Origin of the sequence: Roseivirga sp. E12, from assembly GCF_017592825.1 — a bacterium.
Classification (GTDB): Bacteria; Bacteroidota; Bacteroidia; order Cytophagales; family Cyclobacteriaceae; genus Roseivirga.
In genome coordinates, this window is record NZ_JAGFMD010000006.1 from 115344 (window position 1) to 173014 (window position 57671).

At 41.2% G+C, this 57671-nt stretch carries 49 protein-coding genes (2 of these 49 cut by a window edge); 23 read left to right on the top strand and 26 right to left on the bottom strand.

Annotation, left to right across the window (positions count from 1 at the left end; translation table 11 throughout):
- From J4E76_RS14260 to J4E76_RS14275, 4 genes are all read left to right on the top strand, one after another.
- On the top strand, window positions 1-289 hold the 3' portion of the coding sequence (locus J4E76_RS14260; protein WP_236017476.1) for an ABC transporter permease. The gene continues 2303 nt to the left of window position 1, outside the view; the window shows 289 of its 2592 coding nt (coding positions 2304-2592); the start codon falls outside the window, past its left edge; it ends in the stop codon at window positions 287-289.
- Between the two features lie 101 nt (window positions 290-390).
- Entirely contained in the window at window positions 391-747 is a 357-nt protein-coding gene (locus tag J4E76_RS14265) for a hypothetical protein (RefSeq protein WP_208505274.1), read from the top strand.
- A 73-nt stretch (window positions 748-820) separates the two neighbouring features.
- Window positions 821-2404 carry an amidohydrolase family protein gene (locus J4E76_RS14270; RefSeq protein ID WP_208505276.1) on the top strand — a complete coding sequence of 528 codons (1584 nt, stop codon included), beginning with the start codon at window positions 821-823 and terminating at the stop codon, window positions 2402-2404.
- Window position 2405: 1 nt separating this feature from the next.
- A complete protein-coding gene (locus J4E76_RS14275; RefSeq protein WP_208505278.1) occupies window positions 2406-3344 on the top strand; it encodes a tetratricopeptide repeat protein in 939 nt (312 codons plus the stop codon).
- A gap of 63 nt (window positions 3345-3407) precedes the next feature.
- On the opposite strand, the gene J4E76_RS14280 is transcribed toward J4E76_RS14275, so the two are convergent.
- From J4E76_RS14280 to J4E76_RS14300, 5 genes are all read right to left on the bottom strand, one after another.
- Window positions 3408-5459: a carboxy terminal-processing peptidase gene (locus J4E76_RS14280; protein ID WP_208505279.1), complete on the bottom strand. Its 2052-nt coding sequence runs from the start codon at window positions 5457-5459 to the stop codon at window positions 3408-3410.
- A gap of 171 nt (window positions 5460-5630) precedes the next feature.
- Entirely contained in the window at window positions 5631-8012 is a 2382-nt protein-coding gene (locus J4E76_RS14285; RefSeq protein WP_208505281.1) for an ABC transporter permease, read from the bottom strand.
- Between the two features lie 77 nt (window positions 8013-8089).
- Window positions 8090-9034 carry a S41 family peptidase gene (locus J4E76_RS14290; RefSeq protein ID WP_208505283.1) on the bottom strand — a complete coding sequence of 315 codons (945 nt, stop codon included), beginning with the start codon at window positions 9032-9034 and terminating at the stop codon, window positions 8090-8092.
- 76 nt (window positions 9035-9110) lie between these two features.
- Window positions 9111-9590, bottom strand: coding sequence for a MarR family winged helix-turn-helix transcriptional regulator (locus tag J4E76_RS14295; protein ID WP_208505285.1), 480 nt, complete (start codon window positions 9588-9590; stop codon window positions 9111-9113).
- A complete protein-coding gene (locus J4E76_RS14300) occupies window positions 9591-12710 on the bottom strand; it encodes a glycosyl hydrolase (RefSeq protein ID WP_208505286.1) in 3120 nt (1039 codons plus the stop codon).
- Window positions 12711-12813: 103 nt separating this feature from the next.
- Here J4E76_RS14300 and J4E76_RS14305 point away from each other — a divergent pair, with 103 nt between their 5' ends.
- From J4E76_RS14305 to J4E76_RS14315, 3 genes are all read left to right on the top strand, one after another.
- On the top strand, window positions 12814-13332 hold the full coding sequence (locus J4E76_RS14305) for a RidA family protein (RefSeq protein ID WP_208505287.1): 519 nt from the start codon (window positions 12814-12816) through the stop codon (window positions 13330-13332).
- 5 nt (window positions 13333-13337) lie between these two features.
- Window positions 13338-15143, top strand: coding sequence for a M61 family metallopeptidase (locus J4E76_RS14310; RefSeq protein WP_208505288.1), 1806 nt, complete (start codon window positions 13338-13340; stop codon window positions 15141-15143).
- A 210-nt stretch (window positions 15144-15353) separates the two neighbouring features.
- Window positions 15354-15695: a GIY-YIG nuclease family protein gene (locus J4E76_RS14315; RefSeq protein WP_208505289.1), complete on the top strand. Its 342-nt coding sequence runs from the start codon at window positions 15354-15356 to the stop codon at window positions 15693-15695.
- Between the two features lie 173 nt (window positions 15696-15868).
- Here J4E76_RS14315 and J4E76_RS14320 read toward each other — a convergent pair whose 3' ends face one another.
- Together J4E76_RS14320 and clpB are read right to left on the bottom strand one after the other, a co-directional pair.
- Entirely contained in the window at window positions 15869-16975 is a 1107-nt protein-coding gene (locus tag J4E76_RS14320; protein WP_208505290.1) for a Fic family protein, read from the bottom strand.
- Window positions 16976-17134: 159 nt separating this feature from the next.
- On the bottom strand, window positions 17135-19747 hold the full coding sequence (gene clpB / locus J4E76_RS14325; RefSeq protein WP_208505291.1) for an ATP-dependent chaperone ClpB: 2613 nt from the start codon (window positions 19745-19747) through the stop codon (window positions 17135-17137).
- A 184-nt stretch (window positions 19748-19931) separates the two neighbouring features.
- Between clpB and J4E76_RS14330 the strand changes: the two genes are divergently transcribed.
- Genes J4E76_RS14330 through rlmN form a run of 3 tightly spaced genes read left to right on the top strand, consistent with a single transcriptional unit; the run spans window position 19932 to window position 24080 of the window.
- Window positions 19932-22514 carry a Plug domain-containing protein gene (locus tag J4E76_RS14330; protein WP_208505292.1) on the top strand — a complete coding sequence of 861 codons (2583 nt, stop codon included), beginning with the start codon at window positions 19932-19934 and terminating at the stop codon, window positions 22512-22514.
- Window positions 22515-22561: 47 nt separating this feature from the next.
- Window positions 22562-22999, top strand: a complete 438-nt coding sequence (locus J4E76_RS14335; protein WP_208505294.1) for a thioesterase family protein — start codon at window positions 22562-22564, stop codon at window positions 22997-22999.
- Between the two features lie 31 nt (window positions 23000-23030).
- Window positions 23031-24080 carry a 23S rRNA (adenine(2503)-C(2))-methyltransferase RlmN gene (gene rlmN / locus J4E76_RS14340; protein WP_208505296.1) on the top strand — a complete coding sequence of 350 codons (1050 nt, stop codon included), beginning with the start codon at window positions 23031-23033 and terminating at the stop codon, window positions 24078-24080.
- Window positions 24081-24260: 180 nt separating this feature from the next.
- On the opposite strand, the gene J4E76_RS14345 is transcribed toward rlmN, so the two are convergent.
- From J4E76_RS14345 to J4E76_RS14360, 4 genes are read right to left on the bottom strand one after another with little or no spacing between them, the layout of a single operon-like run.
- The gene (locus J4E76_RS14345) at window positions 24261-25178 is read right to left on the bottom strand and encodes a rhomboid family intramembrane serine protease (RefSeq protein ID WP_208505297.1); all 918 of its coding nucleotides are present in this window, start codon (window positions 25176-25178) and stop codon (window positions 24261-24263) included.
- 3 nt (window positions 25179-25181) lie between these two features.
- Window positions 25182-25979: a rhomboid family intramembrane serine protease gene (locus tag J4E76_RS14350; protein WP_208505299.1), complete on the bottom strand. Its 798-nt coding sequence runs from the start codon at window positions 25977-25979 to the stop codon at window positions 25182-25184.
- A 5-nt stretch (window positions 25980-25984) separates the two neighbouring features.
- Window positions 25985-27823: a DNA mismatch repair endonuclease MutL gene (mutL, locus tag J4E76_RS14355; RefSeq protein WP_208505300.1), complete on the bottom strand. Its 1839-nt coding sequence runs from the start codon at window positions 27821-27823 to the stop codon at window positions 25985-25987.
- Between the two features lie 15 nt (window positions 27824-27838).
- Window positions 27839-28174, bottom strand: a complete 336-nt coding sequence (locus tag J4E76_RS14360) for a hypothetical protein (RefSeq protein ID WP_208505302.1) — start codon at window positions 28172-28174, stop codon at window positions 27839-27841.
- 104 nt (window positions 28175-28278) lie between these two features.
- On the opposite strand from J4E76_RS14360, the gene J4E76_RS14365 reads away from it, so the two are divergent.
- Genes J4E76_RS14365 through J4E76_RS14375 form a run of 3 tightly spaced genes read left to right on the top strand, consistent with a single transcriptional unit; the run spans window position 28279 to window position 33179 of the window.
- Window positions 28279-31194, top strand: a complete 2916-nt coding sequence (locus J4E76_RS14365; RefSeq protein ID WP_236017477.1) for a glycoside hydrolase family 3 N-terminal domain-containing protein — start codon at window positions 28279-28281, stop codon at window positions 31192-31194.
- A gap of 35 nt (window positions 31195-31229) precedes the next feature.
- Window positions 31230-32366: an N-acetyl-alpha-D-glucosaminyl L-malate synthase BshA gene (gene bshA, locus J4E76_RS14370; protein WP_208505306.1), complete on the top strand. Its 1137-nt coding sequence runs from the start codon at window positions 31230-31232 to the stop codon at window positions 32364-32366.
- A 21-nt stretch (window positions 32367-32387) separates the two neighbouring features.
- Complete coding sequence (locus J4E76_RS14375) at window positions 32388-33179, top strand: NAD(P)-binding domain-containing protein (protein ID WP_208505308.1); 792 nt, start codon at window positions 32388-32390, stop codon at window positions 33177-33179.
- Here the strand turns inward: J4E76_RS14375 and J4E76_RS14380 are convergent.
- The 6 genes from J4E76_RS14380 to J4E76_RS14405 all read right to left on the bottom strand — a co-directional run bounded on the left by J4E76_RS14380 (window position 33176) and on the right by J4E76_RS14405 (window position 36808).
- The gene (locus tag J4E76_RS14380; protein WP_208505310.1) at window positions 33176-33352 is read right to left on the bottom strand and encodes a hypothetical protein; all 177 of its coding nucleotides are present in this window, start codon (window positions 33350-33352) and stop codon (window positions 33176-33178) included. The two genes, J4E76_RS14375 and J4E76_RS14380, sit on opposite strands and share 4 nt — an antisense overlap.
- 195 nt (window positions 33353-33547) lie before the next feature.
- The gene (locus J4E76_RS14385; protein WP_208505312.1) at window positions 33548-33964 is read right to left on the bottom strand and encodes a DUF1761 domain-containing protein; all 417 of its coding nucleotides are present in this window, start codon (window positions 33962-33964) and stop codon (window positions 33548-33550) included.
- Between the two features lie 40 nt (window positions 33965-34004).
- The gene (locus J4E76_RS14390) at window positions 34005-34466 is read right to left on the bottom strand and encodes a hypothetical protein (protein ID WP_208505314.1); all 462 of its coding nucleotides are present in this window, start codon (window positions 34464-34466) and stop codon (window positions 34005-34007) included.
- 36 nt (window positions 34467-34502) lie between these two features.
- The gene (locus J4E76_RS14395; protein WP_208505316.1) at window positions 34503-35396 is read right to left on the bottom strand and encodes a MerR family transcriptional regulator; all 894 of its coding nucleotides are present in this window, start codon (window positions 35394-35396) and stop codon (window positions 34503-34505) included.
- 69 nt (window positions 35397-35465) lie between these two features.
- A complete protein-coding gene (locus J4E76_RS14400; protein ID WP_208505318.1) occupies window positions 35466-36248 on the bottom strand; it encodes an energy transducer TonB in 783 nt (260 codons plus the stop codon).
- Window positions 36245-36808 (bottom strand): RNA polymerase sigma factor, encoded by a 564-nt coding sequence (locus J4E76_RS14405; protein WP_208505321.1) that lies wholly within the window; start codon window positions 36806-36808, stop codon window positions 36245-36247. Before J4E76_RS14405 ends, J4E76_RS14400 begins: the two co-directional genes overlap by 4 nt.
- 195 nt (window positions 36809-37003) lie before the next feature.
- On the opposite strand from J4E76_RS14405, the gene J4E76_RS14410 reads away from it, so the two are divergent.
- From J4E76_RS14410 to J4E76_RS14430, 5 genes are all read left to right on the top strand, one after another.
- Window positions 37004-38101 (top strand): VWA domain-containing protein, encoded by a 1098-nt coding sequence (locus J4E76_RS14410; RefSeq protein ID WP_208505323.1) that lies wholly within the window; start codon window positions 37004-37006, stop codon window positions 38099-38101.
- Between the two features lies 1 nt (window position 38102).
- Window positions 38103-39623: a magnesium chelatase gene (locus J4E76_RS14415; protein ID WP_208505325.1), complete on the top strand. Its 1521-nt coding sequence runs from the start codon at window positions 38103-38105 to the stop codon at window positions 39621-39623.
- A gap of 30 nt (window positions 39624-39653) precedes the next feature.
- On the top strand, window positions 39654-40298 hold the full coding sequence (locus J4E76_RS14420; RefSeq protein WP_208505327.1) for a helix-turn-helix domain-containing protein: 645 nt from the start codon (window positions 39654-39656) through the stop codon (window positions 40296-40298).
- A 5-nt stretch (window positions 40299-40303) separates the two neighbouring features.
- Entirely contained in the window at window positions 40304-40855 is a 552-nt protein-coding gene (locus J4E76_RS14425) for a YSC84-related protein (RefSeq protein WP_208505329.1), read from the top strand.
- Between the two features lie 132 nt (window positions 40856-40987).
- Window positions 40988-44347, top strand: a complete 3360-nt coding sequence (locus J4E76_RS14430; RefSeq protein ID WP_208505331.1) for a CHAT domain-containing protein — start codon at window positions 40988-40990, stop codon at window positions 44345-44347.
- A gap of 10 nt (window positions 44348-44357) precedes the next feature.
- Here the strand turns inward: J4E76_RS14430 and J4E76_RS14435 are convergent, their stop codons facing one another.
- Together J4E76_RS14435 and J4E76_RS14440 are read right to left on the bottom strand one after the other, a co-directional pair.
- A complete protein-coding gene (locus tag J4E76_RS14435) occupies window positions 44358-45059 on the bottom strand; it encodes a tol-pal system YbgF family protein (protein ID WP_208505333.1) in 702 nt (233 codons plus the stop codon).
- Window positions 45049-45630, bottom strand: coding sequence for an RNA polymerase sigma factor (locus J4E76_RS14440; protein ID WP_208505335.1), 582 nt, complete (start codon window positions 45628-45630; stop codon window positions 45049-45051). Before J4E76_RS14440 ends, J4E76_RS14435 begins: the two co-directional genes overlap by 11 nt.
- 213 nt (window positions 45631-45843) lie before the next feature.
- On the opposite strand from J4E76_RS14440, the gene J4E76_RS14445 reads away from it, so the two are divergent.
- The 3 genes from J4E76_RS14445 to J4E76_RS14455 all read left to right on the top strand — a co-directional run bounded on the left by J4E76_RS14445 (window position 45844) and on the right by J4E76_RS14455 (window position 47256).
- Window positions 45844-46077, top strand: coding sequence for a hypothetical protein (locus J4E76_RS14445; RefSeq protein WP_208505337.1), 234 nt, complete (start codon window positions 45844-45846; stop codon window positions 46075-46077).
- Between the two features lie 162 nt (window positions 46078-46239).
- Entirely contained in the window at window positions 46240-46482 is a 243-nt protein-coding gene (locus tag J4E76_RS14450) for a hypothetical protein (RefSeq protein WP_208505339.1), read from the top strand.
- 540 nt (window positions 46483-47022) lie between these two features.
- Window positions 47023-47256 (top strand): hypothetical protein, encoded by a 234-nt coding sequence (locus tag J4E76_RS14455; protein WP_208505341.1) that lies wholly within the window; start codon window positions 47023-47025, stop codon window positions 47254-47256.
- A 106-nt stretch (window positions 47257-47362) separates the two neighbouring features.
- Here J4E76_RS14455 and J4E76_RS14460 read toward each other — a convergent pair whose 3' ends face one another.
- The 7 genes from J4E76_RS14460 to J4E76_RS14490 all read right to left on the bottom strand — a co-directional run bounded on the left by J4E76_RS14460 (window position 47363) and on the right by J4E76_RS14490 (window position 54903).
- Window positions 47363-48967 (bottom strand): vitamin K epoxide reductase family protein, encoded by a 1605-nt coding sequence (locus J4E76_RS14460; RefSeq protein ID WP_208505343.1) that lies wholly within the window; start codon window positions 48965-48967, stop codon window positions 47363-47365.
- A 29-nt stretch (window positions 48968-48996) separates the two neighbouring features.
- Entirely contained in the window at window positions 48997-51198 is a 2202-nt protein-coding gene (locus tag J4E76_RS14465; RefSeq protein WP_208505345.1) for a peptidase domain-containing ABC transporter, read from the bottom strand.
- Window positions 51199-51918, bottom strand: a complete 720-nt coding sequence (locus J4E76_RS14470; RefSeq protein WP_208505347.1) for a hypothetical protein — start codon at window positions 51916-51918, stop codon at window positions 51199-51201.
- Between the two features lie 223 nt (window positions 51919-52141).
- On the bottom strand, window positions 52142-52462 hold the full coding sequence (locus tag J4E76_RS14475) for a heavy metal-binding domain-containing protein (RefSeq protein WP_208505350.1): 321 nt from the start codon (window positions 52460-52462) through the stop codon (window positions 52142-52144).
- 37 nt (window positions 52463-52499) lie between these two features.
- Entirely contained in the window at window positions 52500-53009 is a 510-nt protein-coding gene (locus tag J4E76_RS14480) for a cupin domain-containing protein (RefSeq protein WP_208505352.1), read from the bottom strand.
- Window positions 53006-54013, bottom strand: coding sequence for a phosphotransferase enzyme family protein (locus tag J4E76_RS14485; RefSeq protein WP_208505353.1), 1008 nt, complete (start codon window positions 54011-54013; stop codon window positions 53006-53008). Before J4E76_RS14485 ends, J4E76_RS14480 begins: the two co-directional genes overlap by 4 nt.
- The gene (locus J4E76_RS14490; RefSeq protein ID WP_208505354.1) at window positions 54013-54903 is read right to left on the bottom strand and encodes a sugar phosphate nucleotidyltransferase; all 891 of its coding nucleotides are present in this window, start codon (window positions 54901-54903) and stop codon (window positions 54013-54015) included. The genes J4E76_RS14485 and J4E76_RS14490 overlap by 1 nt, the downstream gene beginning before the upstream one ends.
- A gap of 83 nt (window positions 54904-54986) precedes the next feature.
- Between J4E76_RS14490 and J4E76_RS14495 the strand changes: the two genes are divergently transcribed.
- Both J4E76_RS14495 and J4E76_RS14500 read left to right on the top strand, forming a co-directional pair.
- Entirely contained in the window at window positions 54987-56768 is a 1782-nt protein-coding gene (locus J4E76_RS14495; protein ID WP_208505356.1) for a sodium:solute symporter family protein, read from the top strand.
- Between the two features lie 145 nt (window positions 56769-56913).
- Window positions 56914-57671, top strand: the 5' portion of a protein-coding gene (locus J4E76_RS14500) for a PhoH family protein (RefSeq protein ID WP_208505359.1). 592 nt of this gene lie beyond the right edge of the window; the window shows 758 of its 1350 coding nt (coding positions 1-758); the start codon lies at window positions 56914-56916; its stop codon lies off the right edge, out of view.

Consider the following 57671-nt stretch of genomic DNA (forward strand, 5'->3'; position numbering starts at 1 on the left):
TGTACTCTTACGAACCATGGGGGGCAGCAGGCAGCAAATACTCAGTATTAATAGCTTGGAATACTTCTTTCTGGGAAGTCTTGCTTCTCTTTCAGGAATACTATTGGCCATGTTGGGCAGTTGGGGGCTAGCTTATTATTCTTTTGACTCTACTTTTGTGCCGAACATTTTGCCCATTGTGGCAGTCTACCTAATAATTACCGGACTTACCATTGTCATTGGCTTATTGAATAGTCGCGGAATAATAAGCAAACCTCCTTTGGAGGTGCTGAGAAATGAAATTCAATAATAGAATTCGAGCGATTAACCATCCGAATGTCCGTTCGGCATGGAGCGCACTGAATTTTGGCATAATTGTAGTAAACTAGAAGCAGAATTAACATTATACTTATGAAAGCAGTATTAGCAATATTTTTTGGAATGATCATGTTGGGTCAATCCAACCCAAACAACAAAGTAATTGGCATTTGGGATGGCAAACTAGAAGCTGGAGGAGCGACTTATAGACTGGTCGTTCACGTTAGAAATGACGAAGGAAAACTCAAAGGAGCCATGGAAAGTCCTGATCAAGGGCCTGGTGAAATCGCTACCGATACGATGAAATTCGAAGATGGTAAGCTTACGTTCACTATCACTAATATCGGGGGTTCTTATGAAGGAACTTTGAAAGATGGAAAATTGGAAGGAAAATGGAGTCAAGCAGGACAGTCTTTCCCTCTAAACCTGACCATGAGAGACAAGAGTTGATCTCACTCCTGTAAAGCGTATTGTTAAAGGTTGGCGAATTCTCTATCTTTTGAATTGTCAACCTTTAATTATTATGCGACTTAAAACCTATCTCATCGGGCTTGTATGCCTGATACTTTTTCCCGCTTCAACTGTATTCTCACAAATTGAAAGAGCTCCTGCCCGATCAGAAGGCGATGGACCTTTTAATCGATTAATCATCAGAGGTGCCACCCTCATCAATGGTAATGGTGCTCCTCCAACTGGTCCTGTAGACATTGTTGTTGAGCAAAACATCATCAAAGGAATTTTTAATGTCGGGTATCCTGGCATGCCGATTAGAGAACGTGATCGGCCGAAAGCCAACCCTGGAGACCGAGAGCTAGATGCCGAAGGCATGTATGTGCTACCAGGACTTATAGATATGCATGGTCATATTGGTGGTACTGGACAAGGCACACCTTCAGAATACGTATTCAAACTCTGGTTAGCACATGGCATTACCACCATCCGAGATCCTTCGGCAGGGAATGGACTCAAGTGGGTATTAGAGCACAAAGAAAAAAGCGCCAAAAATCAGATCACGGCACCAAGGATATTCGCATATACAGGTTTTGGACAGGGTGCAAAGGAGCCAATATCGACTCCGGAAATGGCCCGAGAATGGGTAAGAAACAATGCAAAGAATGGTTCCGATGGCATTAAGTTCTTCGGTGCTGCTCCCGACATAATGCAAGCTGCTCTTGAAGAGAATAAGAAACTTGGATTACGATCGGCAATGCATCATGCGCAAATGGATGTTGTAAGATGGAATGTGCTCAACTCTGCACGAGCAGGACTTACTTCAATGGAACACTGGTATGGTCTTCCGGAAGCACTCTTTACTGACAGGCGTGTTCAAAACTATAGTCTAGATTACAATTATCGTAACGAACAGGATCGTTTTGGCGAAGCAGGTCAACTATGGAAACAAGCTGCTGCTCCATTCTCAGATCACTGGAACAAAGTAATGGATGAACTAATTGCCCTCGGTTTTACGCTCGATCCTACTTTCAATATCTATGAGGCGAGCAGAGATTTAATGAGGGCCTACACTGCAGAATGGCATCAACAGTACACTTTGCCATCACTTTGGGATTTCTACCGACCAAGCAGGCGTTCACATGGCTCCTACTGGTTTTCTTGGGGTACTGAGCAAGAGGTGGCTTGGAAAGAGAACTACAAACTATGGATGACTTTTGTAAATGAATACAAAAACCGAGGTGGACGTGTCACAGCTGGTTCTGATTCAGGCTTTATCTATCAACTGTATGGATTCGGATTCATCCGAGAACTAGAATTACTCCGTGAATCTGGTTTTCATCCCTTGGAAGTCATTATGTCTGCTACGCTTAACGGTGCAGAAGCGCTAGGCGCTGATGATATGTTGGGTACGATCGAAGTTGGTAAGTACGCAGACTTCGCCATCGTAGAGGAAAACCCACTTCAAAACCTAAAAGTACTCTATGGAACAGGCACTATTCAATTGGATGACAATAATGAGGTGATCCGTGTAGGGGGCGTGAAATACACCATTAAAGATGGAATTATCTATGACGCCAAGAAACTCCTAGAGGATGTCAAGCAGATGGTTGACGAAAAGAAAAATGGTATGACCTTCAAACTAACTAACAAGTAACATGAAGAATCTACTAGTAATAGGCCTGATCGTTTGCTTATGTCTTTCTTGTGGTGATCAAAAAAGCAGTGAGACCTATGATGCTGACTCTGTTCAGGCGGTTTCTCTTCTCGGCAATGATTTGACAATTCCAGATCGAAGTGAAGCTCAAGAAAAGCGATTGAATGATAACTTAAATGAGGCCCAAAAGAACTTCGATGCGGAAGCCAGCGAGATGAATACGATATGGCTTGGCCGAAGGCATGCTTACCTCTATGATTATAAAAAGGCCATTGAAGTATTTACCGAGGGAATTGCCGCTTACCCAAACTCTTACAAACTATATCGCCATAGAGGACACCGGTATATAAGCATAAGACAGTTTGATAAGGCAATCTCAGATTATGAAAAGGCCTATGAGTTAATGCCTAAAGACCAAATGGATATCGAACCCGATGGTGCACCCAACAGGCTCAATATACCACTGTCCAACACGCAATTCAATATTCTTTACCACTACGGATTGGCGCATTACCTGAAGGGGAACTTTGAAAAGGCCGAAGCGATTTATAAGAAATGCATGAGTTACTCGGATAACCCTGACCTTGTAGTTGCCACCTCAGACTGGCTTTATATGGCATTACAAAGACAAGGAAAATCACAAATAGCGAGTGAGCTATTGGGATACATTGACCCTTCCATGAAGATCATTGAAAATGATAGCTACTTCAAACGCTTAATGATGTACAAGGGAGAAATTAAACCTGAAAGTTTACTTGAGGCTACTGGTGACGATGCGGCACTAAGCTTGGCTACTCAGGGTTATGGAGTTGGTAACTGGTACTTGTATCAAAATGATACTGCTAAAGCAAAGGAAATCTTCCAGAAAGTGATTGAAGGCACTTCTTGGTCTGCCTTCGGTTATATCGCTGCGGAAGTAGATCTTTCCAAGATGAACTAATAAGCCGAAAGAACAGCAATAAAAAAGGGCTCCGATGGAGCCCTTTTTTGTGAGTTTTAATTTTTATCCTCTTCTTTTCTTTCCAGCTTGAATCTGGTCCGCCAAGAGTTTGATGCTCTCTTTCAGATATGCATCTTTCATATCGTCTAACGATCTATCTTGAACTTTGTTTGCTTCAAGCTCAGAAAGTGAAGCTCCAATTTTTACGCGAGCATCTCTTTTCTTCTGACGATCATCCTGCTCCTTCTTACGCTGATCGTAATTCAAAGACACTTCTTTTCTTGCTCTGTTCTTCTTTAGTTCCTCAATATCGTATTGAAGGTCCAAGAGTGTTTGATCTTGTTTTAACCTTTGGCTATGCCGTGTTTTCAACATGGACAGCATGCTAGCATCTACATAATCCATAGGCTTGAATGGAGCAGCAGCAATTTTATCCCATGGCAGTGCACTTGGTTTAGAACTCTCTCCAAACTCCTGAGCGCTATACACCGAAGGGAATTCAATATCTGGCGTCACTCCTCTATGCTGCGTACTACTACCAGTTACCCGATAGAATTTGGCTATTGTAAATTTCAATAAGCCCAGCTCCTCATCATCAGGCTGTCTCAAAAACTCCTTAAGACCTCTAACATTCTGGACAGTACCTTTACCATACGTCTGCTCGCCTACTACAACTCCTCGCTTGTAGTCCTGGATCGCTCCAGCAAAGATCTCAGAGGCTGAAGCCGAAAACCTATTGATCATAACATTCAGTGGACCATCATACGTCACACCTCTATTCTCATCATCATACTTTTGAACTTGGCCACGGCTATCTTTCACTTGTACCACGGTGCCTCCTGGCAAAAACAGTCCTGTAAGACTTATAGCCTCTACAAGTGCTCCACCACCATTATTTCTCAGGTCTAACATTATACCGTCAACCTTCTGTTCTTCCAATTCTTTAACTAAGCGTCTTACGTCATTGGTAGTACTCGTATAATCCTCTCCACCTTTATCATAGCCATCAGGGTCTAAGTAAAAGTCTGGAACGGTAATAACTCCAATTGTATAATCAGTACCATTTTCAGTGTATTGAACTACTTCGCTCTTGGCTCTTGCCTCATCGAGCTTAATCTTATCTCTTACCAGTGAAACCACTTTCGTCTCGCCTCCAGGACTAGCGCCAGCTGGCAATAGCTTTAATCTGACTAGGGTACCTTTTGGGCCTCTAATCTGGCCAGCCACTTCGTCTGATCTCCAGCCGATGACATCAATCATTTCTCCTTCAGCTCCTTGTGCAACGCCAATTACTCTATCCTCTTTATCCACTTGACCACTTAGGAAAGCAGGTCCACCGGCTCTCAGGTCTGTGATCTTGGTAAAATCATTGTCTTGTTGAAGCGTAGCTCCAATGCCTTCCAAAGACTTTCTGCTTTGCATTTGAAAATCTTCGGCATTCAGTGGCGTGAAATAATTAGTATGTGGATCGAAAGCTTCGGTCACCGAATTCATGAACATTTCGAAGACATCATTGCTATTATATTTGGCCACATTGCTCTTAAATCGCTCGTATCTAGTTGTCAGAACCTCTTTGACTTTGTCATCTTCTGAACCACTAAGTTTCAGTCCTATTGCTTGATTCTTGATCGTCTTACGCCATATTTCATCCAGCTGATTATTACTTGAGGCATAAGGTTCTTTTTCACGATCGAAAGTCAATGTCTCATTTTTGCGATAATCGAACTTATCACCCACATGATTTAGGGCATATTCCAACCGGGCTTCCAAGCGCTTCTTATAAATATTGAAAATGTAGAAGGCAGGGACCAAATCTCCATTTTTGAGCTTATCGTCAAGCTCATAGCGGTACTTTTCGAAAGAACGAATGTCACTCTCTAAGAAGTAGTTCTTGTTGCCATCTAGTGACTCGATGAAATTGTTGAAAATGACTGAAGACAGTGAATCGTCTAAATCAGTTTCACGATAATGAAAATAATCTAAAATCTGAACGATTATTCTCGCCTCCTTTAAGTGTGCCGCTGTAGGCTGTAAAACTTCACTAGAGTCCCTCTCTGCAGCCACAAGTGGTCCTGTAAACAGAATTGCCAGTGAAAGCCATAATATCTTTTTCATCATCTTCATTTCAACGCGGTTTTCTCTTAAACGTTTTCCGAAAAAAGGATTTAAATGTAACGAAAATCACTCAAACTTAACGGAGACGTAACTTATCGACTACAAGTATAATACCATAACTGGTCATACTAGTTTCAACATATGGTCATAAGGATGTTAAAAAATGCAAAATCACTCGTAACGCAGTGAATTTGCAGGATTAATCGTAGCCGCTTTAACGGATTGAAAAGTCACCGTTAGAAGTGCAATCATAATAGCTGCCAAGGCCGAGACTAAGAACCAAACCCAATTGATATCAACACGGTACTCAAAATCGCTTAACCAAGAACTCATTAAATAGTAAGCAACCGGAACGGCCAAAATAACTGCCACACCAATCAGCTGAGAAAACTGCTTCGATAGCAAGAGAACGATACCTCCAATGCTCGCTCCTAGTACCTTCCGTACGCCAATTTCTTTCGTCTTTTGTTCTGCTGTGAATGCCGACAAACCAAACAGCCCGAGACAAGCAATGAAAATTGCCAACCAAGTAAAGCTGAAAACAAGCTTACCGAATCGTTCATCAGAAGCATATTGCTGACCGAACTCTTCATCAAAGAAACGATACTCTAGGGGGCTATTAGGGAATATCTCATCCCATGCCGACTGAATAAAATCCATAGTCTCACTAACATTGGCAGAAGCAAATTTGACAGCCAAATTTCCACCTCCATTAGGATTGAAGAACATGGCCAAAGGCTCAATCTTGTGCCTCATATTGGTAAAATGGAAGTCTTTTACTACCCCGATTACAGTTCTTTCTTGCTGGCCAAAAGTGATTTTTCTTCCTACCGGGTCCTCCCAAGCTAGTTCCTTTACCATCGCCTCATTGATAAGTAGACCTTGCTGCTGATCGGTTTGCATCTCTCGATCATAACCACGCCCATCTACGATTTCCATATCCATCAATTCCATGAATTTCTCATCGAAATTCAAGACGGAAATGATCCAGGTATCTTCCTGAGATACTCCCTCCGGACGCACACCTCTTCGACCAAAAGTCCTGCCTGGCATGCCACCGGTACGAGCTGTTGTTATGATATCAGGGCTTTGTTCCAACTTGTTGATAAGTACGGGCATCGACTGCTGCAAACTCGGATGCCCAACGTTAAGTGTAACCACCTGCTCAGGGTCAAAGCCTTTATCGATATTGCGTTGGTGCTGCAATTGATCATAAACAATAGCTGTACCGATGATCATGGTTATGGAAATGGTGAACTGAAAGATCACCAGCGATTTCCTCAACAAGACCCCTTTAGAGCTTGTCTTAAATGAGCCTCTCAAAATACTAATCGGGTTAAAGCCGGATAACAAGAGTGCTGGGTAACTACCCGAAAACAACCCTAGTAACAATACGAAAGCCAAAGCTCCAAGTGACCACTCCAGATGACCTAAGAAGTAAATTGCCAAGTTCTCCTCTATTGGAAGGTTAATTAAGGTGCTAGTTATAGCTACTAGGCCTATCGCTATAACGAAAGAGACCAGACATAAAACCACTGATTCAATCATGAATTGATTGATCAACTGACGTCTAATCGCTCCAAAAACCTTTCTGACACCAACCTCTTGCGCCCTATTGGCCGATCTGGCGGTAGACAAATTCATAAAATTGAATGAGGCGATCAGAATGACAAACAGTCCAACAGCCGCTAATGTGTATACATAGCCAATGTCGGTTTTATTAAGGTTATAATTCTCAAAGAGAATTCCACTTGAATTAAGGTGAACATCCTTCAGAGGTTGCAGGGTGACTTTGAAGTTGTCTCCCACATTATTGGCACGAATCAAATCCTCCATTTTTGACTCTACATTTTCTTCACTCCCCTTATCGGCTAGTTCTACATAGGTTACCATGCTTATACTCTGCCACGACCTAAGAAATTGGGCAAATCCAGATGTAGTATCAGCTTGTTGCATTGAAACAACCACATCGAAGTTTAAATGAGAGTTATCAGGTACATCAGCCATAATTCCGACCACTTCAATACCCGCCTGATTGCCAATGTCTATGCGCTTTCCAATGGGGTTCTCTGACCCAAATGTTTTCTTCGCCATAGACTCCGTGAAAATGACCGTATTGGGTTCAGTAAGGGCTTTTTCGGTATCCCCGTCAATCAATTTGAAATCAAACACTTCGAAAAGCGTTGGCTCAGCATAAGCAAAGTGCTCAGTATAAAAACCTTGTTGTTCATAGTTGATTAGCTGCCTTCCCTGTGGTATCATTCTCACACGCTTTTCCACTTCTGGAAAGTCATTCTCCATGGCAGGGCCTAGTGCCGGGAGCGTGATGCCAACCAAATTACTGCTTACACCAAGCGCCTCGTCTATCGTTAGCACCCGAAAGATATCATCCGATTTAGAGTGAAATCGATCGTAGCTCAATTCATTCTGAACAAAGAGAAAAATGATGATTCCACAAGCCATTCCAATAGAGAGGCCTAGGATATTGATTACTGAAGTGCCTTTGCTTTTAAGCAGGCTTCGGAAAGCTATCTTGAGATAATTCTTAAACATGACCGTGAGTTTTTATGATGATGAATCTAAGTGCCTAAAAGTTTTATATCACTTAGACTTATGTAAGCGGTTACGCGTTACTTTGAAGCTATGGCTTTTCTTGCTAATTCAATAGCCTTGTCCAAAGCGTTTTCTTCATCCGTTTGAATGTGTGGCTTTACTCCTTTTCCTTCCCAGTTAGTTTTAGTCACCGGGTTTATTGCTCTGCCTCTTGGCACATTGACAATAAAGTCTCCATCAATGATAGAAGGACCCCCAGGGTGCGCTCCACCGCCCGTAGTCTCGCCAATTATTGTTGCACGTCCCATATGCTTAAGGTTGTAGGTAAACTCTTCCGCAGCAGAAAAGGTATAGTCGCTCGTGAGCACGTAAACTGGAATATTGGGTTTGGTTTCGCTTGCCAATTTTGGATCGGTCCAGGTTTTAGAGTAATTGTCTGAAGGCCTCCAATAGAAGGTATTAAGGTGCACCGGTTCGTTTCCAAATAAATAACTGGATATAAACCTGATCATGCTTGGTGATCCTCCACCATTCTTTCTCAAATCGAAAATAATGGCATCTGACTTAATCAGTTTATCCATGGCCGGCTTTGCCACATCCTCAGCCTGACCAATATTCATAAAGCCTCTCAAGTCGAGATAACCAATGTTACCCTCTAAAATTTTCACTTCTTCAAAACCAAACTTTCCATTTGACTCAGGTCCTGGGCCGTAATCGCGATTTCTTATAGATTTGGCCCTTTTACTATCAAAAACCACTCTGATGTGCTTGTCATTAATTATTGATCTCAGGTCCTCTTGCAAAGCGTCTGCAAAAGATTCTTTAGTGGTGAATTGTTCATAGGCATTATCCTTGAGCTTACCCTTGATTAACTCGCTCATCGCCTCACCCTTTTCAGGGTAGACGTAATTCCGGTTCATAATATCGGCTAGCCGATTTACAATCTTCTTCTTATTGAAATCCTGAGCTGACACTGCGAATGTCGATATGATCAAGGCGGAGAGAATTACGAGCTTCTTCATAAATGTATTTTAGGTAAGTGCTTACGTTTATAATTAAAATGAGTTTTATAAATAACACTTATTAACATTAGCGGGCTTAACCCTTAGCGTTCACACGGTCGTACATCGATTGCTCATCTAAGGCAGACTCGACTCTATCTAGTGTTGTCAACAGATCTCCTGCAGCCTCATTGAGGAGTTCGTCATTGGCAGCTTTGATACGCTCCCAAGTAGTGCTCATCTTGTTGACCAATTGCTGACCTTTTGCCGAAAGTTTTAGAAGTCGCTTACGCTGGTCTGCAGTATCTTTCCGTTCTTCAGCCAGGCCTTTTTCTACCAAAACATTGGCTACTTGATTCACGGCAGGGTGCGTTTGTCTGAGCATAGTAGACAATTCTGTCACTGCCAGTTCTTCCCCATCCTTTAAGGCATAGATCATTGCAAACCATCGAGGTTCGAAGTCGAAAGCCGATTCTTTATAAATCTGCGCGACATCACGAGCCAAGCGTTCGCTAAGGTTTTTTAGACGAGTAGCCAGTGCGAGGCTACCAAGTTCTTCTATGATATTTCTTTCCAATTATTTCTTCTTTTTGGGTGCTATAAAAGGCACTCTTTCGGTGCGGATCAGCTCTGTAAGATCTTCCAAGCCTTTCTCAATCGCCTTTGCTTGTTCCATCACGGTATCATACTTCACCGTCATATCTGTCACACGTTGTTTTTGCCCGTTTGTAATTGGCGGTTCAATTCCGTCAATTGTACCATAAATATGCAGCAGCTGGACTTCTAGCTTATTCTCAAAGTTGATCACATCTTGAAAGGTCTTCTGCTTTGGCTGCACCATTTCTGCTTCTGAAGTATTAATCAATTCCAACACTTCATCTGCCTTTTCATGTACAGAAGCATAATCCTCTTTAGAAATCCTTGATTTCAAATCATTGATTTGCGATCTGATCGAACGAATATCATTGGCCTTCTCCTGAAGGCCTTCTATCATCTTTCTTACCCCTTCTAAATACGATTGTTGCGTAGTATAATCATTATCATTCGCCTCCCATCGCGGATCTGGGTTGATGGTCACATCCTTTTCTACTACAGCCTCTCCATAGGTGAAAGTCACTTTGTAATCGCCAGGCGCCACACGGTGACCACCAGCACCTAAGCCTACAAATACACCATCAACTCCCTTAAAATTGGTCATAGATAAGTTCCAATTGAATCTGTTCATTCCAGACTTCTTGGTGATTTTCTCTTGACGATCTTTTGAATCCGTTGAGAATGACCTCACCAAGCTGCCTTGGGCATTTTTGAACTCAACTTTGAGATTCAATGAATCAACATTCTCCTTGATGTAATACATGATAGAGAAGCCAGGGTATGGATTCTGACCTATTGATCTGTTGCCTGTTCTAAAAGCATTGTCCCGAATGGCATTCTCCGGTTCGTAAACATAAAAGTCTGCGTTGGCTGCTTGACTCAGTTCGTAAAGTGGATTCAAATCATCCATTACCCAGAAAGCACGGCCTTGGGTGGCGATGATAAGATCATTGCCATGTACCATCAAATCAGTGATCGGCACGATGGGTAGGTTTCTTTGGAATTCATTCCACTTTACACCACCATCAAAGGATACATAGAGTCCCAATTCAGTTCCTGCAAAAAGCAAGTCCTTTTGTTTTGGGTCTTCCCTAACCACTCTGACATGCGCCTCATCGGCAATGCCATTCACCATTCTGTTCCAAGATTGTCCATAGTCAGTCGACTTGAAGATATGCGGAGTAAAGTCATTGAACTTATACTTATTAAAAGCCACATATACTGTGCCCGGATCGTGAGGAGAAACTTCGATTTGGTTGATCATTCCGTCACCAGTATTTGGAATGGTAATCTCTGTCCAATTAGCACCACCATCCTTTGTAATATGAAGCATACCATCGTCAGCACCCGTGTAAATCACTTCTGGTGTATGTGGTGATTCTGCTACATAATAGATAGCATGATAAATCTCGCCACCGGCTCCTTCATTGGTGATGGGGCCTCCACCCCAATTGATTTTTGTACTGTCATTTCTAGTCAAATCCGGGCTGATCTCTTCCCAAGTAATCCCTCGGTTAGAAGTCTTTAATAGCTTATTTCCAGCGTGATAGATTACAGAAGGATCATGTTTCGAAGCGATAATCGGAGCGTTCCAATTGAAGCGATATTTTACATCTCTCGGGTTAGTACCCAAACCCTGAAAAGGATAGGCCATTACGTCTTTGGTCTGCTTTGTCTTCGCATTCCATTCGTCAATAATACCTTGATAGCAGCCAGAATATACGTATTTAGGGTCTTTTGGGTCGAAAGCTGAGTAGGCACTCTCACAACCTCCTACTGAGAAAAAGTCCTCATTGCTAATACCACCACCATTAACCCGAGATGGAATGGAAACCGAACTATTGTCTTGCTGACCGCCATAAATACGATAAGGGAATTGCATATCGGCATTCACTCGATAGAACTGTGCTGTTGGCTGATTGTCTTGACGTGACCAGTCCTTACCTCCGTTGATGGAGACGTTGGCTCCTCCATCATTCGCATTGATCATGTATTGTGGATGTTCAGGGTTGACCCACACCTGATGATTATCACCATGTGGCGTACCTAAATTCACAAATGTCTTTCCATTATCAGTAGACTGCACCAAAGGAGCATTCATGATAAAAACACCTTCTTCATCTGTCGGATGTGCCTGAATGTGCATATAGTACCAAGAGCGCGCTCTTAGCAAGCGATCGGGATTGATCAACCTCCAATTTTTCCCACCATTATCCGATCGGTAAAGACCGCCCTTATCGGCTTCGATAATTGCCCAAACTTTATTCGGGTTAGCACGCGAAACGGAAACCCCAATTTTTCCCATCACCCCTTTCGGAAGCCCCTTCGAGAGTTTTTTCCAAGTCAAACCGCCATCAACGGATTTCCAAATACCACTACCTGGGCCTCCACTTTGAACTTTCCAAGGGTACCTTCTATGGTCCCAGTAAGCAGCATAGATGATTCTTGGGTTGGTCATATCCATGCTCAAGTCACTAATTCCTGAGTTTTCGTCTACATAATGAACCTTCGTCCAGGTTTGACCACCATCTTCAGAGCGATAAATACCCCTGTCTTCGGTAGCTCCATATGGACTTCCCTGAGCACCAACAATCACGATATCGGGATTATCAGGATGCACTACGATCTTAGAAATCTGCCTTGTTTTTTCAAGGCCAATATGACTCCATGTCTTACCAGCATCAGTCGACTTATAGATGCCATCACCATGAGAAGTCATCACCCCTCGGACTGGTGCTTCACCCATACCAACATAGACTACATTGGGGTCAGACTCAGATACTGCAATTGCTCCTACCGAAGCGGTATTAAAAAAGCCATCGGAAATATTGAACCAACTTTCACCAGCATCATCGGTTTTCCAGACACCTCCTGTTGCTCCCATATAATAGGTCATCGGGTCTTGAACAACCCCTGCCACTGCAGTAGCTCTGCCCCCTCGAAATGGACCGACCAGACGGAATTCCATCGCATTATATAATGCGGTGTCGTAAGATACGCCTCGTGGCTCTTGAGTTTTGCGCTTGCGTCTTTGGGCAAAAGACTCAGGTAAGGAAATCAATAGGATCAGGCCTGCTAACAATAGCGAACGGAGCACTCTCATGAATTTTGGTTTAAGGTTGTGTCTCAAGATAGTCATTGCCACCAGTAAAAACCAACGTCATTTTGATAGGTGATTTTGTATATTCGAACAAACAGTCATTCCTATGAAGTCAAGGCCCTATTTATACTTATTAATGCTGTCACTGGTATTGGTTTTTTCTTGCCAAGAAAATGGCGATAAGCCAAATCATGAGGAAGAAACGATCACACGATTTGAACGCGATGGCTCCTCAATACTGAAAGGTGTAAAAGTACCTGATGGTAAGAGCATGTATTTTGCCAGTGGTATTGTGGCGACCGAGAAGGATGCGAATAAACCCGTGGGTGACCGGGGCCGCTTTGGTGATACTTATGATCAAAGTGTGAGCGCACTGAAACGAATTCAAAGTTATCTGGGCGAACAAGGCTTAAGTTTAAAGGATGTGATCGCCATGAAAGTTTATGTGGCTCCCGATCCTGAGAACGATAATAAACCAGATTTTCAAGCCTGGTTCAAAGCCTATGGGGAATACTTCGGCAATCAGGAAAACCCCAATAAAGTAGCCCGATCGACTATTGGTGTGTATACCCTAGTTGACCCCAATAAATTTATAGAAATAGAAGTTAGAGCCGTTTACCCATAATCATCATGAAACTCAAATCAACACTTTTAGCCCTTATCAGTCTAATAACTTTTAGCATACAAGGGCAGACACACAATGAGTATGAAGTCTCTTTTGACAATAGAGTTCATCACGAAGCTCATATCAAAGTCAAGTTCTCCAACCTTGAAAACAAAGTATTGGAGATAAGAATGAGCCGAAGCTCTCCTGGACGATATGCGGTACATGAATTTGCCAAGAATGTTTACGCAGTCAAAGCAACGGATGGTAAGGGGAATGCGCTCGCGGTTACGAGGTCAAACCCAAGCCAATGGGATGTTGCTGGACATGATGGTACAGTAAACTTTGAATATACATTGTATGCTAATCGCGCTGGCGGAACTTACTCTGGTGTGGATGAAACACATGCTCACTTTAATATCCCGGCCACTTTTGTTTGGGCAAGAAACCTTGGGCATAGACCAGTGACTGTAAAGTATAATCTGCCGGAGGGTTCCAACTGGAAGGTTGCTACGCAAATGAAGAACATGGGTAATGATACCTATTACGCCCCTGACACTTATTATTTTATGGACAGTCCAACAGAGATTGCTGACTTTCATTTGAGAGAGCGAATGATTGATGGACAGAACGTTAGACTGGCGCTTCATACTCCTGCCAGCGATGAGGAAGTCGATACGTATTTTGAGGAAGTCGTGAAGATCGTTGAGCAGCAGGCAGCAGTTTTTGGAGAGCTACCTAAGTTCGATTTTGGTGAATACACTTTCTTGTCTTGCTACGTGCCAAACGCCAGTGGTGATGGTATGGAGCATCGAAACTCTACCTACGTGGTAAGTGGCAAGTCTGCAAGTCGACCTTTGGGAAATACCTCTATGGGTACCATTTCACATGAGTTTTTCCATGCCTGGAATGTTGAGAGAATCAGACCTGCTTCTTTAGAACCTTTCGATTTTGAAGATGCCAATATGAGTGGAGAGCTCTGGTTTGCCGAAGGATTTACCAGTTACTATACTAACCTCATCCGTGCGCGTTCAGGAAACATTACAAAAGAACAATATGTAAACGGACTTGGCGGGGCTGTAAGCTATGTTATCAATGCACCAGGAAGGAAGTATTTCAACCCGATTGAGATGAGCTACCGTGCTCCGTTTGTAGATGCCGCAGCGTCTATAGACCCGACCAACAACAGCAACATCTTTATATCTTACTATACCTACGGATCAGTCATTGGCTTGGCCCTAGATATGTCATTGCGCACCATGGATAATGGAAAAAGCTTGGATGGTTATATGCAGCATGTCTGGAAGACCCATGGCAAACCCGAGATCCCATATGCCGTGAAAGACCTTGAAGCAAGACTCGCAGAATATGCTGGAGATGCATTTTCCAAAGAGTTCTTTGGTAAATACATCTTTGATAGTCAAATGCCAGACTACGAAGGGCTTTTTGAGCAAATGGGCGTAAGTTTCGAAAACCCCAACGCGGGTCAAGTTTCACTTGGTGCTAACCTTAGAATGGTAGATGGTACAGCCCGATTAACAAGCAACGCCATTGTCGGTTCTCCTCTTTACGAAGCGGGAATAGAGCGAGAAGATAAGATCTTGAGTATCGCAGGAAAGCGCATGGAAGATGTGGAAGGAAGAATCAATATTTCAGAAATTTTATTGCAATACAAACCTGGAGACCGCATAGAAATTGGCATTGACCGATGGGGTGAAAAAATGAACAAAGCTGTAGTGTTAGGCGAAAACCAAAACAAGCGCAGCTCATGGAATGCCGATGCCTCATCAGCTGCCAAAAAAAGAAGAGAGGATTGGTTGAGTAAGAAGTAAAGTATGGCATTTATTGGTACCCATCCACTAAGTAAAACTAAAAACAGAGAAATATAGCACATTCTCTTTCTATCCCGAGCGTGGCCGAGGGAACCTGAAGAATGTATAAGTCCTCTCCTCAAGGTCGAGATAAAAAAGGGAGGTACAAAATTAATGGAGAGCATAAGACACTCTCTTTTCATCCCGAGTGACACCGAGGGAACTTAGCTCATGAAACCAACATACTACATATACATCACTACTAACCCTGATAAAACTGTCTTATACATTGGGCGAACTGACAACCTTTGCCAAAGACTCACTGAGCATTGGTTATCACGTGGCTCAAATGAGAATTTTGCCGGAAAGTACTACTGCTATAACCTAGTTTACTTTGAGGAAACGCCTTATGTATTAAATGCCATTGCCAGAGAAAAGCAGCTAAAAAAATGGAGAAGGTCGAAGAAAGAATGGTTGATTAATCAATCGAATCCCAAATGGACTTTTCTGAATAATGAATTAATGGAATGGCCACCCAAAGACCCTTTTCATAGGAAGGAATTTTATGAATAAGCCCTCTTCAAGAGAGATATGTGATCAATAGCCGAGGGAACTTAACTAGATGCATAAGGCCTCTCCACAAGGTCGAGGTAAAAAGAGTACCCTATAAAAGACAGCGCGAAACTAGCACGCTCCCTTTCTATCCCGAGCGTAGCCGAGGGAACTCAAGTGTAATGAGAGAGGTATTAAGTCAGTTTCAACTGATAGCTCGTGCTTCTTCCGCCTTCTGCTGATTTCACCAAAACTTCCTTTTTCAAAAGATCATTGATATCTCTACCAGCGGTGTCTTGAGAACACTTGCACATCTTGGCCCACTTAGAGGATGTCAGTTTGCCAAAGAATCCGTCAAAGAGCTTATTAACCATCTTTGACTGCCTTTCATTAAATGGTGTACTGGCATGCTTCTCCCAGAATTTCGCCTTTTGTACTGTCGTCTGTAATAACTCTCCACTGGCTTCGACTGCCTTTTCCAGGCAGTCTATAAACCACATCAGCCAATTGGTGATATTAAGATTGCCTTTTTGCGTTTGCTCCAAGATATCATAATACTGCTGCCGTTGGTTTCGGATCTCTGCTGACAAGCTGTAAAACCTTTGGCTACTGTCATCGGCTCTAGCCAATAGCATATCACCAACTGCCCTGGCCATTCTTCCGTTGCCATCATCAAATGGATGAATAGTAACAAACCATAAGTGAGCGATAGCGGCTTTCAAAACAGGGTCGTAAGGGCTTGGTTTGTTAAGCCAGTCCAAAAAACTGGACATCTCAGCCTCAAGGAGATTTGAAGCTGGAGCTTCAAAGTGTACCCTCTCTTTACCCAACGGACCAGAAACAACTTGCATTGGATCATTTGGTAAATTATCCCTCCACTTACCAACTACTATCGGAACCCCTCCAGACGTACTCGTAGGGAACAAAAGTTTGTGCCAGTTAAAGAGTCTCTGTTTTGTAAGCTTCTTTTCATGATTTCTTGTGGCATCCAGAGTCATTTCAACCACTCCATCAACATGCCTGTCTGAAGGAACAAGGCCAGCTATTTCAAGCCCTAGTTTTCTAGCTACAGATGAACGTACTTGGTCATGATCGAGCATTTCACCCTCAATTTCACTCGATTTGGTTACATCTGATATGAGTGTATTCAGGCTGGCCTCTATTTTCAAGGTAAAGCCAAGTCCCTCCATCTTACCCAAAAGGTATCCTTGCTTGTTCCTTACCTGAACAAGCCTTTCTAGTACTTGAGCTTTATCCCAAGTGAAATTTGGCCAATCTTTTAGCTGATGAACATATTTCATATTCTCCGCAAATTATACGGTGAATGTAATAATTATTCTCCGCATCACAAATATAATCTCCGCATTATTTGCAGAGATTATATTTCATATTCTCCGCAAAAATAAAAAACACCACTGAACCCATAAGTTCAAGTGGTGTTTTACTATTTAGGAAGAAGTCTAAACCTCCTCTACTTTTTCAATATTCACAAACTCAATTTCTCCATCTATGTTCAGCTCAATGCTCACTACAGAATCTTTACTGATTTCTCCTGAGAGAATCTGTTTGGAAAGCTCATTCAGCACCTTACGTTGAATCACCCTTTTTAACGGTCTAGCACCAAATTGTGGATCGTAGCCAATCTCTCCGAGATAATCCAGCACTTCACTGGTTGCTTCGATCTCAATGCCATTTTCTTTCAGTTGTCTTTGTATCAAACCAAACTGAATAGCCACAATCTGTCGGATATTATCCTTACTGAGCGGCATAAACATGATCGTTTCATCAATTCTGTTTAAGAACTCAGGCCTCACCGATTTCTTCAGCATTTCAAAGACTTGATTTTTCGTTTGCTCAATCAACTCCAGCACATTGTCTTCATTGATTTTCTCAAAGTTCTCCTGAATCAGGTGGGCGCCAGTATTACTGGTCATGATAATGATGGTATTCTTAAAGTTTGCAATACGTCCTTTATTATCAGTCAACCTTCCTTCATCAAGCACTTGCAGAAGTACATTAAATGCATCTGGATGCGCCTTCTCAATCTCATCTAAGAGAATTACTGAATAAGGCTTTCTTCGAACCGCTTCAGTGAGTTGGCCCCCTTCATCGTAACCGACATAACCCGGAGGCGCTCCAATCAATCGGCTCACTGCATGCCTTTCTTGATACTCAGACATATCGATACGTACCATGTTATTCTCATCGTTGAAGAGGTATTCGGCCAAGGCTTTTGCCAATTCCGTTTTACCTACCCCGGTGGTACCTAAGAATATGAAAGAACCAATCGGCCTCTTCGGATCCTGGAGCCCCGCTCTACTTCTACGGACGGCATCAGAAAGTGCAGCAATTGCTTCACCTTGACCAGCGACTCTCCTTCCAAGTTCTTCTTCCAAATGAAGTAGCTTCTCTCTTTCAGACTGAAGCATTTTAGACACTGGAATCCCAGTCCATTTGGCGACTACTTCACCAATGTCTTCAGCATCAACCTCCTCTTTCAGCAAGGTGGTTCCACCCTGCATTTCCTTCATCTTCAGCTTAAGCTCTTCTAGCTTTTGCTCAGCCTCGGTGATCTTGCCATACCTGATTTCCGCTACCAGACCAAAGTCTCCTTCACGTTCGGCCTTTTCAGCCTCCATCTTGTACCTATCGATATTCTCTTTCTCTTCACGAATGCCTGTGATTATTGCTTTCTCATTCTCCCACTTCCCTTTTAAGCCATCACGTTTCTCTGAAAGCTCAGCAATCTCCTTGGAGAGTACGACTTCTTTGTCCTTGTTCTTCTCTCTTCTAATCGCCTCACGTTCAATTTCCAACTGCATAATCTTACGATTGAGTTCATCCAGTTCTTGAGGAAGTGAGTCAATCTCAATTCTCAATTTGGATGCAGCTTCATCCATCAAATCAATGGCCTTGTCTGGCAAAAACCTATCGGAAATGTACCTACTAGAGAGTTCTACTGCTGCGATTACCGCATCGTCCTGAATACGTACACCATGGTGAACTTCGTATTTTTCCTTGATTCCACGAAGGATAGAGATCGCATCCTCTTGAGTGGGTTCATCTACTGTTACAGTCTGGAACCTGCGCTCCAAAGCCTTATCCTTTTCGATGTGTTTCTGATACTCTTTAAGCGTAGTCGCCCCGATCGCATGCAACTCACCCCTCGCCAAAGCAGGCTTCAGCAGATTGGCAGCATCCATGGCTCCCTCTCCACCACCAGCACCGATTAAGGTGTGGATCTCATCGATGAAGAGGACTATTTCTCCATTGGAGTCCTGCACTTCTTTGATCACCGCTTTTAGTCTCTCCTCAAACTCTCCTTTATACTTCGCTCCGGCTACCAGAAGCCCCATATCAAGTGATATGAGTGTCTTTGTTTTGAGGTTCTCTGGCACATCACCATCTACGATACGCTGGGCCATGCCTTCCACAATCGCGGTTTTACCAACACCAGGCTCACCTATAAGCATAGGGTTGTTCTTCGTCCTTCTGGAGAGAATTTGAAGCACGCGCCTAATTTCTTCATCTCTACCTATCACTGGATCAATCTTCCCGGCCTTGGCCAGCTCATTCAAATTTTTCGAGTACCGTTCGAGCGACTGATACTTCGACTCTGCATTTTGATCGGTCACACTATTTCCTCCTCTTAATTCCTTAATGGCTTCGATGAGCTCTTTCTTAGCAAAGCCGACTTCTTTCATCAAAGCGGCTGTCTTTTCTTTTCCACTTAAAAGACCGAGCACAATATGTTCAACAGCAACAAACTCGTCTCTAAATTCTTTCAAATAGTCCAATGCCTTAGTTAATGCTGCATGTGCATCATTAGACAAGTAAGGTTGCTGTCCACTTGCCTTTGGATAACCGGCTACTACCTCTTCCAACTTCGTATCAAGTTGTACCCTATTCATTCCCAACTTCTTTATCAGAAAAGACATCACATTCTCATCAGATAAAAGGATCGCTTTCAAAAGGTGCCCTGGTTCAATCGCTTGCTGCCCATTACCGCTTGCGATTTCGGCCGCCTTTTGAATGGCTTCCTGCGACTTGATAGTATATTTTTTGAAATCCATATCTAACTTAAATTTTGGGTTTTTGCCCAACATCTACCGCTGCTGAACAAAGAATACTCCAACTCAACAATTCGGAAATAATGGCTGGATTCTTGCTCTAAACCGAAGAAAAACCGCCATTCTGTCACGTTAAAACTCGAATTGGTCAATTAATTCGTATTTTATGTATGCAAAACTCAAGACTATGAAACGCGCTCAACTCCTCACTCTCCTACTATTTATTTGCTTTCAAACAAATTCGTCTTACGCACAGAGGGACTCATTTCAAGATTGGTTGAAAAGCTTTCAGAACTACCAGATGGAGCTGCCGACTGAAAAGGTATTTCTACACCTAGACAAATCTGAGTATACCCTCGGAGAAACCATTTGGATGAAATCATACTTGGTTGCGGGCGCAGGTCACATCCCTTCTCCTTTTAGTCAAAACGTTTATGTTGAACTCATTGACGAAAAGGACGAAGTCAAGAAGCGGTTGACATTGAGATCTGAAGAGGGCGTTTCCAAGGCGAGCCTGGCCTTAACTACTGATTTGCAACCTGGGTTTTACTATTTGAGATCATATACAAACTGGATGAAAAACCAGGGTGAGGAATTCTTTTTCAAAAAGAGAATCAAAGTTCATTCATTGAAACTTAATGAAGCGATCAGTCCTATCGTTGCGCAGCAAAAAGTTGACCTCAAGTTTTATCCTGAAGGCGGTGACTTAGTGAATGGCATATCAAGTAAAGTTGCTTTTGAAGTGACTGGAATAAACGAAAGTAAGCTTCCTGTTTCAGGTAAGGTATTCGATCGCAATCAGCAAGAAATAGCCACATTCGTCACAGAACATGAGGGAAAGGGTGTTTTCGCTATGCTGCCAAACGGTGACGACTACTATGCCCAGCTTGACGGCTCAGACACAAAGTATGATATACCAAAAGTGAAACCTGAGGGCATGACGCTGAGCGTGACAGAGCAAACTGCTGATTACCTGGGTGTGGCCTTAAAGACAGCCGAACCAGCTAATGAAAATTATTACTTAATGGTGCACACCAGGGGTTATGTCACCTATGCCTCTGAGATTACGGTCCGTAACACCAAAAATCTACTGAAGATAGACAAGAGTGAGCTTCCCAATGGAATTGCTCATTTAACTCTTTTCGATCAAGACATGGAACCTGTTGCTGAAAGATTGGTTTTTAACTATTCATCTTCAGATATCAAAATCGACATAAGCACAAGTAATCCGCAATACACCAGTAGAGACTTGGCCACCATCAATCTAAAAGTTACCGATAAGAAGGGTAATCCAGTACAAGGCTCATTTTCACTTTCTGCCTTTGATTCCAAGTTGGTTCAAAATGATCAGTTTGATTACAATATCGCGGCCAACTTACTACTAACCTCTGACCTTGGGGGGTACATCAAAAATCCGTCACAATATTTAAAGCAAGATGAACAGTCTAAAGCGAATACAGATTTATTGATGATGGTCAATGGCTGGAGGCGCTTCAAATGGTCCTCGCTTAACCTTGACAAAAGACAACCTGAATATGCTTTTGAGCAATCACTGACTTTGGAGGGTGTGATGACCCGAACAGGTGGAAAGGCTTTTAAAAATGGTCGCGTTTTCTTATTGAACAAGGAAGAAAATGGAAAGAATAAATCATCTCGTTTTGTAGAAGCTGACTTGGATGGAAATTTTGCTTTTGAAAACCTGGTCTTTTACGATACTACCGAGTTAACCCTTCAAGGCTTCCAAAAGAAAAAAGCTCGAGATATAGAGTTTAATATTAACAATGATTACGAAGTAATTCCCAACTCCAAATTCTTGGGTGAATCTGCTCCAGATAATCCTGACAGACTTAGGGCCTTAAAGGAATCAGTAATTACTTCGATAAGAATAGACAGCACTTACAGAAAAGAAAATGGCATCATCTACCTCGATGATGTATATGTAACTGCCAACAAACGCGAGGAGAAGTACAGGACCCTTAATTCTCAATATGGAAAGGGAGAAGCATATCTAAATTTTGACAACTTGTCTCTTGAGGAAAAGCATGGAAGAGATCCGTTCACGGTAATGCTGGGTAGACTCGCTGGTTTTTCATTAAGTGGTTCTAGTGCAGGGAATAATGGTAACTCTTTGGGTGGAGGCAATTCAGGGTCAGCCGGAAGTGGATCGATTGGGTCAGATGGATCACTTGGTGCCGGGGCTATACGACCATCATCCAGTGGCGGGGGTAGTTTTACGGATAACGCCACAGTAAATGATCCAATGTTCAGAAAACCAACACTTCGACCTGGACCTTTTCAGGGCGGTCCGCTAATTCTCATTGACAATGTGCCTGTACCATACACTGCGGTTTATGATCTAAGAGCCACCGAGATTGACTATGTCGAAGTTTACAAAAGTGCTTCAGCTGCAATGTTTGGGGTAAACGGATTTAATGGCGCCATGGCCTTCTACACATTGAAGGGAGATAAGTTGAGAAAGGCAATGAACCTTAAACCTGGAATGAGGATAATCACCGGCAATGGCTATCATGCCGCTAGAGAATTCTATGCTCCTAAATATGATGAGTCAAACAAGGAGCAGTTCATTCCTGATGAACGCTCAACCATCTTTTGGGCTCCGATGATCACAACGGATAGTGAAGGAAAAGCGCAAATAGAATTCTATACGCATGATAAAAACTCTAATGTATTCATCGATGTACAAGGTATTTCTAAAACAGGATTCACTGGAGTTGGGTCGGCACAATTTGCCATTCGTAGGAACTTATAAAGCGTCTTAAAGTTTCCTTGGCTATTTTTGCTGATAGATAAGTAGCCATGTCCAGAATTAAAATTACGCTTCCGCAAACCAAAGTCTTTGAAACAAAGCTGAGCATCAGAATCTCAGATATCAACTACGGAAACCATCTGGGGAATGACAGTGTACTCAGCTTAATGCACGAAGCCCGTTTTCGTTTCTACAAGAGCCTCGGCTACACTGATGAGCTCAGTATTGATGGTGTAGGAACTATACAAGTAGACACAGCTATCCAATACAAGGGAGAGGGATTTCATGGTGATGAGGTCAAAGTTGAAATCTACTTAGGAGATACCACCTCCAAAAGTATGGACCTGTACTATCGGTTGGCCATAACCGACTCTGACAAATTGATTGCCCTTGGCAAAACAGGCATCGCCTTCTATAACTATACAGAAAAGAAAGTCAGCAATATGCCCGATTCGATTGCTGAAAAGCTTGCAGGCTTTACATCATAGGCATTCCTACGATTAGTGCTACCTTTGCGCCATGAGTACATCAGCACCTGTAAAAAGAGATATCCGTCAGCTTTCTTTGGATGATATCAAAGACTTCTTTGTAGCCGAAGGCGAACAGGCATTTCGTGCTAAACAGGTATATGAATGGCTCTGGAAAAAGTCAGCCAAGGACTTTGATCAAATGACCAATATTTCTCTTCAAACAAGAGAGAAATTAAAGGCACACTTTGATATCAAACATGTCAAAGTAGACCAGATGCAGCGGAGTAATGATGGTACCATCAAAAATGCCGTCAAACTACATGATAGCTTGGTGGTTGAATCTGTTTTGATTCCCACGGAAAAGCGAATCACAGCATGTATTTCGTCACAAGTAGGGTGCAGCCTTGATTGTAACTTCTGTGCAACCGCGAGGTTAAAACGCATGCGTAACCTCAATGCAGATGAGATCTACGATCAGGTAGTGGCCATCAAAGATCAAGGAGATCTATATTTCGAAAGACCGCTGACCAATATTGTTTACATGGGCATGGGCGAGCCATTATTGAACTATAAAAATGTGCTCAAGTCCATTGAAATGATCACATCCCCGGAAGGCTTGGGCATGTCTCCAAGACGCATCACCCTTTCTACAGTGGGCATTCCAAAGATGATCAAGCAGCTCGCTGATGATGACGTGAAATTCAACCTAGCAGTCTCATTACATTCTGCTATTGATGAGTCCAGGTCTAAAATGATGCCCATCAATGAGAAGAGCAACCTGGCTGAACTAGCAGAATCACTTCAATATTGGCACAACAAAACTGGCCGAAAAGTTACTTTTGAATATGTAGTTTGGAAGAACATCAACGATGACGAGCGACATGCGAAAGCCTTGGCTAAGTACTGTGGCAAGGTAGCCTCTAAAGTGAACATCATTGAATACAACCCGATTGATGATGGAGAGTATCAACAAGCTGCTCCAGAAAGCTTAGATATGTACCAACGCATACTAGAAGCAAAGGGAATTATCGTGAATGTCAGAAGAAGTCGTGGTAAAGATATCGATGCAGCTTGTGGGCAGCTAGCGAATAAGAGCTAGTATCTTTTCTATTTCTGGACCTCTCCACAGGGTCGAGGTGAAAAAGAGAGTGCTCGCAAGAATCAGTATTCATTCCCTTTCTATCCCGAGCGGAGCCGAGGGAACTAAAGTGCCAGTAGAAACCTAGAGAAAAAATCATAATTCTGTTTTCTGAACTAGCTTCGAAAAACAGATCAGTAATTAGTCTTTACTAGCGTTAAAAAGCTTTTGCTTCTCTTCTTTGCTTAAGGCGTCATATCCCTTATCGGAAATCTTATCTAGAATCGCATCAATTTCCGCCTGACTGGTTTCCTTCTTACTAGAAGTCTTAGCACTGGCCCTTTTTGAAGCTTTTGCCTTAGGCCTAGAACTCGCTTCCTTTTTATAGGAGACTTTAATCTTCGGTTGTGGTTTGAACAGGCTCTTCACCCAAATGATAAAGCTAACAATCGGCTTACTCCAGTCATTGCCCTTCTGCAATTGAACCATTCCAAAATAACCGACCAAAGCGCCACCTAGGTGGGCAATCTCTCCGCCTGCATTTGACCCAGTAGATTGTAGCAAGGAGGCCACAACACTAAAGGCAGCGATATACTTCAGCTTTACAGGTCCAATCAATATCAGGTTGACAGTAAAGTTCGGCTGAAAAGTGGCAGCTCCTACCACTATAGCAGTCACCCCAGCAGATGCTCCCAATAAATTAGCATAGGGTACGGCATCTGCAAAGAAGGGAAAGAGGTTATAGACGAGTATGTAGAATAGCCCACCTCCAATACCTCCCCAGAAGTAGAAACCTAAAAGCTTGTTCTGTCCTAAATACTCAGCAATGATTCTCCCAAACCAGTACATCCAAAGCATATTAAACAGGATGTGAAAAAGGCCTTCGTGGAAGAAGAAGTAGGTAATGAGCGACCACGGCCTGAAAACAAGACTAGTCGTGTCTGCTGGTAAGGTAAGATATCTGGCAAGCTCGCTATAGATACCCACTTGGTTAGACAATGTCAGCAAAACTGACAATACTCCCATAAATAGGAATACCACCACATTGATAACAATGATCTGATTTAAGACATTACCTGTCTTAAAAGCGAGTTTAAAATCGTCTAGAATACTCTTCATTTACTAATAGAACTTATTTCGCTCCTGCTTCCACAACCTAACTAACACATAAGCGATCAATGCCCCACCAATATGTGCCAAGTGAGCCACATTGTCACCTGGTGCTCTCGAAAACTCGGAATATACCTCGTAGAGAATATAGAATCCAACAAGGTATTTGGCCTTTATAGGGAAAGGCAAAAAGAGTAAAAAGAGTTCTGTATTTGGAAAGAATAAGGCAAAGGCCGCCAGGATACCAAACACAGCTCCTGAGGCTCCCACCATATTGTATCTGCCGTACAAGTCATAGAGTTGCCATGCATATCTCACCGAAGTTTCTTTAAGCCTTGGGCTATTTTCGTTACGAGAGTAATCATCCACAAACTTATAAATCTCCGGATTGAGATTCTCTCCGTGGTCTACTAACAGCTGATTAAAGCCTTGGGAGGTAGGATTTGTAACATATGCTTCTACATCACTTTTCACGCCTCGGACTTCAAGATAATTAACGCCCGTATAGAAAAGACCTGCGCCAATACCAGTCACCATATAGAGAATCAAAAATTTCTTCTGTCCTAGGAATTGCTCTAGTAATGGGCCGAATATAAAAAGGGCAAACATGTTTCCGAATAGGTGCATAATACTGTTTGTACTATGCAGAAACATATAGGTGATAAACTGATAGGGTTTAAACTCGTCAGATAGAATAAAGTACAGACCGAAGTACTCTCCTAGATCAAACTTCATCAGCATCTGAACTACGGCAATACCGATATTGATTAAGAGAAGCTGTTTTACTAAGGGCGTTAATCTTCCGAACATAAATGCTAATTAAAAAACTGGGCTATCTTTTCCAATTCTAGAATAAAGGTGGTCTTAATGCCACTTGGCGAATAATTTGGTGTTTTACACGCGAAGAGCTGATCAATTAACGATGACATCTCTGCTTGGGTTAACTCATTCCCCCTTTTTATTGAAGATCTTTTGGCAATGGCCCTCGCAACATTCTCGTCATTTGAAATACTCAATTCAGACTTATTCTGCTTGAACTGCTCGATAAAACCCTCAAAAAGCACTTTTTCGTTTCCTGTTTTCAGATCTGCCGGCACCCCATTGATCACAATTGCGTGATTACCAAAATCGGAAAACTCAAAGCCTATGGCATTGAGTTCGTCCTTTATATCATTGACCAACGAAAAATCTGCTGGGTTCAACTCCAACGTCTGAGGAAACAATGACTGTTGTGAAGCACCAGACCGTTGTTGCAGCTGTAGCAAGAACTTCTCATAAAGTATTCTTTCATGTGCTTCTTGCTGCGCAATTATCATCAAGCCGGATTTCACATGAGTTGCTATATATTGCTGATGGATCTGAAAATAGGCTTTGTGTTCGCGAGAAGCATGAGATACAGCTTCAGGAGAATTTGCCGCACTGCCTAGAGTAATCGTACTCTGAGCTTCAGGATGAATCTCCATTTGGGCATTCTGCTCCTCCTCCTTAGAAATATCTTGTTTTAAACCTTCATAGAGCTTCTCCCACTGACCTACATCTTGCTTCTTGTCGAAAGTTTTGAACTGTGAGTAGTCGCGATCCGCAGTTGAAGTTCTTTCTTTTGGTGGGACAGATTGAAAAGAAGCAAAGTTCACGTCCTGATTGAAATCCAAGGCAGGAACAATATTGTGTGTTCCTAAGGCTTGTCGCACTGCCGCCTTTACAATAGCATATACAGTACGCTCATCATCAAACTTAATTTCGGTCTTTGTTGGGTGAACATTAATATCGATATGCTTTGGATCGATTTCTATAAACAGTGTATAAAATGGATAAGTCGAATCCGGTAAGAGACTTTCGAAAGCCGTCATCACCGCATGATTCAGATAGTTACTCTTGATAAATCGGTTATTGACAAAAAAGAATTGCTCACCTCGTGTTTTCTTGGCAAACTCTGGTTTTCCTACATAACCGTAAACGCGAAGTAAATCTGTCTCCTCCTCGCAAGAGGCCATCTGGTCTTGGTACTTCTTTCCGAAAATGCCAACCACACGCTTGCTTAGTTTACCTCCGCTCAGCTTATACACCTCCATGTCATTTTGATACAATGACATGCCAATCTCCGAATTGGCCAAAGCCACGCGTTGAAACTCATCTACAATGTGACGCATTTCCACCGCATTCGACTTGAGAAAATTTCTACGGGCCGGAACATTAAAAAACAGGTTCTTCACGCAGGTTGAAGTTCCTTTTGGCATGGCAATCGGCCCCTGATTCTTGACTTCGGAAGCTTCTATTTGAATCATCACTCCCAATTCATCCTCCTCCCTTCGCGACTTCAGCTCCACCTGGCCAACAGCTGCAATAGAAGCCATTGCTTCACCCCGAAAACCCATGGTCTTAATGGCAAAAAGGTCATCTGCAGTCCTAATCTTTGAAGTAGCATGGCGTTCGAAGCTCATGCGAGCGTCTATATCAGACATACCAATACCATCATCCACTACTTGGATAAGGGATTTTCCAGAATCTTTCACGATTAACTTGATATCAGATGCCCCCGCATCAATTGCATTTTCTAATAGCTCCTTGACCACAGAGGCAGGACGCTGGACAACTTCACCAGCGGCTATCTGATTAGCAATGTTATCAGGTAATAACTTTATGATATCGGGCATTCTAAACTTCGGAAGTTACTTTTTAAATCGCTTCCAAAGATAGAACGGAATATAGAGTAAGGCTAAATAAAATATGTCTGATCCAACATAAACAAAACCACCGGCAAACATGACAAGCACAATCATGATGATAAGCCTGAGCATCATAGTTTGCCCGACACCATCGCCCTTAGCATGCTTCATGTTTTTTCTAAAAGAACCGGCTATTTGAGAACTGTAGCCTGGATCGATTGCATCATCGGCAAGACCCAACTCGGCTTTAATGCGAGAGGTTCGGTTTTCAATGTCCTCTTTAATTGGGTCGTAATAACGTGGAGTAACATGAAAACGCTGGTACTTCACTTTTTTCATCAAACTCGGAAGCTTCATCATATCACTACTCCTTTTTTAACGTTCTTACTAATGTCCTAAAAATATAGTTTATTTACTTTTATTAAAAGTCAAACGCCTCTATGATGAAAAAAGTTATTGTGATGGTGTTGATGTTTCTGGTTAGTTGGGGTCCATTATGGGCGCAGAAAATCTACCAGAAAATAGATACACAAGCACAAGAAGAGTGGGTGGATAGCACCTTCAATAGCTTAACTCCTGAAGAAAGAATAGGACAGCTTTTCATGGTAGCGGCATACTCTAACCGTGACGAAAAACATTACAAAGAGATCGACAAGCTCATCACCGATTACAACATTGGCGGACTGATTTTCTTTCAAGGTGGGCCGTACCGTCAGGCCAAACTTAACAATCGCTATCAATCAAAATCCAAGATCCCATTAGCAATCGCCATGGATGCCGAATGGGGAATTGGCATGCGCCTAGACAGCGTTCTCGATTTCCCTAGGCAAATGACTCTGGGAGCCATTCAAGACAATAAGTGGATTTATGAGATGGGCAAAGAAGTGGCCAATCAATTCCATGTGCTCAATATGCATATCAACTTTGCTCCTGTAGTAGATGTCAATGTAAACCCAAATAACCCTGTCATCGGTTACCGATCGTTTGGTGAAAACAAATTCTCAGTGTCTGAAAAAGGAATTGCCTACATGAAGGGTATGCAAGACCATGGAGTTATGGCCAATGCCAAGCACTTTCCAGGCCATGGCGATACGGATACAGACTCTCATTATAGCTTACCCGTTATAAAACACTCTGTAGAACGCATGACGGAAACGGAGCTTTACCCATTCAAGCAACTAATGAAGGATAGCCTTATGAGCATTATGGTCGCCCACCTTCAAGTTCCTTCCTATGATGACCGTGAAAACATGCCGACCACTTTGTCTGAGAAGGTGGTCACTGATTTGCTAAAAAAGGAACTGGAATTCAGCGGACTGGTCTTTACTGATGCCATGAACATGCAGGGCGTAGCTAAGTACTATAACCCGGGAGAAGCAGATGTAAAAGCCTTACAGGCAGGTAATGACATTATCCTTTTCCCATTAGATGTACCGAAGGCGATCAAACAAGTAAAAAAGGCACTCAAGAAGGAGCGATTGGATCAGGCTTCCATAGATGAGCGTGTAAAGAAGATACTCAGGGCAAAGTATTGGTTTGGACTCAATGAATTGGAGATGATTAACACTACCAATTTGACAAAGCGAATCAATAATGACTATGCACAGTTGCTCAACAGGATACTCTATCAAAAAGCGATCACAGTAGTCGACAACCAAGACAAACTGCTTCCAATTATAGACTTAGGAGAAGGAACTTTTACCTCCATTAGTCTTGGCGAAGGTGATCCAACTGAGTTTAGAAGGATGCTCGATAAATACGCAAAGTTCAACCATTCGACATCTGATTCTCTCGATGTCGAAGCATTCGGGCAAGACGATTTGGTGGTCATCTCCTATCATGGCATCACTAACTCTCCAAAGAACCAACATGGGGTGAACGATGATGATCTCGCTTTTATCGAGTCACTTCAGGCAAAAACCAATGTGATTGTTGTCGCGCTTGGAAACGCTTATAGCCTTCAATATTTCGAAGGCATTAAAAACATCATTTGTACTTATGAGGATAATGAGATTACTCAAAACCTAGCTCCTCAAATCATCTTTGGAGCACTAAAAGCAGAAGGCAAGCTCCCTATTTCAGCAGGAGAGCATTTTAAAGCTGGTACTGGTATTGAAACACTTGTCACTTCCAGGTTGAGCTACGGCATGCCGGCCGAAGTAGGTATGAACATCGATTCATTGAGAAAGATTGATGCAATTATAGAAGAGGCAATCCGGGACAAGGCAACTCCGGGAGCACAGGTTATAGTGGCCAGAAAAGGCAAAGTGGTCTACCAAAAGAACTTCGGACACCAGACCTATGCAGAAGAAAAGCCCGTTGAAGATCACACCATTTATGATGTCGCCTCCATCACCAAAGTAGCAGCCACTACTCAGGTTATCATGAAACTGTATGAGGAGAAAAGATTGGACATTAATAAAACACTGGGCTACTATTTGAAGGACTTGCGGGGCACTAACAAAGACTCATTATTAATCAGAGATGTATTGACGCATCAGGCAGGTTTAAAGCCTTACATCCCCTTCTGGGAAAAGACTGTTGACAAGGGAGAGTTGAAAGCAGAATATTTCTCCGATGCCTCGGGACCAAATCATGATTTTCGCTTCCAGGAAGACGATCTTCCTCCAGCCCTAGCCGATTCTGTCTGGCAATGGACAATTGACTCTGATCTAAGGGATTTACCAAAAAAGAAAAAGCGGTACGACTATTTATATTCCGATCTTGGCTATACCCTGATGTACCATGTCATCTCTGAAATCATTCAAGAGCCGGTTGAGACATACATTCAAAGAGAGTTTTACGGACCTCTTGGGCTAAGCAGAACCATGTACCTGCCGTTAGAAAAGGGATATGGAAAAGATATAGCCCCTAGTGAGGTTGATGACTACTTCAGAAATACTATTGTATGCGGGAGTGTTCATGATCAAAACGCTACGCTAATGGGTGGCATCGCTGGCCACGCTGGGCTTTTCAGCAGCGCAAATGATCTGGCTATTCTTATGCAAATGAATATGCAGATGGGTGAGTATGCAGAAAAGAAATATTTCCAAAACTGGACCATTCCGATTTTTACAAGTGCTCAATACATGGAAAATCGTAGAGGGTTGGGCTGGGACAAACCCATCACAGGAACTGACGAAGGCCCGACCAGCAAATATTCATCGGCAAGTACCTTTGGACATACAGGCTTTACGGGTGCCGCAGTTTGGGCAGACCCGGCCGAAGAGCTAGTTTTTGTATTCCTCTGTAACCGTACTTATCCCGAAAGTGATAACTTCAAATTGCTCGAAGATAATGTGCGAACAAGGATCCATGATTTGCTGTACGAATCAATTTTTGAACCTAAAGCCGATTAATTCGGTTTAACATTTCGTAGCGCGACATTTTTCAAATGAAGATAGGAATTGTATGTTACCCCACATTCGGAGGAAGTGGTGTAGTAGCAACTGAATTAGGCAAAGGATTGGCCAAAAATGGTCATGAAGTGCATTTTATTACTTACTCACAGCCGACAAGGTTAGATTTTTTTAACGAAAATCTATTCTACCACGAAGTCAACATTAGGTCTTATCCCCTTTTCAAATACCCACCTTATGAACTTGCACTCGCCAGTAAAATGGTAGATGTAGCAAAATTTGAAAAACTAGATTTGCTTCATGTTCATTATGCTATTCCGCACGCATCAGCAGCGGTAATGGCAAGGCAAATTCTAAAGTCTGAAGGAATAGACATCCCGGTAGTTACCACACTTCACGGTACCGACATCACACTAGTGGGTAAAGATCCATCCTACGAACCCGTTGTCACTTTTAGTATCAACCAATCAGATGGAGTTACTGCTGTATCTGAGGACCTGAAAAAAGACACTTATAAGCACTTTAATATCTTAAGAGAAATTGAAGTGATACCTAACTTTATCGACCTTACTAAATTCAAAAGACAGCGTAAGGACCATTTTAAAACGGCAATTTGTCCAAATGGTGAAAAACTGATCGTCCATACCTCTAACTTCAGAAAAGTAAAGAGAGTAGACGATGTAGTACGCATCTTCCATAAAATCTCAGAGACAGTACCGGCCAGGTTACTATTGGTAGGCGATGGCCCAGAAAGAGGCCATATAGAGGCCCTTTGTAGAGAACTAGGAATCTATGACGAAGTAAGGTTCTTAGGTAAATTAGAAGCTGTAGAAGAAGTTCTTTCTGTGGCAGATTTATTCCTCATGCCTTCTGAAAAAGAAAGTTTTGGTCTTGCCGCTCTTGAGGCAATGGCCTGCGAAGTGCCAGTAATATCGTCAAGAGCTGGGGGTATTCCTGAATTGAATATTGATGGTGTAACTGGCTTTACATCTAAAATTGGAGATGTCGAAGAGATGACCAAAAATGCGCTACATATTCTAAGTGAGGAGCATCTCGAAACATTCAAGAAAAATGCCTTAGCTCAAGCCAAGAAGTTTGATATAGAGGTAATTCTTCCGATTTATGAAAAATTCTATGCAGATGTAGCAGCCACTATGTTGGCCACATCGTAAAAGGCATATACTTTCGGCTTAATGAAAATAGGAATTGTTGGTTGCGGATGGCTAGGATTACCTTTAGCCCAATCACTTGTTAATTCAGGTCATAAGGTCATTGGCTCCACAACAAGCGAAGGCAAAATGGATTTGTTGTCTTCCAAAGGAATAGAGCCAGTACTCTTTAGGCTTAATCCAATGCCCGAGGGTATTGGTTTCAACCGGCTCTTTCAAGTTGACTTACTGATCATCAACATCCCTCCTGGTAGAAAGAAAAACACACCAGAGTTTTATGAAGAGCAAATCAAGTATTTGAAATACCAGCTTCAGTCCAGTACCGTTAAAGAGGTAATTTTTATTAGCTCAACCTCTTATTATCCAAATAACAATGCATCTGTAGACGTCAATACAGCACCTAACTTTGACAAAGGATCTTCAAAGGCAGTTGTAAAAGGTGAAGGACAAATAAGTGAAATCAAACAAGCACTTACTATTCTAAGATGTGGTGGACTCATGGGAAATGATCGAATTCCCGGAAAATGGTTTGCAGGAAAGCCTACAAAAGGTGCTGACACAAAAGTCAACTACATTCACCTAGAAGATATTATAAACACAATCGGTCAATTAATCGATGAGTCGGGTTCAGCTGATCAAAAACAAATATTCAACTTAGTTTCTGATCATCATCCAACGCGTAAAGAAGTGCATGAAAAGATGGCTGCAAAATATGGGTTTGACCTTCCGATTTGGGAAGAGCCTTCCGTCATTCCATCCAAAATAGTGGAAAGTAGTTTTAAAAACTCAAGTCTTAAATCTCCGCTTGACTATTAAGCTTCGATGACTTCTAGAAAGAGTTCGCCTTGCTTCAGTTGTTGATATGCCTTCATCTGATTCAATCTATTCTTGATTTCAAGAAATCGATCATACTCTAGCTGAGCCATCTGAAAGCCCTTTCTGTAGGCTTTAGGTGAATTTATCACCCTTTCAATTCTTTTAAATTTCATGGTGTCAGTTTAATAAACATACCACACCCATTAATTCTCCCTACCCCCCCAACACGTAATATTGTGGATAAAGTTCAAAGGTGGATTTGTATGTCCATACTATAGACGCTTGAACGCCTAGTATACACTTAGACCCATTTATGTTAAAAAAAGTAAACGGGTCTTAAGTGATTAGACTCAAATTCCACCATTGTGTTACTGCCAGGCACCTAATATTATACCCACTATGGTATAGGCAACAATATGATAACCTGAGTCTATCAGCATAAGACCTGCCGACTTGCGGGCGAAAAGGTAATTCATGCTAATCGATGGAAAAAGAAAGAAAATACCGGTCATGAGGCCCATTGTGGCACCATAGGTAGCATTCATATCCGGGTTTTCACCGAAACCATAAAAGAAAATGGCCATGCCTACTGAAATGATGAGTGCAAAAATAAAAGCTGATCCAAAGAGTTTGCCCATGTTGGCATTCTTCATATCGTCATCAGAAAGGCCTACCCCTTTTTGCCAAGACTTACCAAAAATAGGTCCATACCAAACAGCCCCTAGGGCAAAAAATGCGACAGCAGCTACAATTACTGCAAGCCAATTAATAGCAGAAACATCCATAATTATAAGATTTAGTTAAAGTTGAAATTCAAAAAAAATGCTACTTCTTAACCTGAATACCTTCATACAGATCGTCTGAATGGCCATCATTATCCCAATCGAGATATCCAATGAAACCAGCCTTCCCTTCTCGCCAATCAAAAAAATAGGCGGTTGTTATACCATCCTCTGTTAAAAACAAACTGTCTCCTTTCAAAGCCCATTCGCCTGCTTTACTCTGAAGAATTTCTCCCGTCAAACTGATATAATCGGAGTTATATTTCCCATCTTCAGTATAAGTGGTAAGAATGGGTTTAATACCCAAAACATTTTCCCATTGTCCTTCTGGAACACTAAAAAGAGAGTCAGTGCTTCCATCAAGTGCTCCAATTTTTACCGTCATGGATTCATTATACCACTGACCAAGCAACTGGGTCTTTTTAGTATTTGATTGACAAGCGAAGAAGAACAAAGAGGTACAAAGCAGAAGCGCCTGAGGATATCCAAGTTTAAAAAATTGCACGGATGAATATAATAAAAATGTAGTATATGCTGATTATCAGTCTTCTAGCATGGTTATAAGGTCATCCACACCTGTTATTAGTAAGACATTGTCTGGGTACTCCAACTCTTCCATGAAGTACGGATTACCCGTAATAAGTATGTTTTGTGATGTAAAAGCCTCTGACAATTCATAGATATATGCTTGGGTGTCGATTTTAGAAGCTGGGGCCTTTATAAAAGTGAATATTGTTTCTGGCTTTGAGATATCCGTTACATGTTGGAGGTCCCTGAAAGGTATGTCTACCCCTAAATAAATACACTGCTTTCCTCTGTTCTTCAATACGTAAGTAAACAAGAGTATCAACAGGTCATTAAACTCTGACTTAGGCAAAAACAGCAAATATTTTTCAGAATCAGAGCTTGGTATCAATAGTCCGTCAATGGCTACAATTATCTTCTGTCTGATAAGCTGATAAATGAAATGTTCTTGGGCAGTAGAAACTTCACCAATTCTCCACATTACCCCAATTCTTTTTAGAAAGGGGTAGATAATTTTGACCAGGGTCTGTTCAAAACTTCTTTGAAGTAAGCTCGATGCCAAGATTTTCTCAAACCTACGCTCATCCAAATCCAACATAGCGATCACCAACTCGTTAATTATTGAGTTAACCTGATGATCTTCTTTCGTAGGATATCCTTTGTCGATAATATCTCTCAGGGCCTCATTAAACTCCTCTTGTGAAAACCCACAGATTTGAGAAATTCGAAAACCATTTTCGACTAGTAGTGAAACATTAAGCAGGTATTTCAACTGCTCATCGTCATAAAATCGGATATTGGTTTCAGTCCTTTGAGGCTTTAGCAATTGATATCTTTGCTCCCATATGCGAATGGTATGGGCCTTTATACCAGAGAACTTTTCCAGATCCTTTATGGAGTATTTTATCACTTCGATAGTTATCTATGAAAAGATACACAAAAGCTAATCAATACTACTTGAATAAAGATGTGAATGGGCCTACTTTACCCTAAAGTTAACTTTGAACCTCAGGTTACTGTCTACTGCAGAACCATTGAAGCTGGCGGGTTGCCAATTTTGATAAAGCTTAAGTACTCGGATAGCCTCGTTATCGAAGGCCTGCCCCATTGATTTTCTAATCTTAAAATTCTCAGCTTTTCCTTCTTTGTTGATGGTCCAAAATACTTCCACATAACCTTCCAAAGCTTCTTTTTCCTCCGTCTCTTCATTGATACCCACACCAATTGGATCGACAGGATATTTCAATTCCCGATCAACAAAGTCCTTGAAAGTTTGAAAGTCTGGAAGAGGTCTTGCCTCAACGATGATATCTTCTGCTTTTATACTATCAGCGCTATTGTTGCTGGTCACTACAGGAACACTCACCTTTTTAGGCTTTTTCGTCTGAAGAGGAGCTGGCTGAACAGCATTCGCATCCAACGAATCCACTTTGGCAGCAACAATTGTCTCCTCCTGAGTAACCGAGTCCTTCTCAACTGGTAAGAGTTCTTCTATGGCTTGTGATTCAGGCTGAGGGCTAGAATCACCACTACTTTTCAATAGATCAGTATTGGTTGCTACCACAACAGCCGCTGTCACCACAACGGTAGATGTACCCGCAACAACTGCAGTACTCACTTTGGTACCCAGTTTTAGTAAAGCAGAACCTATTTTAAATCCTGCCCAAATTGACGCACCTTTTACCACACTATCAAAGTTCATATGAGCCTTGATATCAGCTGGTGTCAATTTCTTTGCCTTATTTACAAAATTGTATTTCACGATGTTCTTCGCTTAAAATGCTTTTTCAACCTCTTCAAAATTCTGTAAGTACGGGTTTTGGCATTGCCCTCCGTAATGTCCAGAATATATCCTATCTCCGCAAAGCTCTTTCCTTCGAAAAATCTAAGTTCTATTAACTCAAGTTCCGCTGGCTTTAACTTTTCCAACACCTCTGGTAACATTGTTAACCAAAGTTCCTTTTCATTATCATCTATCTCTATCTCGAAGACAATGTCATGAGAGACATAGTTTTCAAGCGAAACATATCGCTGTTTTTTTTGCGACCTGAAATAGTCATAACAGCTATTAAGTGCAATCCTCGCCAACCAAGCCGACAAAGGATAGCCTTGAAATTTATAATCATTCAAGTGAGATAAAGCCTTTCCGAATGCTTCAGAAGTAATATCTCCTGCCAAATCAGTATCCTGAACCCTAGAAAACACCAACCTGTACACTTGCTCGAAGTACTTCTTGTAAAGAGGCTCAAAAAAACGCTTGTCTTTTTTCGCCTTTTCAATCAGCTCGATCTCTGTGTACTCTGATATGTTCGATTTGGTCAAGATCACCCTAGGTTATGACTGTGGCATTGAATAATTTGGACTTAAAACGCTTTCACAACTAAAAGGAACACGGCAAGCTAATATTTTTGAATCAATTACGTAACCTATTACATAAGTAATTCTGTGTAAAAGACTTTCCAGAAGATTGTCCGAAGTTTAAACCAATTTTAGTTTTATCGTGTTCACAAGTGACTTATGAAGGGATATAGATTTTCGAAATTCATTCCTCAGAAAGCACAAGGAGAATCTGCTTTCGACAACCTATTAAATATCTTTCTCCAGCTCATTAGCATCACTGGCGGTGATGTATCTGAGGCATTATCTTGGTTAACCAATGTTGATAAGCAATACAATATCACTGATGGCCAATATGGGATTGGAGATTTCATAGAAGACCTAAAAGACAAAGGCTATATCACCGAAGAAAATAAAGAAGGTAAGTTTGAAGTAACAGGCAAAACAGGTCAGGAAATCAGAAAGTCTTCTTTAGAAGAAATTTTCGGCAAACTGAAAAAAACAGGCAAGGGACAGCATAAAACGAATTTTTCAGGTACTGGAGATGAGTCAGGCACAGACCGAAGACCTTTTGAGTTTGGTGATTCTATTCAGCAAATTGCCATGACGGATTCCATTAGGAATGCACAGATCAATCATGGTTTTGGAGATTTCATGATGACCGAAAATGATCTGGAGGTAATCGAAACAGAGTACAAAACACAAACCTCCACTGTATTGATGATCGATATCTCACACTCTATGATCTTATATGGTGAGGATAGAATTACACCTGCCAAGAAAGTGGCAATGGCCCTAGCAGAGCTGATCACAACTAAATATCCAAAAGACACTTTAGACGTCATTGTTTTTGGCAATGACGCCTGGCAAATAGAAATCAAAGACCTGCCCTATTTGCAGGTTGGACCATACCATACCAATACCATATCGGGTTTAGAATTGGCAATGGATATTCTTCGGAGAAGAAAAAATGCCAACAAGCAGATTTTCATGATCACAGATGGCAAGCCTACCTGCATGAAAGTCGGCATCAAGTACTATAAAAATGCCTTTGGATTAGACCCCAAGATCATGAATAAGACATTGAATTTGGCCACTCAATGTCGAAGATTAAACATTCCTGTCACCACATTTATGATTGCTTCCGATCCTTATCTCAAGCAGTTTGTACAGGAGTTTACTACAGCTAATAATGGCAACGCTTATTACAGTAGCCTGAAAGGGCTAGGTCATATAATTTTTGAAGACTACAAACGCAATCGTAGAAAAAGATTCTAGTATGAATTATAAAGAATTGACAACAGATCAATTACTATCCATAAACACATTAAAGGGACTCAAAGCGGCAGGCTATCAAAGTAAGTCGATCAAAGATGAGCTCCGTGATAACCTAATCGCAAAACTTGAAAACAGAGAGCCCACTTTCGAAGGTATTTGGGGTTACGAAGATACCGTAATTCCAGACATCGAACGTGCCATTCTCTCGAAGCATAACATGAATTTGTTAGGCCTTAGGGGTCAGGCCAAAACTAGGATTGCCCGGCAGATGACGGAGTTATTGGACGAGTATGTTCCGTTTATTGAAGGCTCGGAATTGAATGACGATCCTATGCATCCAATTACTCGCTTTGGGGTTGATACCTTGGAGGAAAAAGGTGACGAAACACCTATTGCCTGGCTACATAGATCAGATCGCTATGCAGAAAAACTTGCTACTCCAGATGTATCCATTGCGGATTTGATTGGTGATGTGGACCCGATCAAAGCGGCAACCTTGAAGCTTCCGTATTCCGATGAACGTGTTATTCATTATGGTCTCGTTCCACGATCGCACAGAAGCATATTTGTAATTAATGAATTGCCTGACCTCCAAGCAAGAATTCAGGTGGCACTGTTCAACATTCTTCAGGAAGGCGACATTCAAATCCGAGGATTTAAATTGAGGATGCCCCTAGATATCCAGTTTGTGTTCACTGCAAACCCCGAGGATTATACCAACCGAGGTAGTATTGTGACACCTTTAAAGGACAGAATCGACAGTCAAATTATAACGCATTATCCGAAAACAAGGGACGTAAGCAAGCAAATCACCACTCAGGAAGCAGATATTAAAGACAATCAAAAGGACAAAGTGGTAATCAATGAGATTGCCCAAGACTTGATTGAGCAAATCGCCATTGAGGCAAGGGATAGCGAATATGTTGATGAGAAGAGCGGTGTTTCGGCACGTTTGACAATTTCGGCATACGAAAACCTAATTAGCGCAGCGGAACGAAGGGCAATTATTAACAAAGAAGCCCAGACTTATATCAGGGTGTCTGACTTTGTAGGCGTTATACCTGCAATTACTGGAAAGGTTGAATTGGTTTACGAAGGTGAGCAAGAAGGTGCAGGCATTGTAGCCCACAATTTAGTTGGCAAAGCAGTGAGAACCATGTTCACTGATCATTTCCCTCAACCCGATGATAAGTCTAAGGACAAATCTGAAAGTCCCTACAAGCCGATTGTGTCTTGGTTTGGTGAAGGTTATACCTTGGACTTAATCAACGATCTAGCTACAGCGGACTATGAAGCCGGCTTAAATGCCGTGCCTGGTTTAGCCGATTTAGTGAAATCAAAATACCCAAAGGCTTCACAACATGAGCGGCTCTTTTTAATGGAGTTTGTGCTTCATGGGCTTGCAGAGTACAGTAAACTGAGCAAAACAGCCTTAGATACCGGCACAAGGTTCAAGGACCTATTGAGTAGTATGTTTTCTATGCCAGATCTAGATGATTTGACAGACGAAGACCTTGAGTAATTAGTCATTTTTTAACCTAATATTTACGTGATGGACATCACTACAATTCAAAGGTTAGTGACAAAGGGCGAGGGACAGCGATTAGAGTTCAAGAAAAAGGTCAACTTTCCAGAAAAAATCATCAAAGAAATCGTAGCCTTTGCTAATTCGCAAGGTGGTAGATTATTGCTCGGTATTGATGATGACGGAACGATATCAGGTGCTCGGAATATCGAGGGAGAGGTTTTTGTTTTAGAAGATACCATAAAGAAGCTTGTGACGCCCTCTCTAAGCTATTCAACCCACATCATCAAACTTAACTCCAAGAAAGGAGTCGCAGTGTTTGAGGTCCCCGAGGGCCAAAACAAACCCTATAGGGTTAAGGAGCATATTAATGCCGAGCACGGAACAGCTTTCATCAGGTCAGGCGAGGAGAGTATAAAAGCTTCTAAAGAGATGAGACAAATTCTTAAAAGACGCAATAATGAACGTGACGAGCGTTTCAACTATGGCGAAAAGGAAAGAGTTTTGATGCAGATGATTGAAGAAAATCAATTTGTTACATTAGAGGAGTTTGCCAATAGAGCCGAAATTCCAAAATTTATGGCCTCGAAGACGCTGGTAAAGCTGGTTTTGGCCAACTTATTAGACATTAAACCCGGAGCTGGTTGCGACCAGTATTTTATAAAAGAATAAGAGTTATGCGCACCATAAGAATTTTCACCTTTCTACTATCATTGGCCCTAATCACAGGCTTCCAAGCCGAAGCCCAAAGAAAAAAACGAAAGAAGCACGACCCTCAGAAAGCTCAGGAGACTATGACCGAATTCAAAAAGGTTAATTCAGGTATAGCCAACTTTTTTGATTCTGCCTTCGGCTATGCAGTTTTTCCTTCAATTGGGAAAGGAGCGATTGGTATAGGTGGTGCAGCAGGAAAAGGAGTTGTCTACAAAGGTGGTAGTGTAACTGGTGGAGTTAACATGACTCAAATATCCATTGGCTTTCAATTTGGAGGTCAGGCCTACAGCGAAGTAATCTTCTTTGAAAATGCCGATGCTTACAACAGGTTTGTTGAAAATGAATTCCAATTTGCAGCGCAGGCCTCTGCCGTTGCCTTAAAGTCAGGAATCTCAGTTGATGCCAAATACACTGATGGTGTCGCTGTATTTACAATGGCAAAAGGTGGGTTAATGTATGAGGCTTCTGTGGGTGGTCAGCGTTTTAAATTTGTGCCTCCGAATAAGATGAAGTAGCATTTCTTTGAATATCAGGTCTAAATTGGATGAAGGATTCTTCCAGTTCAATAAGAAAAACTAAAAATAACTATAGTTTTTAGCTTACTTTTCATGCCTTAAGGCGATTAATTGATAGCTAAAAATAAAAAAATGACCTATTGTTCTCTTGAAAGAGTTTCCTCTAAGACTATCCTCTTCATTCTATTTTCATTTGTGATTAACTGTGCTTCGGGACAGACAAGTGAAACTGAGCAAGCCTCTATTTATGCCGAAAAGGCAAGGTCATTCACAAGAAGTCGTCAATTTGATTCTGCAACATACTACCTTCAAAAGAGTGCTGAATTTTACCGTTCGACTGACAACACTAAGCTACTCAGCCTAACAGAATCAGAAATCGCAAAGACTTGGCTTTCCAGAGGTAAACTTGACAAAGCCATTGAAATTTCTGAGAGGGTCATATCAAACAGTGCATCATCTGTTGATGCACTAGTACTAGCATATCAAAATCTTGGGAAAGCGGCTATGCTTGAATCAAGAGATGCTGCGGCATCTTTGTTAAATAATCATAAGGCCTTGGCAATTACAAGTAGCCTAAGAAGCGCTACTCCCACTCAAATGATAACAGCCATAGAGCCCTTAGCTTTAGACCATTATCGACTAAGAAACCTGGATTCCTCTGCATATTACTTTGAGAAGCTTATTTCTTATGCAAGAAAAATTACCCCACAAAAACCCAGCGCTGTTGCCAAGCATCAGTTAAATATGATTAACCTTTTACACTTACACTCTAAAACTTCTGATGCTCGAGTCCGACTAGACAGTGTTAAGGTAATTATAGAATCTCTTCCAATGGTATCTCAGGACGAATATGATGTATCCGCCAATTACTATGCCCAATTAGCATATAACCTCAATAGTATGGGTCAAGCAGACTCAACCATATTTGCAAATTTACAAGAAGAAAAAATCAGACAGAACAGCCCAATCAAAGACTCAACTCGTCTTGCCAGAGTACAAGGGAATTTGGGCAACAGCTATTACAATGCTGGCAACATCAACAAATCTTGGGAATATGTTCAAAAGTCTTTCAATATTAAAAAGAGAATCCTTCCTCGGGACAATTACAGCCTTGCTTCTAGCTACCGAATGATGGGTATTCATAGGCTCAGTCAATCATTCGCAATAAATGAAGCACAACAATATTTTGAAGAGGCACTACGCATTACAAAGAAAAGCTTAGGAAGGGTACATCCATACACAGTAATAGATTTGAGATATTTAGGCAAAGCGTACACTGCATCTCACAATACAGACAAAGCGTTGGAGGTATACCTAGAAGTTTTGGAAATACAATTGCAGCTAGACAAAGAAGCCAATCTGGTCATTGCGGAGATCTATGCGGACCTGGCAAAAGCGTTTAGAGAATCAGGGAAATACGAAGACGCTAAAAACTCTTTTGATAAGTATTTTGCTATTACAGACATGATAACAGCAGACATGAGCGCATATGATATCCAAGCCGAGTCTGGACTTGGTCATCTTTTAATCGAAACGGGGGAAATTGAGGACGGAATTACCCTGTTACAATCAGCAATAGACAAGTCCGATAAATTCTATGGTCAGCAGCATCAATTTACGGCCTCGATACACAACTTGATTGCAGAAACATACAAGAATGAAGGGTTTTTAGAAAAGGCCTTGGAATCAACCTATAAGTCTATTAAGGCCAACAAGTATGACATAATTTTTTTTCAAGAAGAAGCCGTTCCCCTAATCTGGTTAGCAAAAGATAAATCCGAATTCATCATTTCCTATATGCTCAAATGTAAGATACTCTTGCAACAGGCCATGAACAATAGTGATGCAAAGCTTTGGGAATTAGCTTGGAATAGCTTTGATGAAACAGAAGCACTCCTTCGGGATTGGATTAAGGAACAAAACAATTCACTTGACATTATAACATTGCAGGAGTATAGCAACAAATTCTACGGGTCTGCGATTGAGGCTTTGTGGATACAAGATAGCACCGGTCTAAACCAAGATCATCTACATAAGATGTGGCTATACTCAGAGAAAGCAAAAGGCTTTCATCAGAAATTCAAAGAGCGGAGACGAGAAGCTGCAACACTAGGTGAGGTTTCCCTTAACCTTTTAGAGAAAGAAGCCCAACTCAATAATGAGATTACCTATCAAAAGTCAATTCTTGTAAATAAAGGAGCTATTGATTCTGTTCAATCAAAACTCTTTGACTTACTACTTGAGAAAAGGAATTTTGAATCTGATATGAAAGCAAATTTTGAGGGTAGTTATAGCCTACTATATCCACAAGAACATACGAGCGCCAAAACCTTGTTGAAAGACATCAGAAAGGATCAAACGATCGTTGACTATTTTATTACAGACAGTCACCTCTTTGCCTTTGTCCTTTCCCAAGAAGGCATTAAACCATTCAAACTTGGTTTAACTAATCAATTGACAACACAAATAAACGACTTCAATGTTTCTTTAATAAAGGACAAAGGTGAGTCATTTGGCGAAGGTGGATACAAACTATACCAATCCGTTTTAGAACCTTTAGTTAATCATATTTCGAGTAGTTCATTAGTTATCATCCCAGACAAAGACTTATGGAATATCAATTTTGATTTACTACTCTCTTCAAGCCCGTCATCAACGGATTATGCTAAACATGACTACTTACTCAAAAGATATAGCATTAGTTATGCTAATTCGGTCTCACTGCTTTTCAAAGAAATTAAAAGAAAAAACCCTCAAAAAACTTTGCTGGCACTCGCTTTTGGTCCCAATGAACAAAGAGATACCGATTTAAAAAACTTTAGAGATTCTCCTAAAGAAAACCTCCCCGGAACGGCAGCAGAAGTTAGAGGCCTGTCGAATTCAATTAATGGAGACTTCTACTATGGTCATGAGGCAAGCGAATTTGCCTTTAAAAAATCAGCACCCAATTACTCGGTACTACACTTAGCTCTTCACGGGGAGGTTGATGAAGAAAATCCGGATAACTCTAAACTATATTTTACACCTGATACAACTTCTAAAGTAGAAGACAATACCCTACATACTTTTGAGCTGTATCACATGGAATTAAATGCCGAATTGGCAGTATTAAGTGCCTGCAATACTGGTTCAGGAAACATCAAGAATGGAGAGGGTATTATGAGCCTCGGTAAAGCCTTTCAATATGCAGGTGTAAAGAGTGTTTTGCTAAGTCAATGGGAAGTCTCGGATGCTATTGCGCCTGTTATTATGAGTAGTTTTTACGATAACCTGAAGGAAGGTATGAGCAAATCAGAATCTTTGAGACAAGCCAAATTGGAGTTTTTGAAAAACTCTAATAACATAACATCAAACCCTTATTACTGGGGAAGTTTTTTCATTGTTGGCAATCCAGATCCAATCAACCTGAATCCCAAGAGTAATCATTGGTATTGGGTTATTGGACTTTTAATGCTAGCTACCTTGATTATCTACAGAAAAAAAATGGCTTAAAAACTCGTACTTAATCCCTTAATTCATCAATCAGTTTCAGTGATTCTTGGTACATAAATTCACCATTATCAATTTCTTTCAAGAGATTTCGGGCCTTGCCTGCTAAGCCAACTTGCCAATAGGCAAGCGCCAGGTACCACCTAGTTTGTTGGTAGTACTTATTTGATGAGCTAGTCCCTAAAGTTTCGAAAAGAGCAATCGCATCGTCATATCTTTCGCTACCCAATGCGCTCACAGCTTGGTAGAACTTTAACTCATTATTCAGACCGTCTACACTTGTCAGTAGACTGTATGCTTTGTCATAATCCCTAAGTGTATAAGCTTCCAAGCCTGCAGAATAATCCGTTGAGTCTGAATCTCTATAGGTCACAAGTTGATCAAAGTGGTCAAAGTAATCTGAGAATTCAGATGCTCTGTTATTCTGCCAAATCAAGATTCCAAAAACAGCAATCAGCACTATGGAAGCTGCCACAGCAAGCCAACGAGGGAAGGCACTCTTTTTTTCGTCAAGGTCTAATGTCTCATGTAAACCTTTGAGTTGATTCTTTAACGCAGCCCCTTCCAAATGAAGAACAGTCTCTTTATAATCTTTGATAGCTACTTGAAGAACATCATCAGAAACAGTTTTACCATCAAGTGTCAAAACCTGAGACCGCTCGATTTCTCCAGCTAAATATTGTTCCAACAAGGCTATGTCTACTTCACTGTTCATCTGAAAAGTCTGATCTTTTGATTTTATTCTTGTTAACAAATGTAATCAGCCGCTGCATACATCTGTATTTCTTATTTCTTGTAGCCTCGTTACTTCCCAGTTTATGGATTTCCATCAGCTCTGCCATAGACTTTTTATTATAATAAAAATCTATAAGTAAGTGCTTACATGCTTCACCCAGATGTTCCAATGCCTCTCTAATTGTGAGCTGAGAATTTTGAATAATTGACTCTTCATCAAAAGTATAGCTCTGATCAAGCTGAAGCTTAGTCAAATCAAACCGGGCTTTTCTAAGTTTCTTAAGCCAAAGGTTTCTAGCTACGGCATACAAATAAGTCCCTATGTTACTCTCATATTGATATTCACCCTTTCTGACTTTAAGATAAAATATCACTAAACTGTCTTGGAAAATATCAGCCGCATCATCTTCTAAACCACTGTTAAGCGTTACATACTTCAAAACAGCTTTAAAATGACGTTTATAAAGCCATGCAAATGCTTGATTTCTCGAGTGCTCATCCCCACTCTTGATGACCTCAATTACATCCCTATCTAGAATATTCTTACTCAAGTACCCCTATTTGATTAACGATGTAAATGGCAATGAAGCCTCTTACTTTTGATTAAAAGTCATCCTCATCAGAAGCAATCTGCCCTAAGATGTAGTCAGCCTATACATCGGACATGAAGGTATTATTAAAAAAAGAAAGATCATGGTGACTTTTCGATTTGTCAAGGAATAAATGGTGATAAATAAATTTTATAACCATTAAAAACAATCATTATGAACAATTTTGAAAAGTTCAACAACAAACAAATCTCCAAAAAAGAATCCTCTGAAATTATGGGTGGGGACTATCAAGTGTGCCTAAACGCATCTGGGCCAGGTGGATTCTGCCTAAGCTGGACATATCAGGTTCTTATAGGCGACAATTGTTTTGGCCTTCAAGGAAATGCCAAATTCGTTTGTTGGGATCAAATGTGTGATCTAGCGATGAATTATTGTGTAATTGAATAATCCTATAATTGATAGGACACTATTTAGGGTCACTCCTTTGGGGTGACCTTTTCTATACACTTACATCTGAAATTTCAATCATTCATCAGTTAAACGATGACCTTTTCTGACTCAAGGAATAAATGGTATAAATAAATTTTATAACCATTAAAAACAATCATTATGAACAGTTTTGAAAAATTTAACAACAAGAAGATTAGAGAATCAGAAGTCAACAATACTGTTGGTGGAGGCTTCCAAGATTGCCTCGGGGTTTCAGGTCCTGCAGCAGGCTGTATCACTATGGCATATTCTTATAACACTTCATATAATAACTGCTATGACCTTGATCAGTCATCTGGAGCATTCTTCGCCTGCCTAGATATGGCCTGCGACTTTGCTATTATCGAATGTTTGATTCAATAGAATCACAAGACATATTCGCATCTAGAGGCCAATTTAAATTGGCCTCTTTTTTTGATTGAATTTCTCTTTGAGGTAAGAATCAAGTTTCCGCGATGACCTATTAACAGAAAAAGGAATTAATGGTGATAAATATATTTTATAACCATTTAAAACAATCATTATGAACAGTTTTGAAAAATTTAAAACTAGACAAATCTCTCAAGTGGAATCATCTCAAATAATGGGTGGTGACTATTACACTGATTGCCTTACAATCTCTGGTCCAGATGCATTTTGCATCATGCACCAATTCAACTTTTTTGCTGATTATTATCAATGTTGGAATATGGTAGACCAAGAAGCTCGAAATGCATGCTTAGATGATTCATGTGATCAGGCATATGACACTTGTTTTATACAATAACCTAAGTTTCAATTAAAGTCGAGAGCCGTCAAATAATGACGGCTTTTTTTGTAATTCAAAAACTCAAGTGATGACGTTTTTACTTCTTGAGGTATTAATGGTATTAAATAAATTTTATAACCATTAAAACAAAAATTATGAACAATTTTGAAAAATTCAAAAACAAGGAGATTTCACAAACTGAATCTTCTGAAGTAATGGGAGGAAACCTCTATCACTTCTGCTTATTGGCCTTACCAGTCGAGTGTATTTACCAAAATTTCTTTATTAACGCCATTATTTGTGGTGCTCTAATAGCGGGGACACCATTTTGGGAAGTCTGTTTAGACACCGCTTGTGGTAATGCTCTTACAGAGTGTGAAATTCAGTAGAGTTAAAAACCTTTGAAGGTGCCTTAAAAACACACTTTCAAAGGTTTAAAATCCTTTCATACCAAAAAATTCGGTTTGACAGGTGTATGAGCGATAGACTCTAAAATCATATGAAATGAATTAGAGATTTTGATTCTGCATATATTGATGGTAGTTCGTAATTATTAAAGAACACTGTTGGTGTCTTGAAAATCATTCCTTCGGCTAACCACCTTTGCTGACCTTTGACAACTGACAAAAGTTGTCCTTCAATCAAAGGGTTACGAGTCGTGTTTTGAGCTAACCACTCCAACTCTCCATTTTTCTTACCTATCGATGCATACCAGGAGTCAATAGCTCTTATTACTACTTCCTCACTCTCTGTAGACGCTAATTCAATAAGCCGAGCATTAATTGGTATATCTTCTAACTCACCAACTCTCGGCATAGTGAATATTATTTTGAGATTAACTTTCTCAGGCTGTTTTTTTATAAGCTCTGTCAGATCTTGGTACATTCTTAAACAAGGTCCACAGTGCAAACTAGCAACCATTAGAATTTCATTAGGAGCAGCCTCATACCCTATAGAAATAATGCCTTTCAGCTGGCTATAGTCAGGTGCTTTTCTCTGTCGCTTCAGTAGATCTTGAAAAATGTCTTTATCTCCTTTGAATTTGGCCAACTGCACACTCTTTGTCTCAAGAGTTGATTCCAATTCAGTTTTCGTTGCATATTCAAGCGTGAGTATGAGGCCCAATAAATAGCTAAAACCTAATACAATTAGTGACACACCACTAAACCCAAAACTGGATGGCATGCCTTGGTAAAGGCTCATTGCAATAGTACTTAGAATTATCCCTTGACAAACTAGGCATAAGGAACACCATTTTTTAATCACAAAGGCCTGTAAGAAAATGCTGTAAAGTGAAAAGCTGCCGGCTAATATGGTAAGGATTGAGTGTATAATTAGTAAAGGACCAAGTAATTCGGTACTCATAAGCCCCAATAGAAGGCTTAGCGACTGTCCAAAGAAATAGACAATGCCAAGTTGAGCCCAATTAAATACACCAAAGAGGTTTGACCATTTGGAAAATAGTACAGCAGTACAATCAACATTTTTTGTCTTTTTACAGAAAGTATCACTCTGGACTGACTTATTGAGGTGGATATTATACAAGTAAATAGAAAGCCCTAGACCTGAAAGATTCAGTACAAGTAAGGCACTTAAATAAATCCCAAAGTTCAATGAACCCGAAGTAACACCCAAGACTGCGAGAGTTGACAGCATCAAACCGGCTAAAAGAGATAAGGTTAGTTTTCCATATTTATTCCAATAGTAGGTCTTCTGCTTTTCTATATTCCTCTTTTCTGGAGCTTCTAGCAGTAGCGTTGTACCAGACCAGTTCTTTTCAAAGGCTTCCAGGTTCTCTTCGAGTAATTTTCCTTGTTGGAAATACTTAACCTTATCTTCTTTCTTTGATTCCAAAAGAACAAATTCTCCATGCCCTCTTTTAAAATGAGCAATAACCGGAAAATCGACCTGATCTAGATCATCTGAATTAAGTCCGACAGCCATGGTTCTGATATTTAAACTCTCTAGCGTATCGCTTACTGCTCTTAGGCTTGGTACACCAGGGTGATCAAGCATAGAATTAGCCACTTCTTTTTTTATATACGGCACCTTCGCTTTCTTTAAATACCTGTACAGAAAATCATCATTAAAATCGCGCATGATCATGTTTTTTGTTTGTGTTAAACTATCTAATTGAGGTCTAACTGATTTTTTACTAGCTTGTGATAAAGCCCTCTTTTTTCGAGTAACTGTTTATGTGTCCCTTGCTCGGCAATCTTGCCTTTTTCGAGCACTACAATTTTATCGGCATTGACTATGGTGCTCAGCCGGTGTGCTATCACTACGGCAGTCTTCCCCTTTGAAAACTCTTGTAGATTAGTGGTAATAATGGATTCATTATTGGAGTCCAATGAGCTTGTCGCCTCATCAAAGAAGAGGTAATCAGGATTCTTATAGATCGCTCTAGCAATTAGAATACGTTGTCGCTGACCATTGCTTAAGGTCGTACCGGCATGTCCGAGTTTAGTCTTATAACCTTTGGGCTGTTCTTCTATGTATTCATCAATACTTGCTAGCCGAGCCGCCTGTCTGAGCCTCTCCTGATCTATTTTACCACCTGTCACTGCAATGTTCTTTGCAATGCTGTCTGAGAAGATGAAACCGTCTTGCATTACCACACCGCAGCACTTTCTCCATGCATCATTGCTCACCACTTCAGAATCTTGATCATCAATCAGGAAATTGCCTTCCTGTGGCTTATAGAATTTGAGTAAAAGTTTAAGCAAGGTTGTTTTTCCACTGCCGCTTGCACCTACTATTGCGGTGGTCTTACCTTGCTCAATGGTGAGATCGATGCCATCAAGCACCCATTTTGGATGATCCTCATGATATTTGAATGACAAATTTTTAAAATGAAGACTGGCCTTTTTGTGAATCTTCAGGACGCTCTTATTCTCATCTTCATCTTCTCGTTCATGGATTTCATTTAACCTTTCTAAGCTTATTTTAGCGTCTTGAGCTTGTCGTATAAAACCAACAAACTGGATAATAGGCATATTCATCTGACCAATAATTTGTGTAATGGCCATCATCATACCCAAGGTCATATCGCCCTCAATCACTTCTCTGGCCGAGATAAATGTGATTAAGATATTTTTGAGTTCATTAATGAAATTGCTGCCTGCACTTTGATACTGCTCCAGAATCAAACTCTTGATACTAATCTTGAATAGGCCTACCTGAACATCTTGCCACTCCCTTCTTTTTTCTATTTCGGCAGAGTTTAGTTTAATCTCTTGCATGCCTTGGATGAGCTGTATTTCTTTGCTTTGATTTTTAGAAGATTCGGCAAAACGTTCATGATCAATCTCCTTCCTTCTCTTAAGAAAGAGTATTACCCAAACGATGTACGCAATACTTCCAACCAAGAATATCAGGTAGACCTTTAGGCTATAGTTGAGCATTACAAAACTCAAAATGATAAGGTTGAATACTGAAAACAGAATATTCAATGGTGCACCTGTCATAAACATTTTGACACGGGTGTGATCCCTCATGCGCTGTAGAACATCTCCCACATGCTTTTTATCAAAAAAGGCAATAGGCAATCGCATCAGCTTACCTAGGAAATCAGATATGATAGATATGTCCACCCGAGTTGAAAAATGAAGAATAATCCAACTCCTAATCAGGTCTATTGATGTTTTGCCAAAGAAAAGCATCAACTGTCCCGCTAAGACCAAATAGACCATATTTAGATCTTTGCCATTCACACCCCTATCAATCAGTGTTCGGGTTAAAATTGGCATCAGCAGAGAGAAGAGACTTCCAATCAGCAAACCGATTAGAAGTTGAAAAAGCAATTTCTTGTAAGGCTTCAAGTACTTTACATAAAACCAAATAGTGACCTTACGATCTGGTTCATCTGTTTGCTCATAAAAGGCCTCTGTTGGCTTAAGAAAGAGTACAATTCCTTCTTGACTAGTTGTGGGTACTTCATCGGCATTGTGCCATCCTTTTAGAAACCCATTCTTTGAAAGTACTCTTTTCCCTCGAGCCGGATCAGAAATCGTGACTTGCTTTTGTGTCATTTTGGTCACAACCACATAGTGATTGTCTTGCCAGTGAACGATAAGTGGCAGTTCAGCATCTTTGATCAAAGAATCGAAATCAGTCTTTACCGAAAGTGTTTCAAAGCCAGCGGCTTCGGCCGATCGACTAAGGTTTTTGAGTGAAGCGCCCTTTTCACCAAGTACAGCCTTGCCTTTCAGCTGGTCCGAAGACAGACGCTTACCATAGAAAGATCCAACGATCTTAATACAGGTTGGGCCACAATCATTGGAATCAGACTGTCTATAATATGTGTATTTACTCTTTCTCAGCAAACTCATCTATAGTTTTTCAATTAAACTTGCCCAAAGACTTTGTTTTGAGATCAGGCTGGCCACTAGCCTTCTACTCTGAATCTCCTCAGCAGTAAGTGATCTTGGCATGATGAATTCTATCTGTAGGCTTTCTCCGCTACTATTGACCCTGGCTGTCAGGCTTTCACCATCTGTTAACCTGAGCATCAGGTTATGTCCATCTTTAAAGGAATGATTAGCCTGTCTGTCTATTTTGAAACTCGCTCTGAAAACCATTTGGTGCGGTAGAACGAATGCTCTAGAGGTAATTTCATCATAGATGAAAATTCCATTTATCTCTGCACTGATTAACTTCTCGGATACCGGATTCTCCTTATCGAATAGTTCATTGAACTCTTCCCTATTAGCACTCAAATTACTCGCAAGCCTACTCTTGAAGGCCATTAACTCCTTTTCCGAAGGAAGTCGAACTACCTTAAGGACAGGTGTCCCTTTTGTTACAGAGTCGCCAGAAGCCGCGACTATTTGAGATAAAAAGTAATGATCTTCAATATGGATGGGTAGTGAGGTCTCTTCTGATTCTAATGACAAAAAGAGGTCATCGGATCGATTGATCTCGACAAACATTGAGATTACGGAGAAAACAACAATCAGCATGAAGATCAAGGCTATCCCATTTCCCACAAGCCAATGAGGTGGTTTGCTCAAATACTCGTTGACACTATCATTATTTGTTTCTATTGACATTGCACCTTAGTTTGTTAGACGTAAGTCAGAATAGCTCTCAAAATCTTCGTGATTAAGTTTTTGAGAGCGAACGTTGGTTTATTCCCAAGTCCACAAAAAGGTCATCAGAGAAAAGGTATTTTTTTTGTATCACAAAATCTGCTTGCAACAGGCCAACAAAAAAGGCGCCTAAGGCGCCTTTTTTGTTGGGATAGAAAACATTTGTCCTTGTCAGGAGCTGCAATTATTTATAGGTAACAGCCGTACCACTAGCAGTAACCATTAGCATACTGCTACTATGTCCAATGGTTTCATAGTCCAAATCAATGCCCACTACTGCATTTGCACCGAGCCCCTTGGCGTGATGCTCTAATTCCATCATAGCATTTTCTTTTGCCTCGCGAAGGACACGCTCATAAGAACCTGATCGACCACCGACTAAGTCAGTGATGCTTGCAAAAATGTCTTTAAACAAGTTGGCTCCAATAATAGCCTCACCTGTGATTACACCATGGTACTCTGTAATTACATGGCCTTCAATAGTATTTGTCGTTGTAAGTATCATTCAATAATTGGTTTTCAATTTTTAAATAGTGACCGAGTCACCTTCCATTGTTCGTAAAACGTCTAATCAAAGTTTGATGCTGAGGATAAGCGGATGTCAAGCTATCCCGATCGGCTAATTCGAAATCCTCAAATTCGAAGCCGGGCGCTACAGTACATCCTACTAGAATATAAACCTCTTTCACAACTTCAGCAGCAAACCAAGTTCCCTTAGGGATAATAACTTGTAGAGATTCTCCTGCTTCTAGATCCGAGCCAATTCGACTTGAGGTAAGCTCACCATTTTTTGAAATCATATGAATGATAGCGACACCACCCTGATGATAATGCCAAATTTCGTCAGAGCTAAGTCTATGAAAATTTGATACACTTTTGGTAGTCAAAAGGAAGTAAATGGATGTACCGAAAGTCCTTGAAGAACCATACCTCTCGGGTAATACACTTTTTCTAACACTCTCTTCCGATCGATAAGTCTCATTGAAGTATCCGCCTTCTGGATGTGCTTGGAGATTCAGCTTTTCAATCCAATATTCAGCGTCCTTTGTCATAGCTCATTCATTAATTCTAACAACCTCAATTGGTTTCTTGCCCTGATGAAATTCTCCTCTTCAAAGGAGGTTTTATAGTAAGTATCTCCGTTCAAAAAGTCCGCGAGGAACCTAATGGCCATTATATAAGTCATGTAAAGTCCACCAAATGTCAAGCTCTGAATTTCTATGTCAGTCAGAACGGATCCAGACTCTTTACTAAATCCAATGAGAAGGACATCCAAATAGTCCTTTCTTATCTCAATCAAGTTTTCATCATGCTCATTTTCCTCTGTAGGTGAAAGCGTGGTTCGCATGAGATCACCAAAATCATAGAGCAAATAACCAGGGCCTAACGTATCTAAATCAATGATATAACGAAAGCTATGGTCAGATTGAGATAACAGACAGTTGTTAAGCTTAGTATCATTATGGCACACTCTTAACGGAAGTCCTTTTGAAATCAGATCATCCATTTTAGCGTCTATCCACCTGAAAGAGTTAGCTTTTTTAACTAGGTCCTGACATGATTCTAGCCTTCCGGCAATATCCTTTTCAATGGCCTCCCCTAACTGTTCTAACCTCCAACTTAGGCTATGAAACTGCGGTATGGCTTCCTTAAAATTTTCCGGTCTTAGTGTATTCGAAAAAGCTGTAAACCTTCCAAAGCCTTCTGCCACTTTCTCAACTTCGATCAAACCATTCGCAGTCTCTGGGGCATAGGAGTCTTCAATAAAGTCCATCAACCTCCAAAAACTACCATCAGCTTCTGTATGATAAAGACCTTCGGCCGTCTTATAGTGCTTTGTAAAAAGTGCCGAAGCCGCTTGGAGCAAGGCTTGGAGGTTTGACTCAATCTTTTCAGGAGATTTAAAAACACTTCGATTGAGCTTTTGGAGAAGAAGCTTTTGGTCTACAGTCTCAACTAAATAGGAGTCATTGATATGGCCTAAACCAAAAGGAGCAATCCCGCTGATTACTCCTTTAACATTATATGCCTGAAGTGCCTTTAAAGCAGCTTTCATTACTTTACTTCTTGCGGGTAGATCCCGTCAGCAATCATTTGCTTGACACCATTAACTACATGAGGTTTATCCTCTTGATAAGTAACACCTAGCCAAGAGGCCGATGTAGGAACTACCTTTACTGAGGCTTTACCCTCTTTCATCAAATTATCCACCTCAACGGGTATGAAGCATTCCGATTTAGGATCTTCATTGTTCTCTTTTACAAAGTCAATAAATTTCTCTTCGAATTGATCAAGTACAGAGGTTGGGAAGCCCCAAAAGTTCATTGATACATACGTTTTCGGATCAAGTGTATGACGTTGGCCATCTTCTTCATAAGAAATCTCTTCACCATCTTTTCCGATTGACAGAGTCTCCTTGATACCCGTCAAGTTCATGTTTTCATCTACCTGGCAGATCCCTCTATTTACAGTGCCATGGTCAGAAAGGGTATTGACCAGCTCGTAGCCCATGATGAGGTGCTCGTTTTCTTTAAGGTCTTTGATTGCGCTGACTGCTTCGCCAAAAGATTGAGTCCCGTAGTAGTCATCTGCATTGATCACCAAGAAAGGCTCATTAATCAAGTGCTTTGCAGCAAGAATAGCGTGTGTTGTTCCCCAAGGCTTCTTTCGGTTAGCCTCATATTTGGATGTATGCTCAGTATACTCGTTCTGGAAAGCATATTCCATTTTGATCTTACCCTTAAAACGATCGGCATAATGCTCATCGAAAGCGTCTTTCAGGTCTGTTCTGATGATAAAAACCACTTTGGTGAATCCCGCTTTGATCGCATCGTGGATTGAATAGTCCATAATGATCTCGCCATTCGGCCCTATTCCATCTAACTGCTTATTTCCACCATAACGACTTCCCATGCCGGCCGCCAAAACCACTAAAGTCAAATCCATAATTTCCTGCTAAAAAACTTTCTATATTGTTGCCTCGAAGTTGATGAAAAACTTTAGACTAGTCAATCTAACACTCGATTAATATGAACCTCTCCTCCCTCGACTGGACAATCATCATTGTATTTTTTGCAGTCTTTTTAGTCATAGGTATTCGCGTTTCCAAAAAAGCAGGCTCCAGCTCCAAAGAGTTCTTTCTATCTGGGCGCAATATGCCTTGGTGGCTTTTAGGTGTTTCCATGGTAGCGACCACTTTTTCAGCCGATACACCTAACCTTGTCACCGATATCGTAAGACAAAATGGAGTGGCAGGAAACTGGACTTGGTGGGCCTTCTTGATTACGGGAATGTTCACAGTATTCATCTATGCCAAACTATGGAGACGATCCGGTGTATTGACAGATCTTGAGTTCTACGAAAAACGGTACAGTGGCAAGGAAGCTGCATTTTTAAGGGGCTTCAGGGCGATCTACTTGGGCGTATTCTTCAATGTGATGATTATGGCTACCGTATCGCTTGCGGCCATAAAAATTGGCGAGGTCATGTTTGGCTTAGAACCTTGGAAGACTGTAGTCTATGCTTCATTGATTACCGTTGCCTATAGCTCTCTTGGCGGGTTACGAGGAGTTATCTTGACAGATTTTCTTCAATTTATAGTAGCCATGGTAGGCTCCATTGCCGCTGCAATTTACATAGTGAACTTACCAGAAGTTGGAGGTTTAACGGCACTTATCGAAAGACCTGAGATTGCTAGTAAGTTGAGTCTTATTCCAGATATCAACAACCAAGAATTATTCATAACCCTTTTAATTATACCCATTGCGGTACAATGGTGGAGCGTCTGGTACCCAGGCTCAGAACCTGGCGGTGGAGGATACATCGCACAACGGATGCTTTCGGCCAAAGACGAAAAGAATGCCGTCTCTGCCACCCTCCTATTTAATATTACCCATTATGCGCTAAGACCTTGGCCATGGATTCTAATCGCTTTAGCTTCTTTGGTGGTTTACCCAGACTTGGCTTCTATAAGAGAAGCTTTCCCAAATATTTCTGAAGGCAAAATGGGGCATGATCTAGGCTACTCAGCCATGCTATTGACACTGCCAAAAGGCTTACTCGGTATTGTTATTGCCTCGCTGATCGCTGCTTTTATGTCGACCATCTCTACTCATTTGAACTGGGGGTCGTCTTACGTGGCTTTTGATTTCTATCAACGTTTTGTGAAACCCGAAGCCTCTGACAAAGAACTGGTAAACGTAGGCCGAATATCAACCGTAGTCTTAATGGTTTTGGCAGGGCTTTTTGCCTTGGTACTCTCAAGCGCTTACGATGCATTCCAAATACTCTTATCGATAGGTGCCGGAACGGGTTCCATCTTCTTGCTTCGATGGTTCTGGTGGCGAATCAACGCTTACTCCGAAATTACTGGTATGATCGTATCCTTTGTTTTCGCTCTACTGCTGAATGAGAACATTGGTCCGGAATTCTTGACCTCGATCAAACCAGAGTTTAAACTGCTTTTAAGTGTAGGTGTCACCACGGTTGCCTGGGTGGTAGTAACACTAATGACAAGGCCAACGGACTACAAAACCTTGGCATCCTTTTTCAATAAGGCAAAGCCGTATGGCAACGGCTGGAATGGCTTTAAGAAGATTGCCAAAAACGAAGGAATTGCTTTAGAGTCAGGTACTGGGAAATCGAGTATTGATATTCTGGCTGTCTTTTTAGGGATAATAGCCGTTTATAGCGCGTTATTCTCTACCGGAATGTTCATTTATGGAAAAATGACCAATGGCGTAATCCTCTTAGTCGTTGCCTTGGCGGCTATTCTAATGCTCAGAAATACATGGCGAAAGCTAAAGTTTTAATTTACTGGCAAGATTAATTACTTCATTTCCAGCACGTTCAAAAGTGCGGCTTAATAATTAATTATTAAGCCGCTGTCATACGTTTGTTTGAGTCGATTTTTTCATAACTTAATTCAACGTTCTATCAAATATTGATCACTACTCTATGCCGAGAGCTAAGAAGACCGAAAGGAAGATTTTTGTACTTGACACTTCCGTAATCCTATTTGAACACAATGCCATAATGAATTTTGAGGAGCACGACATTGGGCTCCCTATCACAGTTCTCGAAGAGCTAGATCAGTTCAAAAAAGGAAACGATACTAAAAATTTCGAAGCCAGAGAATTCACTCGACTTCTTGATAAGTTGGCCAAGGACAAATCGCTTCAGGATTGGATTCCTCTCAACGGAAAAACTCGAGGGAGTTTTAAAGTAGTAATGGAAGCTGGTACTGGAGAAAGTGGGCTAGATGCTAATCGGGTTTTCGGTGAGAAAAAGAATGATCACCGTATTCTAAATGCCGCCCTGCGCTTGAAAGAAGAAAATCAGGATCGGAGCGTAATCCTTGTCTCAAAAGACATTAACCTAAGGTTGAAAGCAAAGTCCATGGGGCTGCGTGCAGAAGACTATGAAACCGGCAAGGTCAAAAGTGTCGACTCACTGAGAAAAGGCGCAATTGAAATCGAAAAGGTCGATTCAGATATCATAAATCACCTCTATGAAAATGGCACTCTCACTCCCAAGGAGGTGCTGAAGCGCAAAAAATCACTACCCAATCAGTACTTCATTCTTAAGAGCGACAAGAACTCGATTCTCGCTTATCATAACTCCGTAGATGATGTCATTGAAAGAGTAGACAAGCGTCCTGTTTCCGGGGTAAAACCTAGAAATGCCGAGCAGACCTTCGCCATTCATGCCATCAT

Coding starts and splice junctions, on each gene's coding strand:
- J4E76_RS14265 (WP_208505274.1), top strand. CDS start 391: ATGAAAGCAGTATTAGCAATATTTTTTGGAATGATCATGTTGGGTCAA.
- J4E76_RS14270 (WP_208505276.1), top strand. CDS start 821: ATGCGACTTAAAACCTATCTCATCGGGCTTGTATGCCTGATACTTTTT.
- J4E76_RS14275 (WP_208505278.1), top strand. CDS start 2,406: ATGAAGAATCTACTAGTAATAGGCCTGATCGTTTGCTTATGTCTTTCT.
- J4E76_RS14280 (WP_208505279.1), bottom strand. CDS start 5,459: ATGAAAAAGATATTATGGCTTTCACTGGCAATTCTGTTTACAGGACCA.
- J4E76_RS14285 (WP_208505281.1), bottom strand. CDS start 8,012: ATGTTTAAGAATTATCTCAAGATAGCTTTCCGAAGCCTGCTTAAAAGC.
- J4E76_RS14290 (WP_208505283.1), bottom strand. CDS start 9,034: ATGAAGAAGCTCGTAATTCTCTCCGCCTTGATCATATCGACATTCGCA.
- J4E76_RS14300 (WP_208505286.1), bottom strand. CDS start 12,710: ATGAGAGTGCTCCGTTCGCTATTGTTAGCAGGCCTGATCCTATTGATT.
- J4E76_RS14305 (WP_208505287.1), top strand. CDS start 12,814: ATGAAGTCAAGGCCCTATTTATACTTATTAATGCTGTCACTGGTATTG.
- J4E76_RS14310 (WP_208505288.1), top strand. CDS start 13,338: ATGAAACTCAAATCAACACTTTTAGCCCTTATCAGTCTAATAACTTTT.
- J4E76_RS14315 (WP_208505289.1), top strand. CDS start 15,354: ATGAAACCAACATACTACATATACATCACTACTAACCCTGATAAAACT.
- J4E76_RS14320 (WP_208505290.1), bottom strand. CDS start 16,975: ATGAAATATGTTCATCAGCTAAAAGATTGGCCAAATTTCACTTGGGAT.
- clpB (WP_208505291.1), bottom strand. CDS start 19,747: ATGGATTTCAAAAAATATACTATCAAGTCGCAGGAAGCCATTCAAAAG.
- J4E76_RS14330 (WP_208505292.1), top strand. CDS start 19,932: ATGAAACGCGCTCAACTCCTCACTCTCCTACTATTTATTTGCTTTCAA.
- J4E76_RS14335 (WP_208505294.1), top strand. CDS start 22,562: ATGTCCAGAATTAAAATTACGCTTCCGCAAACCAAAGTCTTTGAAACA.
- rlmN (WP_208505296.1), top strand. CDS start 23,031: ATGAGTACATCAGCACCTGTAAAAAGAGATATCCGTCAGCTTTCTTTG.
- J4E76_RS14345 (WP_208505297.1), bottom strand. CDS start 25,178: ATGAAGAGTATTCTAGACGATTTTAAACTCGCTTTTAAGACAGGTAAT.
- J4E76_RS14350 (WP_208505299.1), bottom strand. CDS start 25,979: ATGTTCGGAAGATTAACGCCCTTAGTAAAACAGCTTCTCTTAATCAAT.
- mutL (WP_208505300.1), bottom strand. CDS start 27,823: ATGCCCGATATCATAAAGTTATTACCTGATAACATTGCTAATCAGATA.
- J4E76_RS14360 (WP_208505302.1), bottom strand. CDS start 28,174: ATGAAAAAAGTGAAGTACCAGCGTTTTCATGTTACTCCACGTTATTAC.
- J4E76_RS14365 (WP_236017477.1), top strand. CDS start 28,279: ATGAAAAAAGTTATTGTGATGGTGTTGATGTTTCTGGTTAGTTGGGGT.
- bshA (WP_208505306.1), top strand. CDS start 31,230: ATGAAGATAGGAATTGTATGTTACCCCACATTCGGAGGAAGTGGTGTA.
- J4E76_RS14375 (WP_208505308.1), top strand. CDS start 32,388: ATGAAAATAGGAATTGTTGGTTGCGGATGGCTAGGATTACCTTTAGCC.
- J4E76_RS14380 (WP_208505310.1), bottom strand. CDS start 33,352: ATGAAATTTAAAAGAATTGAAAGGGTGATAAATTCACCTAAAGCCTAC.
- J4E76_RS14385 (WP_208505312.1), bottom strand. CDS start 33,964: ATGGATGTTTCTGCTATTAATTGGCTTGCAGTAATTGTAGCTGCTGTC.
- J4E76_RS14410 (WP_208505323.1), top strand. CDS start 37,004: ATGAAGGGATATAGATTTTCGAAATTCATTCCTCAGAAAGCACAAGGA.
- J4E76_RS14415 (WP_208505325.1), top strand. CDS start 38,103: ATGAATTATAAAGAATTGACAACAGATCAATTACTATCCATAAACACA.
- J4E76_RS14420 (WP_208505327.1), top strand. CDS start 39,654: ATGGACATCACTACAATTCAAAGGTTAGTGACAAAGGGCGAGGGACAG.
- J4E76_RS14425 (WP_208505329.1), top strand. CDS start 40,304: ATGCGCACCATAAGAATTTTCACCTTTCTACTATCATTGGCCCTAATC.
- J4E76_RS14430 (WP_208505331.1), top strand. CDS start 40,988: ATGACCTATTGTTCTCTTGAAAGAGTTTCCTCTAAGACTATCCTCTTC.
- J4E76_RS14435 (WP_208505333.1), bottom strand. CDS start 45,059: ATGAACAGTGAAGTAGACATAGCCTTGTTGGAACAATATTTAGCTGGA.
- J4E76_RS14445 (WP_208505337.1), top strand. CDS start 45,844: ATGAACAATTTTGAAAAGTTCAACAACAAACAAATCTCCAAAAAAGAA.
- J4E76_RS14450 (WP_208505339.1), top strand. CDS start 46,240: ATGAACAGTTTTGAAAAATTTAACAACAAGAAGATTAGAGAATCAGAA.
- J4E76_RS14455 (WP_208505341.1), top strand. CDS start 47,023: ATGAACAATTTTGAAAAATTCAAAAACAAGGAGATTTCACAAACTGAA.
- J4E76_RS14460 (WP_208505343.1), bottom strand. CDS start 48,967: ATGCGCGATTTTAATGATGATTTTCTGTACAGGTATTTAAAGAAAGCG.
- J4E76_RS14465 (WP_208505345.1), bottom strand. CDS start 51,198: ATGAGTTTGCTGAGAAAGAGTAAATACACATATTATAGACAGTCTGAT.
- J4E76_RS14470 (WP_208505347.1), bottom strand. CDS start 51,918: ATGTCAATAGAAACAAATAATGATAGTGTCAACGAGTATTTGAGCAAA.
- J4E76_RS14475 (WP_208505350.1), bottom strand. CDS start 52,462: ATGATACTTACAACGACAAATACTATTGAAGGCCATGTAATTACAGAG.
- J4E76_RS14480 (WP_208505352.1), bottom strand. CDS start 53,009: ATGACAAAGGACGCTGAATATTGGATTGAAAAGCTGAATCTCCAAGCA.
- J4E76_RS14485 (WP_208505353.1), bottom strand. CDS start 54,013: ATGAAAGCTGCTTTAAAGGCACTTCAGGCATATAATGTTAAAGGAGTA.
- J4E76_RS14490 (WP_208505354.1), bottom strand. CDS start 54,903: ATGGATTTGACTTTAGTGGTTTTGGCGGCCGGCATGGGAAGTCGTTAT.
- J4E76_RS14495 (WP_208505356.1), top strand. CDS start 54,987: ATGAACCTCTCCTCCCTCGACTGGACAATCATCATTGTATTTTTTGCA.